At 46.1% G+C, this 50,221-nt stretch carries 50 protein-coding genes and 1 pseudogene; 15 read left to right on the top strand and 36 right to left on the bottom strand.

What is annotated here, in order from left to right; all coding sequences use genetic code 11:
- Positions 1-356: 356 nt before the first annotated feature.
- Positions 357-794 carry a cupin domain-containing protein gene (locus RMY27_RS27520; protein ID WP_322668033.1) on the top strand — a complete coding sequence of 146 codons (438 nt, stop codon included), beginning with the start codon at positions 357-359 and terminating at the stop codon, positions 792-794.
- Positions 795-832: 38 nt separating this feature from the next.
- Positions 833-1,282 (top strand): acyl-CoA dehydrogenase family protein, encoded by a 450-nt coding sequence (locus tag RMY27_RS27525; protein ID WP_322668034.1) that lies wholly within the window; start codon positions 833-835, stop codon positions 1,280-1,282.
- Positions 1,283-1,420: 138 nt separating this feature from the next.
- Here the strand turns inward: RMY27_RS27525 and RMY27_RS27530 are convergent, their stop codons facing one another.
- The 28 genes from RMY27_RS27530 to RMY27_RS27665 all read right to left on the bottom strand — a co-directional run bounded on the left by RMY27_RS27530 (position 1,421) and on the right by RMY27_RS27665 (position 30,005).
- On the bottom strand, positions 1,421-2,461 hold the full coding sequence (locus tag RMY27_RS27530; RefSeq protein ID WP_322668035.1) for a DUF2157 domain-containing protein: 1,041 nt from the start codon (positions 2,459-2,461) through the stop codon (positions 1,421-1,423).
- 38 nt (positions 2,462-2,499) lie between these two features.
- Positions 2,500-3,876, bottom strand: coding sequence for a dihydrolipoyl dehydrogenase family protein (locus RMY27_RS27535; protein ID WP_322668036.1), 1,377 nt, complete (start codon positions 3,874-3,876; stop codon positions 2,500-2,502).
- A 128-nt stretch (positions 3,877-4,004) separates the two neighbouring features.
- Positions 4,005-4,259: a hypothetical protein gene (locus tag RMY27_RS27540; protein ID WP_416212372.1), complete on the bottom strand. Its 255-nt coding sequence runs from the start codon at positions 4,257-4,259 to the stop codon at positions 4,005-4,007.
- A gap of 48 nt (positions 4,260-4,307) precedes the next feature.
- The gene (locus RMY27_RS27545) at positions 4,308-5,675 is read right to left on the bottom strand and encodes an epoxide hydrolase (RefSeq protein ID WP_322668037.1); all 1,368 of its coding nucleotides are present in this window, start codon (positions 5,673-5,675) and stop codon (positions 4,308-4,310) included.
- A 53-nt stretch (positions 5,676-5,728) separates the two neighbouring features.
- Complete coding sequence (locus RMY27_RS27550; RefSeq protein WP_322668038.1) at positions 5,729-6,781, bottom strand: alpha/beta hydrolase; 1,053 nt, start codon at positions 6,779-6,781, stop codon at positions 5,729-5,731.
- 95 nt (positions 6,782-6,876) lie between these two features.
- The gene (locus RMY27_RS27555; protein WP_322668039.1) at positions 6,877-7,008 is read right to left on the bottom strand and encodes a hypothetical protein; all 132 of its coding nucleotides are present in this window, start codon (positions 7,006-7,008) and stop codon (positions 6,877-6,879) included.
- A gap of 2 nt (positions 7,009-7,010) precedes the next feature.
- Positions 7,011-7,607 carry a peroxiredoxin family protein gene (locus RMY27_RS27560; protein WP_322668040.1) on the bottom strand — a complete coding sequence of 199 codons (597 nt, stop codon included), beginning with the start codon at positions 7,605-7,607 and terminating at the stop codon, positions 7,011-7,013.
- Between the two features lie 59 nt (positions 7,608-7,666).
- The gene (locus RMY27_RS27565) at positions 7,667-8,602 is read right to left on the bottom strand and encodes an NmrA family NAD(P)-binding protein (RefSeq protein ID WP_322668041.1); all 936 of its coding nucleotides are present in this window, start codon (positions 8,600-8,602) and stop codon (positions 7,667-7,669) included.
- Positions 8,603-8,651: 49 nt separating this feature from the next.
- Positions 8,652-9,743 carry a thioredoxin family protein gene (locus tag RMY27_RS27570; RefSeq protein WP_322668042.1) on the bottom strand — a complete coding sequence of 364 codons (1,092 nt, stop codon included), beginning with the start codon at positions 9,741-9,743 and terminating at the stop codon, positions 8,652-8,654.
- A gap of 43 nt (positions 9,744-9,786) precedes the next feature.
- Complete coding sequence (locus RMY27_RS27575; protein WP_322668043.1) at positions 9,787-10,773, bottom strand: nitrilase-related carbon-nitrogen hydrolase; 987 nt, start codon at positions 10,771-10,773, stop codon at positions 9,787-9,789.
- A 190-nt stretch (positions 10,774-10,963) separates the two neighbouring features.
- On the bottom strand, positions 10,964-11,548 hold the full coding sequence (locus RMY27_RS27580; protein WP_322668044.1) for a DUF6130 family protein: 585 nt from the start codon (positions 11,546-11,548) through the stop codon (positions 10,964-10,966).
- 137 nt (positions 11,549-11,685) lie between these two features.
- On the bottom strand, positions 11,686-12,366 hold the full coding sequence (locus RMY27_RS27585; RefSeq protein ID WP_322668045.1) for a VOC family protein: 681 nt from the start codon (positions 12,364-12,366) through the stop codon (positions 11,686-11,688).
- A gap of 140 nt (positions 12,367-12,506) precedes the next feature.
- Positions 12,507-14,201 (bottom strand): GMC family oxidoreductase, encoded by a 1,695-nt coding sequence (locus tag RMY27_RS27590; protein WP_322668046.1) that lies wholly within the window; start codon positions 14,199-14,201, stop codon positions 12,507-12,509.
- An 82-nt stretch (positions 14,202-14,283) separates the two neighbouring features.
- Entirely contained in the window at positions 14,284-15,363 is a 1,080-nt protein-coding gene (locus RMY27_RS27595) for a nitronate monooxygenase family protein (protein ID WP_322668047.1), read from the bottom strand.
- Between the two features lie 136 nt (positions 15,364-15,499).
- Positions 15,500-15,850, bottom strand: a complete 351-nt coding sequence (locus tag RMY27_RS27600; protein ID WP_322668048.1) for an NIPSNAP family protein — start codon at positions 15,848-15,850, stop codon at positions 15,500-15,502.
- 86 nt (positions 15,851-15,936) lie between these two features.
- Positions 15,937-16,647 (bottom strand): SDR family oxidoreductase, encoded by a 711-nt coding sequence (locus RMY27_RS27605; RefSeq protein ID WP_322668049.1) that lies wholly within the window; start codon positions 16,645-16,647, stop codon positions 15,937-15,939.
- A gap of 59 nt (positions 16,648-16,706) precedes the next feature.
- Positions 16,707-17,561: an oxidoreductase gene (locus RMY27_RS27610; protein WP_322668050.1), complete on the bottom strand. Its 855-nt coding sequence runs from the start codon at positions 17,559-17,561 to the stop codon at positions 16,707-16,709.
- Between the two features lie 129 nt (positions 17,562-17,690).
- Positions 17,691-17,834 (bottom strand): hypothetical protein, encoded by a 144-nt coding sequence (locus tag RMY27_RS27615; RefSeq protein ID WP_322668051.1) that lies wholly within the window; start codon positions 17,832-17,834, stop codon positions 17,691-17,693.
- 73 nt (positions 17,835-17,907) lie between these two features.
- Positions 17,908-18,330 (bottom strand): cupin domain-containing protein, encoded by a 423-nt coding sequence (locus RMY27_RS27620; RefSeq protein ID WP_322668052.1) that lies wholly within the window; start codon positions 18,328-18,330, stop codon positions 17,908-17,910.
- A gap of 225 nt (positions 18,331-18,555) precedes the next feature.
- On the bottom strand, positions 18,556-19,305 hold the full coding sequence (locus tag RMY27_RS27625; RefSeq protein WP_322668053.1) for an SDR family oxidoreductase: 750 nt from the start codon (positions 19,303-19,305) through the stop codon (positions 18,556-18,558).
- A 444-nt stretch (positions 19,306-19,749) separates the two neighbouring features.
- Positions 19,750-20,268, bottom strand: coding sequence for a DUF2721 domain-containing protein (locus tag RMY27_RS27630; RefSeq protein ID WP_322668054.1), 519 nt, complete (start codon positions 20,266-20,268; stop codon positions 19,750-19,752).
- 38 nt (positions 20,269-20,306) lie between these two features.
- Complete coding sequence (locus RMY27_RS27635; protein WP_322668055.1) at positions 20,307-20,591, bottom strand: hypothetical protein; 285 nt, start codon at positions 20,589-20,591, stop codon at positions 20,307-20,309.
- A 105-nt stretch (positions 20,592-20,696) separates the two neighbouring features.
- The gene (locus tag RMY27_RS27640) at positions 20,697-21,635 is read right to left on the bottom strand and encodes an NAD(P)-dependent oxidoreductase (protein ID WP_322668056.1); all 939 of its coding nucleotides are present in this window, start codon (positions 21,633-21,635) and stop codon (positions 20,697-20,699) included.
- A 168-nt stretch (positions 21,636-21,803) separates the two neighbouring features.
- Complete coding sequence (locus RMY27_RS27645) at positions 21,804-22,271, bottom strand: VOC family protein (RefSeq protein ID WP_190913449.1); 468 nt, start codon at positions 22,269-22,271, stop codon at positions 21,804-21,806.
- Between the two features lie 139 nt (positions 22,272-22,410).
- Complete coding sequence (locus RMY27_RS27650; RefSeq protein ID WP_322668057.1) at positions 22,411-22,968, bottom strand: DsbA family protein; 558 nt, start codon at positions 22,966-22,968, stop codon at positions 22,411-22,413.
- A gap of 205 nt (positions 22,969-23,173) precedes the next feature.
- A complete protein-coding gene (locus RMY27_RS27655; protein ID WP_322668058.1) occupies positions 23,174-23,803 on the bottom strand; it encodes a response regulator transcription factor in 630 nt (209 codons plus the stop codon).
- Entirely contained in the window at positions 23,800-29,796 is a 5,997-nt protein-coding gene (locus RMY27_RS27660) for an AAA family ATPase (protein ID WP_322668059.1), read from the bottom strand. Before RMY27_RS27660 ends, RMY27_RS27655 begins: the two co-directional genes overlap by 4 nt.
- A gap of 38 nt (positions 29,797-29,834) precedes the next feature.
- Entirely contained in the window at positions 29,835-30,005 is a 171-nt protein-coding gene (locus RMY27_RS27665; RefSeq protein ID WP_322668060.1) for a hypothetical protein, read from the bottom strand.
- A 408-nt stretch (positions 30,006-30,413) separates the two neighbouring features.
- On the opposite strand from RMY27_RS27665, the gene RMY27_RS27670 reads away from it, so the two are divergent.
- Positions 30,414-31,316, top strand: a complete 903-nt coding sequence (locus RMY27_RS27670) for a phytanoyl-CoA dioxygenase family protein (RefSeq protein WP_322668061.1) — start codon at positions 30,414-30,416, stop codon at positions 31,314-31,316.
- A 720-nt stretch (positions 31,317-32,036) separates the two neighbouring features.
- The gene (locus RMY27_RS27675) at positions 32,037-32,501 is read left to right on the top strand and encodes a cupin domain-containing protein (RefSeq protein ID WP_099102428.1); all 465 of its coding nucleotides are present in this window, start codon (positions 32,037-32,039) and stop codon (positions 32,499-32,501) included.
- On the opposite strand, the gene RMY27_RS27680 is transcribed toward RMY27_RS27675, so the two are convergent.
- The gene (locus RMY27_RS27680; RefSeq protein ID WP_322668062.1) at positions 32,498-32,647 is read right to left on the bottom strand and encodes a hypothetical protein; all 150 of its coding nucleotides are present in this window, start codon (positions 32,645-32,647) and stop codon (positions 32,498-32,500) included. The genes RMY27_RS27675 and RMY27_RS27680 overlap by 4 nt on opposite strands.
- 160 nt (positions 32,648-32,807) lie before the next feature.
- On the opposite strand from RMY27_RS27680, the gene RMY27_RS27685 reads away from it, so the two are divergent.
- From RMY27_RS27685 to RMY27_RS27705, 5 genes are all read left to right on the top strand, one after another.
- Entirely contained in the window at positions 32,808-32,996 is a 189-nt protein-coding gene (locus tag RMY27_RS27685) for a hypothetical protein (RefSeq protein WP_322668063.1), read from the top strand.
- Between the two features lie 350 nt (positions 32,997-33,346).
- Entirely contained in the window at positions 33,347-33,520 is a 174-nt protein-coding gene (locus tag RMY27_RS27690; protein ID WP_322668064.1) for a hypothetical protein, read from the top strand.
- A gap of 285 nt (positions 33,521-33,805) precedes the next feature.
- Entirely contained in the window at positions 33,806-34,759 is a 954-nt protein-coding gene (locus RMY27_RS27695) for a D-2-hydroxyacid dehydrogenase (protein WP_322668065.1), read from the top strand.
- A gap of 20 nt (positions 34,760-34,779) precedes the next feature.
- Positions 34,780-36,537: a peptide ABC transporter substrate-binding protein gene (locus tag RMY27_RS27700; protein ID WP_322668066.1), complete on the top strand. Its 1,758-nt coding sequence runs from the start codon at positions 34,780-34,782 to the stop codon at positions 36,535-36,537.
- A 224-nt stretch (positions 36,538-36,761) separates the two neighbouring features.
- Positions 36,762-37,265, top strand: a complete 504-nt coding sequence (locus RMY27_RS27705; RefSeq protein WP_322668067.1) for a GNAT family N-acetyltransferase — start codon at positions 36,762-36,764, stop codon at positions 37,263-37,265.
- Positions 37,266-37,303: 38 nt separating this feature from the next.
- Here RMY27_RS27705 and RMY27_RS27710 read toward each other — a convergent pair whose 3' ends face one another.
- The 5 genes from RMY27_RS27710 to treS form a co-directional block, all read right to left on the bottom strand.
- Positions 37,304-38,254 (bottom strand): ABC transporter permease, encoded by a 951-nt coding sequence (locus tag RMY27_RS27710; RefSeq protein ID WP_322668068.1) that lies wholly within the window; start codon positions 38,252-38,254, stop codon positions 37,304-37,306.
- An 81-nt stretch (positions 38,255-38,335) separates the two neighbouring features.
- Entirely contained in the window at positions 38,336-39,298 is a 963-nt protein-coding gene (locus RMY27_RS27715; RefSeq protein ID WP_322668069.1) for an ABC transporter permease, read from the bottom strand.
- A gap of 83 nt (positions 39,299-39,381) precedes the next feature.
- Positions 39,382-39,963: a carbonic anhydrase gene (locus tag RMY27_RS27720; RefSeq protein WP_322668070.1), complete on the bottom strand. Its 582-nt coding sequence runs from the start codon at positions 39,961-39,963 to the stop codon at positions 39,382-39,384.
- Positions 39,964-40,162: 199 nt separating this feature from the next.
- Positions 40,163-40,462, bottom strand: coding sequence for a hypothetical protein (locus RMY27_RS27725; protein WP_322668071.1), 300 nt, complete (start codon positions 40,460-40,462; stop codon positions 40,163-40,165).
- A 241-nt stretch (positions 40,463-40,703) separates the two neighbouring features.
- Entirely contained in the window at positions 40,704-44,084 is a 3,381-nt protein-coding gene (gene treS, locus RMY27_RS27730; RefSeq protein ID WP_322668078.1) for a maltose alpha-D-glucosyltransferase, read from the bottom strand.
- A gap of 778 nt (positions 44,085-44,862) precedes the next feature.
- Here treS and RMY27_RS27735 point away from each other — a divergent pair.
- The 4 genes from RMY27_RS27735 (at position 44,863) to RMY27_RS27750 (ending at position 48,509) form a co-directional block, all read left to right on the top strand.
- On the top strand, positions 44,863-45,471 hold the full coding sequence (locus RMY27_RS27735) for a glutathione S-transferase family protein (protein ID WP_322668072.1): 609 nt from the start codon (positions 44,863-44,865) through the stop codon (positions 45,469-45,471).
- Positions 45,472-45,555: 84 nt separating this feature from the next.
- Positions 45,556-46,161, top strand: a complete 606-nt coding sequence (locus RMY27_RS27740; RefSeq protein ID WP_322668073.1) for a class I SAM-dependent methyltransferase — start codon at positions 45,556-45,558, stop codon at positions 46,159-46,161.
- A gap of 774 nt (positions 46,162-46,935) precedes the next feature.
- Positions 46,936-47,244: a WG repeat-containing protein gene (locus RMY27_RS27745; protein ID WP_416212373.1), complete on the top strand. Its 309-nt coding sequence runs from the start codon at positions 46,936-46,938 to the stop codon at positions 47,242-47,244.
- A 38-nt stretch (positions 47,245-47,282) separates the two neighbouring features.
- Positions 47,283-48,509, top strand: a complete 1,227-nt coding sequence (locus RMY27_RS27750; RefSeq protein ID WP_322668074.1) for a Hint domain-containing protein — start codon at positions 47,283-47,285, stop codon at positions 48,507-48,509.
- Positions 48,510-48,527: 18 nt separating this feature from the next.
- On the opposite strand, the gene RMY27_RS27755 is transcribed toward RMY27_RS27750, so the two are convergent.
- Complete coding sequence (locus tag RMY27_RS27755) at positions 48,528-48,839, bottom strand: hypothetical protein (protein ID WP_322668075.1); 312 nt, start codon at positions 48,837-48,839, stop codon at positions 48,528-48,530.
- A gap of 36 nt (positions 48,840-48,875) precedes the next feature.
- Positions 48,876-49,277, bottom strand: coding sequence for a hypothetical protein (locus RMY27_RS27760; RefSeq protein ID WP_322668076.1), 402 nt, complete (start codon positions 49,275-49,277; stop codon positions 48,876-48,878).
- Between RMY27_RS27760 and RMY27_RS27765 the strand changes: the two genes are divergently transcribed.
- Together RMY27_RS27765 and RMY27_RS27770 are read left to right on the top strand one after the other, a co-directional pair.
- A complete protein-coding gene (locus RMY27_RS27765) occupies positions 49,256-49,888 on the top strand; it encodes a MarC family protein (protein ID WP_322668077.1) in 633 nt (210 codons plus the stop codon). The genes RMY27_RS27760 and RMY27_RS27765 overlap by 22 nt on opposite strands.
- Before the next feature lie 151 nt (positions 49,889-50,039).
- Positions 50,040-50,150: pseudogene (locus tag RMY27_RS27770) on the top strand (TrkA family potassium uptake protein); the annotation flags it as partial.
- Positions 50,151-50,221 lie beyond the last annotated feature (71 nt).

Below are 50,221 nucleotides of genomic sequence, written 5' to 3' on the forward strand. Positions count from 1 at the left end.
TGACTTTATTCTTGAAGCTCTTTTCTATGCAGCTTCAATGTAAATTGATATAAGTAGATTTCCACTAGTAGTCTGCCAACCCAAAAATGCTAAGTGAGGACTGGGGAAAGGGAAAAGGGAAAAGGGTAAGGGATTTAAACCCTTTACCCATTCCCCCTGCCCCTTATCCCCAGAGGGGGCCCCACCTTCCCCTTTACCCCGCCAAGTCACGAAAGCGAACTACTAGCTGATTTCATGAACGAATTGGACATCGAATGGATTAGAGGTATCAGTTCAATTCATCCCACCCCTTGTTACACCAAAGCTAAATTCAGTTGAATGCTGAAAACAACTCACGCATTAATCGGAGCAATCTCATGATCCAATCTTTCTGGCTTTTTGGTTCTCGCCTCAGCATCATTGCCGATCGCACAACAACCGAAGGTAAATACGATCTGATCGAAGGCTACTTCCCACCTGGTACACAAACACCTCTCCATCGCCACACGCGCTACTCTGAACAACTCTATGTCTTAGAAGGGGAGTTCACGGTCTGGGCAGGTGAAAACAAGGTTGTGCTGAAAGCTGGCGAAACCTTCCTGATTCCTCCTGGTACCGCCCATGCGATCGGCGTTTTGAGCGACAAGCCAGCTCGCGGGTTGATGGTTGCTTCTCCTAGTGCCTTTGCACGACTAATTGCAGAGGTGGGAACGCAGAACGAAAACGAAATACCAGATATGGAGTTAGCTCAACGTATTTCTGCTGAAATTGGCGACGAGATTTTGGGATCACCTGATAATCTAACAAGCAAATGAGGCAGCGAGAAAAATAAAGTTTCCAAGGAGAACTAAATATGGTGCAATTACTAGAAACAACAAAACCGCTTAATTTCCTTGCTATCGGTCATCAACTTGCCCAGGAATTTGCCAAAACAGCCGTAGATCGCGATCAGCTTCGCTGCGCCGAAGGCGATCGCAATGGTGGCAGCCGTCCTATCCATGAGATTGAGCAGTTACGTCAAAGCGGTCTACTCAATCTGGTGATTCCTACGATTTATGGGGGATTAGGGGAAACTTCCTGGGTCAAAATCTTTGGGTTGATCCGCGAGTTTGCCAAAGCTGATGGCTCTATCGGTCAACTGTTTGGCAATCATATCTCGATTGTCAGCTCACTCTCAACCAGCAATCCAACACAAGTAGAACAACTCTACAATGATCTTTGCTTGTCTGCACAGCGATCGCTCTTTGCGATGAACTTTATCGGCAATCGCTTCCATGAAACTGCATCAAAGACAATTGCCTGACTCATCCCGGCACTGTTCAATAGCTTTAAAAGCCGTAGTCCTTATTCCACATAGCTTAGAGCTTTTCTTACTGCCATTTCCTTATGTCCTTTGCTGTGTGGCATTGAACGTTGATAGACCAGAAAGAAAGGACTCTTATTACTCTCTGGGTAAGAAGCCCCTCACAGTGTCTGGTAATAGACGTTCTAAAAAAAGCTCAATATTCCTACTATTGCGTTGATATAAAGTTCCTAAATAGATAATAAATATTCCCAAAAATGTTAGCGCAAACGGAAATAAGATTGCATTTTGAAAGATGCTGTAGGCTAAGTGTCCTAAATAACCAAATACACCCAATGAACCAAAAACAATAAAAACTTTTCTTTTTAACAATACCGACAGCAAGATTAACCCTAAATTAATCAAACAATAGAGAAATTTTTGAAATTCATTACTGTCTCCCATTAAAGTTAGACCAAACCAAAAGGCAAGTAACCCAAACAGATATAGCCAAAAAGCAAAATCACCATCGCGTCTACGGGTGCGGATATCAACTAGATAAGCGACCACAATGCAACCGAGACCAAACCACAAGGAAACTAATAATCGTAGCTGCCAATTGTAGGTTTTTTCTCCAAACAATAATGGTGTGATATCCATCGACATGAAATATAGCGAAAAGGCGATGGGAGCAGTTAAAAAGGGAAAACGCACAAACTTGAGGGCAACTAAACCTGCAATGATGGTTCCCAACTCCATCAAAAACCAACTGCCTTTAATCCAGATATAAAAATCTCGATATGTACCGGGGTTGCCTTGAGTCCAAAATCCTGTGGCGCGTTGCAGTCCGTAAATTGCTAAAGGAGTCAAGGAAACTGCAATGGTAAATAGCAAACCTCCGGGGATTTTCATTTCTTGTCGCCACCAGAGGTTGCTTCCTGTAAGTACAAAGCACAAGGCATAAATGCTGGTTAAGAAAAAAATCCCACTGCCACCAAATGATTCCCACGCTAATGTCATGAACCAAGTCATGGCTGAGATGACAATTAACGCCCCCAAGTAAAAAGTGACGTTCACAAAATTAAATTGCGGACGCTGGCTGTGACGCGTTGAAAGTGCATTCCATAACGTATTGGCTTGTTCGGCTGTAATTAAGCCTTGGGAAACCGCCCAATCTAAATCTTCCTGATAAATTTTCATATTTTTGGCTCAGTTTAAGCTTTCGATTCAGATATTTCTTACATATTGGGACAGGTTGGCATATCATCTCCAACAAGTAGCCTTGCGAGACTGGGCAAAGCCTCACCGTAAGTTGGGTGAATGTGAACCGATTGTTCGAGTAACTGCCACGTTGCTTTAGCTTCCATAAGTGACAAAAAGACATGCACGAGTTCAGCCGTTTCGTACCCTACCAGCGTTGCTCCTAAAATCAAATTCGTCTGGGTGTCGATGACCATGCGGTAGAAACCGAGATCATGTCCCCACTCAATGCTGCGAGCGATGTGAGCCATCGGCAGAGTGACTTCGCGCGCAGAGATACCCTGTTTCTGAGCCTGCTCTAGCGTCATCCCGACCCGGCCCACTTGCGGCTCAGTGTAAACGGCATAGCCTAACACCCGATCGTTGCGTGTCCGGTGTTCGCCACACAGAATGGCTTTCAAGCGACGATAGTCTTCCCAAGAAACATGGGTAAAAGCAGGCTGTTTGGCAGCGTCCCCGATCGCATAAATTCCAGAATGAGTAGTCTGAAACTGATCGTCGATTTTAATAAAACCCTGTGCATCTAATTCAACACCTGTCACCGCAGTATTTAATGCTCCAGTATTCGGTTTGCGCCCAGTTGCAATCAACAATGCTTCCCCATCGAGTACTTCACCATTGTTCAGCGTTAGAGTAAACACACCGTTGGTATGAGCAACCTGCTGAACCGTCACATTGAAATGCAGTCCAATTCCATCTTGCTCAAAGGCATCAGCAAGCACAGCACTGACATCGGATTCTTCTTGAGCCAGCAAGCGATCGCCCCGCACAATCAATTCAGTTTGGCTCCCTAAACGTGCCATTCCCTGCCCTAACTCCAGGGCAATATAGCCACCGCCGACCACGAGCAACCGAGGCGGAATCTGCTGCAAATCAAAGAAATTTCGGTTGGTGAGATAAGGCGTTCCAGCTAAACCAGGAAAGTCAGGAATAGTAGAGGATGTTCCTGTGTTGATCACAATGATCGGAGCCTGCACCGTCACACCGCCTCCGCTTACAGTTCGCTCTCCGGTGAAAGCGGCTTCAGCACAGACAATTCTAACCCCTGCACTCTCTAGTCGCCGCTTAGTACCCTGGTTAAACTGGTTGCGAATACTACGCACACGCTCCATCACCGTAGAAAAATCGACTTCAACCTGTGCGTGTATGCCTAGCTTTGCAGCTTGTCGAGCGCGGCCTGCGGCATGGGCTGCGGCTAAAAAGGCTTTAGAAGGTGTGCAGCCATAGTTTATGCAACTGCCGCCTAACGCATCGCGTTCAAATAAAACGACGTTTCGACCTGCCTTAGCAAAGTCAGCCGCGAGTGGAACTCCGCCCTGACCACTTCCAATCACAATTACATCTGCTGTTTCCATTATTACCTCTGTTGATAGCTGGTGATTACAGTTTGTCTACGACTGGCTTTAATTAAATCGGCTGCTTTTTCGCCAATAATAATGGTTGGTGCGTTCGTATTGCATGTCATCAGCGTTGGCATGATGAATCATGAAATTAATCGTACTGCTGCCGCCAAGATTTTGCGATCGTTGAGGTAGGGTTGCGATTGGGAGAAATAGCTCCAATCTACCTTAGAGCCTAGTAAGCTCAGGTGTTCTGACGGAATTTGAATTTCTGGTTTCGTATCTGGATTACCCGCTTCGAGGAGTAATACGGTTGTTTCACTGTCTTCTGTAAGACGGTTGGCGATCACGCAACCAGCAGACCCTGCACCAATTACGATGTAATCATATTGAGTCATCCTATTCTCCCTGTCTGATGTTTGTCGTGTGAATTGCTTAGTGTTGAACTAACGTAGTGACCTGAACGCCGCGCGAATCTCCTCAGAGAAGAGTTGCGGCTGTTCCCACGCCGCGAAGTGGCCGCCCTTATCAGCCTCATGGAAGTAGATCAGGTTGTGATAGGCGCGGCGCGCCCATGTTTCTGGAGCTCGATATATCTCCTCTGGAAATACCGTGATGGCCACCGGGAGCGAGATATCGGTGGTCTTCTGCGCGATCGCGTTCAAGATGTTGGTGTTGTTCTCCCAGTACAGCCGAGCTGACGAGACCGCGCTGTTCGTCAGCCAGTACAGCGTGATGTCGTCCAGCACCTCATCTTTCGTCGGGGACTTTTGCGAATCACCGCCGTTGTACGTCCACTGCGTGAAGCCTGGATGCCCGAGCATCCAAGCTGCGAGTCCGATCGGTGAGTCCGTCAGTCCGTACCCAACTGTCTGCGGTCGCGTACCCATCACCGCGGCGTAGGTCCGTTTGTTCTTTAACGCGTCTAGTGAATCGAACGCCGCGCGCTCCTTCTCGGAGAGTCCCGTCGGCGCGGGCCCGCCGCAGGCGAGTACCGCAGCCACCTCTGGTGGTATCGTTGCTGGCAAGTTGAGGTGGATGCCGAGTAATCCTGTCGGTGCCTGGCGCGCCATCGCGCTAGAGATGGGAGACCCCCAATCGCCGCCCTGGGCGACGTAGCGGGTGTACCTGAGGCGTTTCATCAGTTCCGCCCAGGCTCGCGCGATGCGGTCGGAGTCCCAACCAGTGCCCGTCGGCTTGCCGGAGAAGCCGTAGCCCGGAATCGACGGGATGACCAGGTCGAAGGCATCCTCTGGGCGTCCCCCGTAGGCCGTCGGGTTGATCAGTGGGCCGATGATCTTTAGCTGTTCAAATACCGATCCGGGCCATCCGTGCGTGATGAGCAATGGCAAAGCGTTAGGATTTTTGGAGCGGACGTGGATAAAGTGAATGTCTAGTCCGTCGATGTTCGTTAGGAACTGCGGTAAGGCATTCAGTTTCGCCTCGGCTTTGCGCCAGTCGTACTTCGTTCCCCAGTAACGGACGAGCTGCTTCATTGTCGCCAGTTGCACGCCCTGCGACTGGTCGGCGACAGTCTCCTTGTTAGGCCAACGGGTCGCCACGATACGTCTGCGGAGATCGACGATCGCCTGTTGCGGGACGTGAACGCGGAAGGGACGGATGGCGTTGTCTTCGGTCGCCTTGCCTGCGACCTGGGTTTGTGCGCCGGTCTGAGCGAATTGTTGTGCAAGCAGGCGAGCAGGCGGTACCAGAAACACCGTTGCTACCAAGAACGCGACGAGGAGTTGCGACAGGACGAAGATACCTGCGGTGCGGGCTTTGGTTTTGTAATGTACTTTTTTCAGTTTGGTCATGGTCTTGTCTCTTTGCTGCAAATTGTCCGTTTCACAACTTAGGCTAAACTCCATCAGTAACCGTCAACTTCGACGACGGCCTTGGCAAACTCCCGCGGTGCTTCCTGCGGCAGGTTGTGACCGACACCGCCGTTGATGACCCGGTGTGCGTATTTGCCCGAGAATTTTCTTGCATAGGTAGTGGCATCTGGGTGCGGCGCACCGTTGGCATCACCTTCAAGGGTGATGGTGGGTACGGCGATCGCGGGGGCTGCGGCGAGCCGCTTTTCAATCTCGTCATACTTCGACTCGCCTTTGGCTAAGCCGAGCCGCCAGCGGTAGTTATGGATGACGATACCGACGTGATCCGGATTGTTGAAGGATGCGGCACTACGCTCAAACGTCGCGTCATCGAAGTTCCATTTCGGCGAGGCAAGCTGCCAGATGAGCTTGTTAAAGTCATGCCGGTATTTTTCGTAGCCAGCGCGGCCCCGCTCCGTCGCAAAATAAAATTGATACCACCATTCGAGTTCGGCCTGCGGCGGCAGTGGTGTCTTGTTGGCTTCAAGGCTGCCGATCAAATAACCACTCACGGAGACGAGTGCCTTGCAGCGTTCTGGCCAGAGTGCCGCAATAATGTTGGCGGTGCGTGCCCCCCAATCATAACCAGCGAGGATCGCCTTCTCCATCTTCAGCGCATCCATCAGTGCAATAATATCGACAGCGATCGCCGACTGCTGCCCATTCCGGAACGTCTCGCTTGAAAGAAAGCGCGTCATACCATAGCCGCGCAGATATGGAACGATCACCCGGTACCCCGCCGATGCTAACAAAGGAGCGACATCGACATAGCTGTGAATGTCGTAGGGCCATCCGTGCAGGAGAATTACCGGACGACCATTCGCGCGACCAGCTTCAGCGTATCCGACATTCAGCACACCGGCATCGATCTGCTTTAGTGAGCCGAACGACGTGTTTGTCCCCTGCTTCATCATGGACACAACTGCTGGTTTTGTTTTGCTTGATTGTGCTTTGGCAGAACCGAATATGCCTAGCTGTGTAGTAGCAATGGTCATGGCCGCAGTGGCTAAGAAGCGGCGACGCTGATAGTTGATTTTTTCGGACATTTATCTTCTTCCAATCGGATTCAACTCAACTTGCTTGTCTTCCGATGACAAAACTCTATGCAGGATATTCCACCAGAGAGTCCAGCCCACAGTAACTACAAATTGCCCGTCTGCCTAGCTTTCACATAGGTGCCGAACGACTCAGGCAGCACCGGAAGCTTGATGCCAAGTGCTTGCAACTGCTGACCGGAGCTTTCGCGGCTTGCCATCTGTTCTTTCAAATCCATTTCTAATCCTGTTCACCGAGCGTTTGGGCGTAAGTTTTGCCGTACGGGTAGAAGAGTTCCTTGCGGCCTTCCTGCCACGTCGCTTTCAGTTCAGGTGTTGTGATGTCCCAGTCCGGTCGGCATTTCTTGAGAACGGCGCGTAGGTCTTGGCGGAGTTCTTCGAGAGTGGGTCGCCCGAAGAACCAATAACCCATGTAGATTTTATAAATGACCAGACCCGGCTCCAGGACTATCGTGTAGGGGATCATGGGATTGTGGAGAGGGTCAGTGTATTCGGCGATGTCGAGGTCTTTTTGGATTCTACGTCCCGCATCAGAGAGGAAAGGCCAGTGGCCCCCGACACCACTGCGATATTCATTCGTCTCGGTGATATTGTCGGTGCTAATCGTGACCAGCCGGCAATAGCCGACCTCAAGCTCACGATGGAGTTGGACAAGTCCTTCAGCCTGTCGGCGATCCTTGGGGCAGTACCCTCCGCGGCTGAGGACGAGAATCATCGGATGTTGTCCTTGCAGATCGGAGAGCTTCCGGCGCTTTGTGGTGTGATCGGGCAGCTCGTAGTCGGGGAAGACCGTCCCTGGAACAATGTCAGATCGCATTTGAAAACTCCTTTTTTGTTGAAATTGACAACCTCAGCATGAAGAACCGACGAAACCCCTCAAGCCGTGGCTTTACTGGGCGTGAATTCGGCGGCGTGCAATTTCACGAAGTCGTACAAGCTCGTCGGCGTTTTGCCGGTGAGCTTGAACAGGTCATCCGTCATGCGGTCATACCTCCCCTGCGCGTGAAGTTCAGCCATCACTGCGAGGTGGTTGACGAGGTGCGTCGGCACCCCAAACTTACGAAGCGTATCAACCCACTCGGAGAGCGGCACGTTACGATAGCGGATAGTTCGGCCGAGTGCCTCGGAAAAGACGCGCGCGTAGTGGTGCAGATCGGCCGACTCAAATCCGGTTAGATTGTAAACATGACCAATGTGCGAGGCAGGATCGTCGAGGATCACAGAAACGGCGCGCGCTACATCCACAGCCGAGATAGGCGAGGTCTTGCTGTTACCTAGCGGCAGCGCCAGTTCATCGCTGTCCCGGGCACCAGCAGCGGCGAGACGTAGAAAGAAGCCTTCAAGGAAGACCGTCGGCCGCACCGTGACGACAGGCAGCCCCGACCACGCCAATGCCTGTTCCGCAAGCCAGTGCAGCTTGTGCTGCGGACTTGGGGTGGTTTCGGTGATGCTCATCTGCGTCACCGTCATCTGCGATATGTTCACGAAAGCCTCGACCCCGTGGTGGCGCGCCACCGCAGCAGTGTTGACCGTGGCTTCGAGATAAGCCGGCGAGACCGACATTCCGAAGTAGATGCGTGCGCAACCTTTGATCGCCCGGTGCATCGAGCTCAGGTCGGTCAGATCGCCCTGCACAACCTCGGCTCCAAGCTGGCGTAGGCTCTCAGCGCGTTCATCCTCCCGCCGAACTAAGGCGCGCACCTTATGCCCTTTGGCGAGTAGCATTGCGGTGAGGTGGCGGCCGATCGCACCGAGATCACCTGCCGCTCCAGTCACGAGAATTGGGCTGTCATGTGTGGATTTCATCGTCATATTATTTACCTTCTTGTCGCTCGTTGCGAAGACGTATCTGTTTGCGTTATCAACCGAACGTGAATGCAAAAGCCTCCACCCCGGAATCCAGAAACTCAATCTCGAACTGTCGATCGCTGATGGGCTTCGGCTGTCGGATCAGTTGGTACAACCTCTGTTCGGTAGCTGTTCCTTCGCCTCGCACATCGACATCAAGTCCGTGAGCTGCAACTACCGGCTGCCCGTCTACAAGCACGCGAAACCGCACGGACATTCCTCGCTCGACCGGCCCCATCACGAGATGAAGGTCGCGTGCGTGGAAGCGGTACGCAATCCGCCCACCGGACTTGTTCAGTACAATGGCTTGTCTTCCTATAGTCCAATCGCCCGAAAGCGCCCATTGATTAGGTTTCAATTGCGCGGGGGCGGTATATAAATGAGGCTTGTTTAACACCGCGCCGCCGGGAGACGCAAAATTCTCCGTTCTTTCGTAGCCGAGGTAGTTTTCAGGCGATTTCAGGCTGTTCCAATCGGCAGCAGCCTCAAAACCGCGAGCATCGACTTCGACCATTTCTTGACCGACACGGCCAGTTCCAGACTCAGACAGTAGCTGTTGAATTACCTTTTCCGATTGCTCGTACTCGCCCTCGCCGAATTGGTGATGACGAATGCGTCCTTGCGTGTCTATAAAATAAAGGGCCGGCCAATAACGGTTTCCGAAAGCACGCCATACCGCATAATTGTTATCTACGGCGATCGGGTAGTCAATTCTCATTTCTGTTGAGGCTCGGCGGACATTATCAATATTCTTCTCGAATTCAAACTCCGGCGTATGTATACCAATTACTACTAGTCCCTGATCCTTATACTTCTCGGCCCACGCGCGAACATAAGGGAGTTGGCGCAGCCAATTGATGCAGGTATACGTCCAGAAGTTGATCAGCACGACTTTTCCACGCAGTCCGTCAACCGTTAATGGCTTTGAATTAAGCCATGTGGTTGCGCCAACAAAAGACGGAAGTTCGCCTTCAATCGGTAACTCAGCCGTTGCTAACGTAGCGTGCTGTGTGGTGCAACCGATTATGCCAAGCTGAGTGGCAGCAATAGTTTTAAGCATAGTTGTTAAAAAGTAGCGGCGATTATGATTAATTTTTTTAGACATGCACTGACCTCCCTGTCGTTGCGTTCGGATAGAGCCAGTGGAATTAGAGAACCTCGACAGTTCTCTCCTCGACGACCGCGCGCGAGCCATTAGCATTGGGGTAGGCGGTGCGTTCATGGACGTGCGATGCGGGCGTGCGATCAATCAACAAACTGAGCAGTTCGGGGCGGCTGTAGTGACCGCGCGCGTCCATAAGTCTTTTGCGGGCATCGATCTGGGTAAAGTCGAGATCAGCGATTATTTCGCCTTCACCAGCTTGGAGCGGCCCGCCAATGATCCGTCCGTCGGGACTCACGATCGCAGTGAAGCAGCCACCCGAAATCGGCCCGATCGCGCAACCCGTATCCTTCATGATCTGAGCCTGCTGATCGGCATCTAGCCACGCGGTTGCACAGACGACAAAGCAGGCGGATTCAAGGGCGTGTTGGCGGACATTAATTTCCGCTTGCTCCGCGAACAGCTGGCCGGCGAACGATCCCGGATACATCGCCGAGTGGATTTGCTCACCATCGGCAATCAGGGCATAACGTGCCAAAGGATTGTTATGTTCCCAGCAGGCAAGTTGTCCGATGCGCCCAACGGCACTATCGATGGCGCGCAGACCTGAGCCGTCACCCTGACCCCAGAGTATCCGCTCGTTATAAGTCGGCGTAAGCTTGCGGCGGCACTGGATCAGCGTACCGTCTGCGTCGAACAAAAGCTGTGTATTATAGATCGAGCCGCCGTCGCGCTCATTGACGCCGATTGAAACGACCATGTTTGCTTCCTTTGCGGCTTCGGCGATCGCCTGGGTCTCGGCAGAAGGCACCGTGACCGACTCTTCAAGCAACCGCAGATGTTCCTTTGCCAACGCGAACGGGGCTAGCACATAGGAGAAGTAAGGGTAATAGGGAATGATGGTTTCGGGGAAAGTGGCGAACTGGACGCCTTGTTGACCCAGCTCACGAATCTTCTTCACGACCTTTTCCACGGTACCTTGCCGACTGTACAGCACGGGGCTGATCTGCACGGCAGCAGCTTTAACGATCATACTCACTGTGTCTTCCTCTCTCATGCTGAGACTAGTTTTATCAGTACCAATACCTCTGGCGGGCGATCACGATCTACGCTGGCAGCAACGGTCTCTCCCACCAGTGCTTGGAGTTCAATTGCCTGTAGCGTCGCAGATCGAGCAGTCTTAGATGCTCTTCTGCTCCGGCGGGCCGGGCATAGAGGTTCCATTAGTGCGCGTGCGCGCGCTTGTAGTTAAGTACAGTGAACGTCAGCGTCACCACCTGTCCGGGGAAGACTTTGTGATTAGGGTCAACCAACTCGATCTTCACCTTGTGTTGACCGGGCGGCAGCCCGGCTATGTCGATTGTGTTGGTGTCACTCGCATCCGCCCACCACCAGGGCAGGTCATCGACGGTTATGTGCAGATGCCCGACCCGTGGAGATGTCTGGATGGCACCGGCCCCAAACACGGGTACGATGCGCAAGTTCTCTACTCGGTACTGGGTCCAGAAGATCCCCTGGGCCAACCCCTCAGGGATCGGGGGATCTACGATCAGCTTAGGTGCGGGTTCGTTCTTGATCGGGAGATACGGTGAAGCACCGCGAATGTCCCTCGCACTCCGGGTAAAGGGGCGGCTTGCGTTTGGGTCAGTGGACTGTACGGTTCCGGGTTGAGTTGTGGCAGTTTCCTTTGGTTGTGTTTGGCTCGATTGGGCGATCGCAGAACCGAATCGACCTAGCTGTGTAGCAGCAATGCTCATGGCTGCAATGCCCAAAAAGCGGCGGCGTAGTGGGTTGATTTTTTCAGACATTGATCTTGCTCCAATTGTGTTTAACTGAGGTTACGGATTGTCTGTCCACATGACTCAGTTGTGATGGTGGGGCGAGTTATGGGTTTGAGTTCCGTCGCTCGCCCCATCGCTCAATGCAGCGAGGAAAAGGCGATCAATTATTTGGAAAGAACTTGCAAGACCTCATCCATGTAACGGTCAGCGGCGGCGGCCGCCTCTTCTGGACTGCTGCCATTCTGACGCGCACTCAGGTAGGGCGCATACCAGTCCCACCAGTCATGCTCAGCGTGAGTCTTCTCGTAATGGTCGTGGCGTTCTGCCGTCTCGTGGAGAAGGGTTGCAAGCTTTGCAATGTCTGCTTGTGGAGAGTCCCACAGGCGACCGGGAAGCCGCGTTGTGATTTCCTGGAGCAGCCAGAGGTTCCCGTCTGGATCTTCAAACGAGGCAAATGAGAAGTAGGAACGACCTTCCGGGTCACGCCCGCTGACGCGTGGGTTCTCCACAGCGTTGTTGAAGGGGCCGCCAGCGTAGTGAAAGATTTCGCTGACGTTGACACCACGAGCGATCAAGTCTTCGCGGGCAGCGTCGAGGTCGTCAACGGCAAGGACTAGGTTTTGCACCGAGCCAGAATTGGCTGGAGTGACTCCCTTGCCGAAGATGATCGAGGCGTCCGAGTTGGGTGGTGTCACATGGACGTTGCGGTAGCCGCCCTCCGCGATGTCAATATCGAGTCGCCAGCCGAGATTCTCGTAGAATGCCTTCGTGCGATCAACGTCGGAAACGGTGAAAACCACAACTTCGAGCTTCATGTTTGGACTGTTTACGTGATTGCTACTCATTTTGTTCTCCTTTGAATTGTGAGCTTGCTGCTCACCTCGATTAACTTCATTCTTCTGCGATCGCCCCATTTACACCACTCAAGTTCTCCCAGTTAACACGCGACTTAGATGTGCGTCTGCCAATGAAAAGCGCGGTGATTTTATGGCGCGGCTGAGACTGTTTTTACACTGGTTTGCAGTTGGTGTTCTAGCTGTAAAATTTCCGCTGCCCGCTCCCCAACGATCACGCAGGGAGCCATCGTGTTGCCGGTCGTTACTCGCGGTAAAATCGATCCATCCGCAATCCGGAGATTGTCGATTCCATACACTTTCAGGTTGCTATCCACCACCGACAGGTCATCTCGACCCATCTTCGCGGTGCAGGTTTCGTGCCAGAAACTTGTCGCCGCATCTCGAACAAAGCGTTCGAGTTCGGCCCCTTTCAAATTACCTGGCATGACTTCGCGCTTAACAAACGGACGAAGCGGAGCGGAGTTACCGACTTCGCGGCAGAGTTCTACGCAGGCGATCGCGGTTTTGAGATCGTCCGGGTCAGACAGGGTGTTTGCATCAATTAGAATCGGGTCGGATGGATTGGCTCCCGTCAGGCGCAGACGGCCTCGGCTTTTGGGGTGCGCGATCGCCCCAAATAACGTCCAGCCTGCATCAGGTAGCCCAAACCGGATGGCATTCTCAGCAGTGGTTTTTGGCACCTCGGCCTGACAGACAAATAGATCTGGACTATCAAGCCCGGACTGGTGGCCCGTGAAAAAGATTGCCTCGGACAAGTTGTTTCTGGGTTGGAGAGCAGTTTCATATTCCCAGACACAATCAAATGCAACGTGGTCTTGAAAATTTTGCCCCACACCGGGAAGATGCTGCACGACAGGAATTCCAAATCGTCGCAACTCGGTCTCATCGCCAATACCGGATTGCATCAGCACTTTCGGCGTATGGATTGCACCGAGTGACAGCACGACTTCGACTGCCGCACCAATGCGATAGATCGCGTCACCATAAGAAATCTCCACGCCAGTGACCCGCTTGCCCTGAAACGTTAGCCGTGTGACCAGTGCATGACTGAGAACCGTCAGGTTTGGCCGATCCATATAAGGGTAGACGTAGGAGCGGAATATCGATTCGCGTTTGCCATTGCGGACTCGCACATCGCTGATAGAAGCACCCTTCGCCGCTTCCATCATGCGTCCGTTCGGATTTTCAAAAGTAGGAATACCCACCACCTGCGCTGCTTCGACCGTTGCGGGTGCGATCGGGTTTGGCTCCGGCGCGGGCTGGACAAATACCGGTCCTCCCGTTCCGCGATACATTGGGTCTGGTACGCCATGCCAATCTTCCAAGCGGCGATAAATCTTCAAGACGGATTCATAACTCCATGCCGGATCGTTGGCAACGGATGCGAAGAAATCCCAATCATGCTTGTGTCCGCGTGCCCAAACCATGACGTTGATGCTCGATCCACCGCCGAGTGTCTTGCCCATTGAGAACGGAATCGAACGACCGTTCACATATTGATTCGGCTGTCCCTGGAAGCTCCAATCGCGATCGCTTCCAAGGTTCATCGGCCATTGATTCGCTTCTATGACATTTGGCACATTATCGGTGCCTCCAGCTTCAAGCAACAGAACGCTGACATCGGGATTCTCTGCCAGTCTGCGAGCAACCACCGAGCCAGAAGATCCAGATCCGCAAACAATAAAATCGTACTGGTGCCTTAACTGGGAAGTGAGCTGGTGCTGGTTGCTGCGGACACGTTCGGCGAAAATATCCGGGCTATCAGTTCCACCTTGATAGTTTTCACGTTCATTCTCGAACTTGTTCTCAAAATTCGTTTTCATTACGCCTACCTCGCTTTCAAACGTAATTGGCGGTTATTACAAGCAGTTATTTAGAGAGGCTTTGGTCTGAACTCTTAACTTTTTACTTAAGTTGTAAAGAAGCAGTTACGGCAAGAAATTCTTGTATCATTTTTTCGATCAGCTCACCTGCCGGGAGAGCTTCGGCTAATGCTGCTCCCTGCCCTGCCCACATACTGACAAAATCTGGACTTGATTGTTGAGCAGAAGTTTGATACAAAACCCGTCCTATAGCCATCTGAGCCGGGAATGGTAGCACCTTATCCCTGTTATTTTCCATTTCACGGATAAATCGATTTCGGATGGCTCTGGCGGGTTTGCCGGAAAACACTTCAGTAATAACTGTGTCTTCGTCTTTAGACTTGAGTACTGCCTGCCTATAGACTTCTGGGATATTGTTCTCAGGGCAGGCGAGAAAGGCGGTTCCCATCTGTACCCCGCTTGCGCCAAGTGCGAATGCCGCAACGATTCCACGAGCATCCATGATTCCGCCTGCCGCAACGACCGGAACCGATACCGCATCAGCTATTTGCGGTACTAACGCTGCTGTTCCAATCAATCCGTGTTCATAAGGTACCGCAAAGGTGCCGCGATGACCTCCAGCTTCAAAGCCCTGGGCGATGATGACATCGACTCCTGCAACGACTAGCGCTTTGGCTTCACGGACGATCGTGGCAGTTGCTAATACAATTGAGCCGATCGCATGTATCTCACGAATTGCCTCAATTGGCGCAGGCCCAAAGTGGAAACTAAAAACAGGTATTTTCTCCTCAAGCAGGACAGTAAGTTGATCTACAAATGGGCCTAGTATCGGTATTGGTTCGGGTACAGGTCCGGCATCAAGTTCGTTGTGCCATTTTGTTAATAGTTCAGATATCGGTGTTTGCTGCTCAGGTGTAAGTTGATACGCTTCAACGGCTGGGGCAAACAAGTTAACTCCAAATGGTTGGTCTGTCAGCTCTCGAATTTGCCTGATAATGGAGCGAAGTTTGGCTGGTGGGGTGGCCGCCCCACCATACGAGCCAAGACCTCCTGCATTAGAAACAGCCGCAACCAACTCAGGTGTGGAAGCGCCAACCATCGGAGCCTGAATGATTGGATGCCTGATCTTGAGTAAATCTATCAGTTCTGTTTTAGGCCACATAAGTATCGTCCCACGCCTGCTAATAGAAACAAGATATATATCTTTGAGTTATTGTCTGCATGATTCAGTTGTGACGGTGGAGGGAAGTCTGCCTACCAGATGCAACTGATTCAAGTTCCGTCACTCCCCCCACTGCTCACTTCACCGAGGAAAAGGCAGTCGGTGCCAGCAACTCGCTGCTGATGTTCTGCACAAGTTGACCGTCCTTCTCGGTTTCGGCCTTGATCACGATCCATTCGGGGTCGGTGAGGAATGCACTCCAGCGCTCCTCGCGCTCAGCCATGCTGTTCCAGGCAAGCAGGTAGGTGAGCCGATTATTCTCGCTCGCGCCGATTAGCGTTGTCCAGAATCCTGCCTGGCGGATGCCATGCTTTTCCCAAATCTGTAACGTGTGGTTCTCGAAGCGCGAAAGCAGCGCTGGTAGTCGTCCGGGCATGGCATCATAAATACGTAATTCGTAGATCGTGCCTTTTTCGAGTGGGGTCATGGTATGCGCTCCTTGGTCAGCAGGTTAGACGATCGCGCAATTTTGCTTGAGAGCGTCAGAGTCATTTTTCTAATCGCAAGGCGATATCAGTGTCCCGCACTCTGACCACCATCGACGTGAAGGATTTCGCCCGTCACAAAGTTGGCTGATTCGAGGTAGAGGATGGCATCGACGATGTCAGAGATTTCGCCCATACGATCAATTGGGTGCATGGCAGCGAGCTGTGCATGGGTCTCGGCAGGGTGCATTGGCGTTTTGATGTTACCCAGCGCGATCGCATTCACCCGGATACCGCGCTTGGCATACTCGATCGCCAGCGATCGGGTCGCGGCATTCAGTCCGCCTTTTGTGAGTGATGCAAGTACAGATGGTACGCCAGCGATCGGGTTGTCAACTAGGCTCGTCGATATCTGCACAACATGACCGCTACTCTGCTTCTCCATTTCTGCGATCGCAAGTTGCGTCATGTGAAAAAAGCCAGTGACGTTTGTACCCAGGTAAGCCGCGTAGTCAGCCTCGGTGTATTGGGTAAATGGCTTGGAGATGAAGATGCCAGCGTTGTTGATGAGTGTGTCGATGCGCCCGAAGTGGGACACACCTTTGGAGACCACAAGCTCAGCGGTTTTTCGATCCGCGATGTCACCTGGCACTGTGAGAATTGCATGATCATTCGATGGCTCAATTGAGCGCGAGGTTGCGACCACCCGATAGTTGCGATCGCGGTATGCCTTGACGAGGGCTGCGCCGATGCCCTGCGATGCGCCGGTAATAATGGCGACTTTCTGTTCGGTACCCATGATAAAATTCCTTTAGAAATACTGTGTGAATGTATGAATATTACAAGTCAGGCAATGGTCTAAGCTGCGCTGCGCTGGTCATGGTCGGTACTGGTCGCGACGGGCAACCATGCTTCGATGTCCTGTGCCATTTTTGCGGTGCTGCTTCGGTACATCGCGATCGTGTCATTGCCGACGGGCAAATGCAGTGGCGGATGGTCTGTATTAGCGAGTTGAAGCATTACTTGAGCAAACTTTTTCGGATCACCGGGCTGGTTTCTGTGGAGCGCATCGGCTCCGCTCCGCATCTGTCCTACTGTTTCCTGGTAATCGGCGATGATGGCTTTAGCGGCAACATAGGATTCTGTACTGAGGAAGTCGGTACTAAAAAGACCGGGAGCCACTACCGTGACCTGGATGCCGAGCGGTGCCAGTTCAACCGCTAGCCCTTTTGAAAGACCTTCGACTGCAAATTTAGTAGACCCATACAATCCCCAGCCTGGAATTGCATCGTAGCCAAACAAAGACGAGATATTGATGATGTGTCCAGATTTTTGCTGCCGTAGGTAGGGCAACACGGCACGCGTGACGTTGAGTAAACCAAATACGTTGGTGTCATACTGTTTGCGAACTTCGGCATCCGTGATTTCTTCGATCGCACCGACCATGCCAAACCCGGCATTATTGACTAAGACATCAACCCGACCGAAACGGGCAATGCCTTGCTTGACAGCCGTTTGTACCTGGTCTTCCTGGGTGACATCCATCTGTACCACGTACAGATTCGCGTGATTGTCCAGGGTAGCGGTGAGTTGTGCGGGCTCTTGGCGAACCGTTGCCACTACTTGGTCGCCTGCTGCTAGGGCTGCTCTGGCAATTTCTAACCCAAAGCCTCTGGAGGCTCCGGTAATTAACCATACTTTCTGCGTTTTCATTTTGTTCTCCTTTAGATTGGTGAAGCTTGCTGCCCACCTCGATTAACTTCATTGTTCTGCGATCGCTCAATTTACACCACTCAAGTTAGTTGAGTTAAAACGCGACTTAATCATTCGGGTTGGCGGAAACTACCAGGAACTGAGCCGGAAGTCGTTAGACCTGATATGCTTTAGGTGAGCTGCGTGATGAAGTAATTCTGGATTGTCCTGCTCACGCACATAAAGTTGAGTAATATCATCGGCAACGGTGATGTTGTTATCATCCCTATTCACTAGCTCTAGAGTGTCTCCGGCTCCAACTTCGGTAGTGTCGATACATAAAAATCCTTGTGTGCAATTTTGCGTCTTACTCGTTGTCCAGTGTGGTCAGGCTCTCTTCATTTGTATCGACGACAAAGACGGCTAGCATACGCATGGGTTGAGTATCACTGGCATTTGCGCTGACACGATGATGATCGCCAGGTACTTCAAAAAAGTTCTCACCAGCGTGATACACCTGCTCCGGATTATCATTGATTTTGCTACGAATCGCACCTTCCAGCACTGTTGCATAGATAAAAGCCGAGGCTGCATGGGTATGTGCGGGTGTTGAGCCACTTGGCGCATATTCAACCAGCAAGCCTTTGATACTCTTTCCAGGCACATTAGGAAGGGCGCGATCAAAGACCAGCGTTACCTTAGACGTATCAGCAGATAAATCATTGGCTGAAGCTGCGAATACGGGGAGAGTTGCGAATATGGAGAGCGCTATGAATATGGAGAGAGTCATGAATGCAACTCGCGAGAAAAATCTAGTAAACACTTCCGTTCTCCTTGCGTGAATACAAACTGGTAGATATAAATCCGCCTGATTTGACCTCATACTGAATCAAGCAGATCGCGGATTAAACAGGTGTCTGTTGAGTTGAGCTTTGCAAATCTCAGTAGTTACGGGATGTTGAACTTTGTGTCCTCAACTCAACCGATGTCAGCATTAAATTCTCATTGCTGATCTTTAAGCGATCGAGCGGTTGAGCCAGTCCTCAAAACGGGTCGAGCCGATGAGCGAGTTGCCCTGCGGAACGAGCTGATCGTTCAACGCTGCACCAAAGTAACGGGCGTGGCTGTCTACAACTACCTGACGTGAGTCGTGAGTTGCACTCAGGAATTGGCGAATGATTTCCTCAAAATGAAACCGATCTGGACCCGCTAAATCGATAATGCCATTCACTGGCGCTTCCAATGTGATATCGACCAGCGCGGCAACAACGTCATCTGACCCGATGGGCTGGATAAAGGCAGGGGGCGAGTGAACTGTTTGCCCATCCGTGGGGAATTGAGCGATGATCGTCTCGATGAACTCAAAGAACTGCGTAGCGCGAACGATTGTATAGGGTATTGCTGCGGACTGGATCAACTTTTCCTGAGCGACTTTCGCACGCATATAGCCGCTATCAGGGATGCGATCGCTACCGACGATTGAGACTGCAACGTGATGAGCCACACCTGCGTCTGCTTCCGCCGCCAGGAGGTTTCGGGATGACTTCTCGAAGAACTCCAACACCGCCGCATCTTCAAAGGAGGGTGAATTCGTCACATCGACAACAACTTGAGCGCCCACTAACACCTCAGCCAGTCCTTCACCTGTAACAGCATTGACACCTGAAGAAGGGGACGCTGCTACCGTCTCATGTCCGCGCTCACGTAGCCTGCTGACAAGCTTCTTACCGATCAGTCCATTGCCACCAATGACAACAATTTTCATGACAAAACCTCTGATAATTTAAAGAACAGGGTTGTTGAGTTTTGAGCCATCCGCAGTGAGTTGTGAAAACACGAGAACTTACCCTCGATTGAATGCGTAGGTCTTTGCGAATATTTTGCTTCTAGTAGTTCGCTTTCGTGACTTGGCGGGGTAAAGAAGAAGGGGGAAGGGGGAAGGGGTAAAGGGTTTAAATCCCTTACCCTTTTCCCTTTCCCCAGTCCTCACTTAGCATTTTTGGGTTGGCAGACTACTAGCTCAATTTCCTACTGGCGAATGGCACTAAGTTAAGCTGAAGGGTATGCAGTGTAAGGATTGCAGAGGGGCAGAGGAGCAGGGGCGCAGAGGGGAATTTCTAAGTATCCGTGCGTATGCCTAAAACTTCTTCTTTCTCCCCTGCTCCTTTGCTCCTCTGCACCCCTGCTGCCTCAACGATTTTCTCTTTTCTTAGTGCCATTCTCCTACTGGCTTAGTGTGTTGGTGGCGGCACAGGCGACAAATACGATGCACCTCTAATTGAATGGAATAGTGAGATGTGCGAAGCTCGTAAGCAATCAAAACTATTCCTCCAAATAGAACGGCAACTCCGCCGAGAAAGACTATCAGTGCCATCTGTGATAGCCAATTGGCATTAATGGCGACTGCTATGGCAATGACCAGCATATCCAGCATAAAGACTAGGATGGAAGTATAAGTAAGAACAAGAGCATCATGCACGAAATGATGGTGCCTCAGCAGATCCCTCAGCAGGGATTCAAGTTCTTGTACCCTCTGAGCTTTGTTTTGATTGTCAGCCAGATCGGACTCCTGGAAGTCGCTCAGTTCGTGGTTGACGGTACGTAGGCGATCGCCGAGGGAACCGTACCGCACAATCAAGCCATTTACCACGATGGCACAAGCTGTGATCATGACGACAGGCGCAATGATCAGGTCAATTGTCTTTGTCACTTCCTCAATTGACGACATAATGCCATGCTCCCTTAGATAAGGCGTTAACCATATCTCTATTTGATTTCGGCGGGGTCGAATTCGGTGACTCGTCCCGGACGGGCAGCCAGAAATACATCGTAGGAAGTGCAATAGGCAATCGTGACATCATCAGCCTTGTTGTAAAGATGAACCACCGTGTTCGCTCCTCCAGGTTGAAGGGCAATGGGTTCCAGGTCGCCAAAAAAGAGACGGCGAATCGTATCACCACTGCCCAATTCATCCCTTAATTTCCGTAACAGAGCTAGTTTCCCTTCCAGGGTTGGAGGGGTTGGATCAGCAGGATGCTTTACTTGAGTCATAATTTTTCTCCAATGTTGCTAAAATTACTGGTGAAACTTTTTCATACTCAGACGCAGTCAAGTTGCGATGAAACCATGCTGCTCAGGCAGGTGGCAGGTTTCCTTTTAACCAAGAGCCACGGTGGTGTCAACCACCCATTCCAACGATCGCGGCTGAAAATTCAGTTCGCGTTTTGCCTTGGCATTTGATGCGCCTCGCATCTGAGTTTGGTAGTAAACAATATCCGCACCACCCTCCTGTTTGAGAGCATCTTCAACGGATACTCGCGGTGGTGGGGGAGCATTCAGCGATCGCGCAAACGCAGGGAGCCAGTCGCGCACTGCTAAAGGCTGATCATCGACAATCAGATAAACCCCAGTATTTCCCTGCTCTACTGCTGCAACGGTGGCGATCGCTGCATCCTCAATGTGTATCCACGACCAGACACCATCACCATTGCCCACAATTGGAAACTGTTGCTGCCGCACCTGTTGCCCTACATCACCATCCGGGTTGAACCAGGTGCCGGGCCCGTAAAAGAAACCATAGCGTAAGGCAATTCCTTCGAGATTGGATGTTTCCAATAAACGACGTTCAATCTCAGTCATAACACGAGACTCTGCGGCAACGACGGGGGAAGCATCAAGCACTAGAGGCGTTTCCTCATCTGCCAATCCAGCACCGGGAATTCCCCAGATGGCGATCGACTGTCTCAAGTAACGGCGCACTCCTGCTGCCTGTGCTGCCGCTAGCACATTGGCACCCCCTTCTAACCGAATTCGCGTATTCAGAGGCGCTGCCGCAGTCATAGATTCACGACTGTAAGTCCTGGGTAGGGCGGTGAGTTGTTCAATCACCACCTCCGGTTGAGCGTGGGCGATCGCTGCTTTGACTGAATCTGGGTCGAATACATCTGCGATCGCTGGTTCGATTCCCTGTGCCGCTAATGACTGTGCTCTTTCTTGGGAGCGGGTCAGCGCGACAACGTTGTGTCCTTTGGCAAGTAATTGGTCGAGTAGCGGGCGACCGATCGCTCCTGTTGCCCCGGCAACAAAAACCTTCATCTGTAAATCCTCAAAACTTGTTGGCTAGTACGGCACTACATTGCGTTGATAGCGGAGGGGGTAGAATAATAGTAGCTCCTCTACTCCACTCCTTTACTTCTTCACCCATTTCCTTGTCATAATCTCTATCGTGAACTTCGCTTCTGTCCTTAAGCGATCGATGTTCCATTACCGTCCGGGAAGCCGCACCCTGACCTCTTGGAGTATCCAACCATTGCCGTCAGGATCACTGAACGAGGCATAAGAAGCATAATCGCCACGCTTTGGATCGGGACCTGGTACTCGTCCCTCAGTTCCGGCGTGGTGGAAGATCCCGCCGATGTCGTGGAACACCTCACTCACCTCCACACCCCGCTCAACAAGTTCGGCACGGGCTGCTTCGATGTCATAAACGATGAGATACAAGCCTTGAACTGAGCCTGGCTCGGCTAATGACACTCCTTTCCCAAAGATGATTGATGCTTGCGATCCAGGCGGGGTAAATTGCACGACTCGGAAACCATTCTCGCCAGGAAAGTCAGCATCGAGTCGCCATCCCAACGTTTTGTAAAAGTCTTTGGAGCGATCGACATCGGCAACGGGTATCACCACAACTTCAAGTTTCATGTCTTGACTGGTTACAGAATTGCTACTCATCTTGTTCTCCTTTTGGTTGGTGGATTTGCTGTTCAGATTCGTTACTTTTCATTCTTGGGCGATCGCTCAATTTAGACCACTCAAGTTCTTTGAGTTAAAACGTAATTTAATTGTTCGGCGTTGGAGGAAATCAAAAACGTTAGTGAATTGCCGCCACAATGGCTACTATCAATTGCTCAATAGTCCAACGTTCACGATAACGAATCTCATTAACAAACAAAGCTGGTGCAGCTTCTACCCCACTTCGATATCCACCTTGAATGTCTGCAATGATGTGATCGACATAAACTCCTTTGGATAAGTCTTGCAAAAATCGAGGAATGTCAAGTCCCAGACGATTCGCATATTCCACAAGGTATCCGTTCTCTAACGCTTGTTGATAGATAAAGAGCATCTCATGCATCTGCCAAAACTGACCTTGCATTGCTGCTGCTTCCGCTGCTTCTGCTGCCCGTTGAGCATGAGGATGAATCTGTTTCTGGGGAAAATGACGAAAGATAAAAGACACATCATTCTCCGCGAAAGAATGACTTAACTGCTGTTGAGCGGCTTTAATCAAGCGATAGGCGTTTGCACTTTGAAAACATTCATAATCTCCATACATGATGAGTACAACACTGGCACTTAGCACACCTTGAATGTGATCTTGAATTAAAGGCGGGACAAACAAGGAATGATGCTCGCGATCGTCAGCCATCTTTCAGACCTGTCAAGCAAACTTAAACCCTGCAACTAAATTGCTGTTAGCGTTTGCATGAAATCAATATAGGTAATTGACTCCTACATGTCATCCACTGAAAGTCCATAATTTTGCACAACATAAGGATGGACGAAGTAATCCATCAAAAGCAGTAGCTTGACTCCGACTAAAGTTGGAATCCAAGTCTCGATTAAAGTGAAACCTATAAATTAACAAGCCCACGTTTAACAGCAACAATGACGGCTTGCGTGCGATCGCTAACTCCCAGCTTGCTCAAAATACGAGTCACATGCGATTTAACAGTGCTTTCACCAATATTTAGAGCAGTTCCAATGTCTTGGTTACTCAATCCCTGCGCCATTAAACGGAGCACTTCTAGCTCTCGTTCACTGAGTACTGGGTTGTTCATCCGTTCTACCAATTTTCTTCCCACGGTCGGAGAAACATACTGCTGACCATTATGAACGATGCGGATCGCATTCAAAAGTTCATTTGGTTTTGCATCTTTAAGCAGATAGCCCTGAGCGCCTGCTCGCAATCCTCGATAAATATCTTCATCGCCATCGTATGTGGTTAGCACAATAATTCGAGCTGACTTAAATTCAGCACAAATCGCAGTAATGGCTTCAACCCCTGCCATTCTCGGCATTCGTAAATCCATAAGGGTGACATCAGGCTGATGTTCACGATAACGGTTGATCGCCTGTTGTCCGTCCTCCGCTTGAGCAACCACTGTCATTTCTGGATCATAGTTAATGATGTTTGCCAATCCTTCTGTAATGAGGGAGTGATCGTCAACAATTAGAACCCGAATTTTAGTGGATCGACTCATGGTGATTCTCGCTCCCGATTGACAGTGACAATAATTTCTGTTCCTTGTCCAGGTTGGCTTTGAATCGCTAGATGTGCGCCAATCCGTTCTGCTCGTTCGCTCATTCCCAACAAACCAAAGCCAACAAGTGATGAAAGGCTCCCAACCCCAAAGCCCTGTCCATCATCTTTAATGTGCAGAAGACATTGAGTATCTTCATACACTAGCTCAACCAGAATTTTACTAGCATTTGCGTACTTGATGGCGTTTGTTAAAGCTTCCTGTCCAATCCGTAGTAAGTGATTTTCTACTTCAGTTGGAAGAGAGTAAACTATGCCCTTGCTTTCGTAGATTAAAGTGGTCTTGGTAGTTGACCGCATTTGAGTTACAAGGCAATGTAGCGCACTCTGTAAAGTATTCTCTTCTAACAACTGGGGACGGAGCGCTACCACTGAACGACGAGCTTCAGCAAGTCCAGTTCGAGCTAAGTCATCAATCTTTTCCAGCCTTTCCAGATATATCTGAGCAGATCCCGAATCATCTACCAGCATTTGTGTTACAGATCCTACATGGAGCAAAACGCCTGTAAAAGCCTGTGCTAATGTATCGTGAATTTCTCGTGCCATGCGGTTACGCTCTTCCAGAATTGAAGCTTCCTCAGCACGTTTGCGATCGCTGATATCTGCAATCAAACCATAGTATCCTTTCACTTGACCATTGTCATCGAAATCAGGGATGAGGGAATTACTGATATATTTCTTGCCAAACACACAAGGAATTTCTGCCTCATAGGTTGTGATTTGCCCTGCCAGTGCTTGATTGATGTATGGTTGTACAACTTGATAAGACGCTTCACCCAAGTTTTCGCAAACATGCTTGCCCAGAATCTCACCTGGACTACGGTGAAACCATTCCTCGTAAGTGCGGTTGGCAAACCGATAACGCTGGTTGGCATCTACATAGGTGATACAAACAGGTAGAGCGTCCGTAATCACTCGTAATTCCTGTTCTCGATGGCGTAGTTCTGCTTCGCTTTGCTGTAAAGCTGCTGTCCGTGCTGCAACCTGTTGTTCTAAGGTGCGATTGTAATCAGCAAGTAGTTGTTCAGCTTTCTTGCGTTCGGTAATGTCTTGAAAGGCAACGATTCCATAAACTACATTGCCCTGTTCATCAAAGACAGGAGTGCCCCATACCTCAATTGGAATGGTTGCATTGTTCTGCCGGATATCTACATCATCAATCTTGGTACGTTCGCCGCTCAACGCCCGGATGCCTGGCAGTCTCTCTGTTGGATAGATTTGATTCGTTCCGGTCACATAGAACTGATAAACCTCAGCGATTTGATTAGGTGGTACGGAAGGATCAATCCCTCTACCCATTAACTGGATACCCCGTTGATTGGCGTAATAAGGACGACCTGCCGCATCGACGATGCCAATTCCGACTGGAATCGCTTCTAGAAATTGAGCCATCTGACTTTCGCTAGTGCGTAGCTTTGAATAGAGTTTGGCATTTTCGATCGCAATTGCTGCCTGAGTAGATAGTAGATTTAGAAGTTGCGATCGCTCCGGTGTAAATGCCCCAGTTACTAATCGATTTTCCAGATACAACACACCAACAAGTTTACTTTGATTCAACAGAGGCAAGCAAAGAAGTGATTTCGTTTGGTTCTGCTGAATATATGGCTCATTGATGAAATTACCTTCACAAGTTGCATCATTTAAGATGACAGATTCATGAGTCCGAATCACATAATGAATGATGGATTCGGGTAAGCGATTTACCATTGAAATCGATTGCAGTACTTGTGTAGTACAAAAATTCGCACCCTCAGCCAGTTCACAAGCAGCCTCAATCGCCCATTCTCCTGCGTTTTCCAAAATCAAGCACCCAGTTTGTGCGCCAGCATTCTCAATTAATATCTGCATCAAAGAATTGAGTAACTGATCCAGTTCAATTTCGCTAGAGATGGCCTGGAATGCTCTGATCACTGTTGCTAAGTCAAAAGCAATGTGTGAGGTGTTAGAAGTAGTTCCAGCAGTGGTGTAGATTGGTGTGGAAGACACATTCAGTGACTGAGGAAAAAACTGTGGATAGCGAGTCTCTAAATCTTTGGCTTTTGCGGTTGCTCCCCACCGCTCATAGCAGTAATGGGCTTCCTTCATATAAAGTTGAGCAAATTTTTCTCGACCACGAGCCAAGTAATGTTTAGCAGCTAACTCATAGCCTAAGGCTTCTTCTTGAAGGTACTCGTTTTCTTTAGCACCTTGAATTGCTTGTTCGTAAAACTCCTCTGCTTCAAAAAACTGACCCAAAACTCGTGCTTTCTCTGCCTCAACTAACTGAAATTTATGCAAAAAATTCATGGGGGCGTGGTTTGCCCATTTCTGCATCTTCTCTTGGTTGGCGTTAACGCGATTCAACCAAGCTGCTTTTTCAGAGTTTGAAGCATCCGCAAACAAGCTCAAAAATATGAGGGAGTCATAGAAATGAAATGGAGGTACAGAGACTAATGCTGTGGCTGCGCTTAAATATTGTTCTGACAAAGTAGCCGTTTTTGCAGCTTGCTCATAATCCCCGAACAAATAGCATAAAATCAGCTTATTTAAGTAAAAGTAGTGAAGGCTAGTTCCATCCTTGACCGCGATCGCCTGTGCTAGTGCTTCCTCTTCGTCATAGAGACAACCCACTAAGCTACTTGGATTTTCAGATTGACCCCGCAGGTTAAGGATCGTTTGCTGCAACATTGCCAGCCAAGTGGAAACAGTCTCTCGCCTAATTTGACTGGTGGCTTTACGATAAATCGCTGTTTGTTGTTCCAGTTCTGTCAGTTCTTGTCCTGCAAAAAAGGGGCAATAACATAGGCTAAATGCACAATAACCTGCAAATTCAAACTCTCCACTTTCTATCCCGCTTTGATAAGCATCCGCTAAAGCGGGAAACGTCTCTTTCAGGTGGGCTTTCCAGTGAATGATATGGAAATTCACCATCAGCAATGCTTTGCAGTTACCTCTCTTGTTATTTAATCTTTTCGCTAAATTTAAGGATAGTTTGCCAAATCGATAGCCCAGTTCAAAGTCTTGTACAACTCCACATAGCATCATGCCATAGGCAGCATAACCGAGAAGCGACCAGATAGCGTTTCCATGAGCGATCGATAAATTCACCATCTTGCAGACAATCAGCACCATCAGAGGGGGTGACACATTAAAAGCCGCTCCCACTGTGCTGACTAAAATGTAGATTGCTGCCAGTGGCACAGTTTCAGTCATCTCTGGCAGATCAATCAAATTTTCGATTTCTTGCCCAGCCAATCGTGAACTTGTTTCCTCTAATCCTGCTTGAACGTCTAACTGACTGGGGGTTTCTACTAAACTAATTCCCAAGAGTTGCAGCACTTCCAAACCAGCTTTTAGCGCTTCTTTAGGGTTTCCTCGCGCCAGCCATGCTTGAATTATGCTATCGTAAGCTTTCACTTTATCGAGTACCGTCTTCGCAAGGTTGAGCACTTCTTCTACAAGCCGCTCCATTTCATCAAAGTGACCACTGAGGTATGCTGCCTCTGCTGCCTCTGAATGCAACGCCAAAGTTAGGTCATACTCACGCTGCCAACTTTCCACATCAAGGAGTTTAAGCCCTGTATTGAAATACTTGAATGCTGCTTCATAAGCCATCGCTGCTAGCGCTTTCTGACCTGCTTGCAAATTCAGTTTGGCAATCTCATTCCGTTGGGATTGCTCAGTGATTAACTCGGTTCCATAATTCAGGTGGTCAACAATTTCAAACAACCGCTCTGCTCGTTGCTCCGGCGAAGTCTTTTCGAGTAAATTGCGACCGATTTGCAGATATACCCCAAGTTTTTGCGACTCATCGATTAAGGCGTATGCTGCTTGCTGTACGCGATCATGCAAAAACTTATATTCTTGAACTAATAGGTTTTCGTCTAATTCAGATATAGGTTGAATTAATCCAGCTTGAATGGCTACTAGTAAATCTAGAGAAATTGCTTTAGGAGATTGTTCGCAAACGATCGCTAACGTATTTAAATTAAAATCAGCACCGATACAAGCTGCTAACTGGAGAATTTGCTGTGTGTTTTCTGGTAATTTATTTAACTGGCTCAGTAGCAACTCCACCACATTATCGGTAATATCCTGGGCTTGAATCTCAGCAATGTTCCATTGCCACCCCCCTTTACTTCCCCCCTTACCAAGGGGGGATTGAGGGGGGTCAAATGTCAGCAGATTTTCGCTATGCAGCATTCTCAAAAATTCACCGACAAAGAAAGGATTGCCCTCGGTTTTACGCAGTACTAACTCGGCTAAGGAAAAAACGGTGTCTGCATTCTGATGTAGCGTCTCGGCAATCAACTCACTCAGTGGGCCTAGCGTTAATGGTGTTAGGATAATTTCCTGAAGCACTGCCCCTTGTTTTCGCAGTCTTTCTAGCGTTAACATCAACGGATGAGTTGGATTTACCTCATTATCTCGATAAGCTCCAATTAAAAATAGGAATTGGGTTTGTTCATCAAGCAACATCAGCTCGATTAACTTCAGCGTTGCTGAGTCTATCCATTGCAAATCATCTAAAAAAATCACAAGCGGGTGTGACTCTGAACAAAACACCCGCACAAACTTCTGAAAAATTAGATTGAAGCGATTTTGAGCTTCAGTTGCTCCAACTTCTGATACAGGCGGCTGCTTGCCGATAATTAATTCAACTTCCGGGATGATATCAATGATAATTTGTCCGTTGCTTCCCAAAGCCGTTAGCAAGCGCGATCGCCATTGTTGCACTTGCTCGTCTGGTTCACCGAGCAATTGTTGTACCAATTTTTGCAGGGCATCTGCGATCGCACTGTAGGGAATATTGCGCCCAAATTGGTCAAACTTACCAGAGACAAAATAGCCACGTTTTGCAGTGATGGGCTTGTAGAGTTCTTGTACTAACGCTGATTTGCCAACCCCAGCGTAGCCAGATACCAACATCATCTCGACTTGGAATTGAGAATTTTCTTGATTCTTCACTCTCAATTCTTCATTCCGCGTTTGTGCTACTCTGTCAAACGCTGCCAATAATGCTTCAATCTCTGCTTCGCGTCCATACAATTTTTGAGGAATTTGAAACCGATCCGAAACGTCTTGAAGACCGAGTTGAATGTGGTCAATTTGATCAGTTTGTGCAAACTGGTGAAGACCGATTTCTAAATCTGCTTTAATGCCCCAGGCACTTTGATAACGATCCTCTGCGTTTTTCGCCATCAATTTCAAAACGATATCTGAAACGGCTTTAGGGATCGCTGCATTCAGTTCGTGAGGTGGAACAGGCTGTTTAGCAATATGACAATGGACTAGCTCAAGGATGTCTGTTGTGGGAAACGGCAGATGTCCGGTTAGCAGTTCGTAGAACGTCACACCAAGGGAGTAAAAATCGCTGCGGTAATCGAGCAAACGGTTCATCCGGCCTGTTTGCTCTGGAGATAAATATGCAAGTGTTCCTTCTAATACATGAGGACTTTTAAAAGTCGGATTCGTGCGGTTAAATTGGGTGGCAATCCCAAAGTCAATAATTTTGACAACGCCAGTATCGAGATTGAGGACGATATTTCCAGGGTTGATATCCTTATGAATAACGTTGGCTGCATGGATTCTGCCCAGAATGTCGGTGAGGGCGATTGCCAGACCGAGAAAAGTGGATAAAGGCATGGGGCAGAAGATTTCTGGACGCTTGTGCATCCATTGCTCTAGAGACTCTCCACCAAAATCTTCTAAGATAATCACCAGAGTACGCTGATAATTCTGCTGGCTGTATGCCTTGACAACTCCTTCCAGATTTAGGCAACGAGTAATTTTATATTCCTGTCTGTAGCGGGTCAATTCTTGAGGAGAGGGATAATCAAGCTTTAATATTTTGGCGACGATCGCTACTCCATCGTCTCTGATACCCCGGTAAACTAGAGAATTGGAACTTTCGTATATTTTGTTTTGGATAGCAATACCAGGTAGAGCGATCATAGAGCAACTCTTGAGAGGATAATCTGGCATAACCCAAACTATACAGCAATCCAGCTATCTACATTTTTCATCTTCTGAGGTTCTATTTGGTTTTGTTCATTTTTAGCCAGTTGTCCTTGATCTCCAGGTAAATTCTCCAACCACTCGATAATTTGTTGCCTAAACCAAGTAACCTGAGTTCGGGTTAAACATATGAAGGTAAAAGCCACTCCAATTGAAGGCTGGGTTTCTTAGGTTGATGACAATAAGCGATTAATCTGCACAGAATGTTTCGAGTTTATTCGTTGTGTAGCGTGGATCTCTTTTATGACGGCTGGTATAGGAGTGAAAGTGGTCTCCCCTAGAGTGTAAATTTTGGGTATGTATGGCGACAACAGCAAGCCCTATTTATTAATTTTATTTACAATGTTTTGGTTAAAAACTGGAGCATCTTTTGGATGTCATCGCCGAAAACCCTTTTATTTAGAAATTTATCGCCCAATTACGTACCCTCTAGCCCAAATTATTATTAGTTCTTAAGGTTATTGTGGCAGGGTAGCAGAACTATATTGCTATAATCTCGCCCACGATGACCCTGTTATGACCTTCTTTTAAAACGCTCTCAGAAGGAGATTGGGATGAATACCGCCGCATACGAAGTTGCCCTTGACTACACAAATACTGTCCAAGTCGAAAAAACAGAAGACATCTCCGCGACCGCGCTCGATGAGCAGTACGATACTGCTAGCATAATGGGTGGACTCTACGGCGATGGGATCATTGGGTTAAAAGGAGCGTTTGAACAGACGTGGGCAGATCGCCTCGGTGAGGATATTGAGGTTCTCTTCTCAGAAGCGCTCGCGTGTCCTGGAGGGGCGGTGGGGCGCGGCCCTAACCGATACTACGTAGAGATTCACCCGGAGAGAATCAGGGGGTTTCTCGACCTCGTGACACATCCTTGGGTAGTTGCAGTGTCAACCGCGGTTCTCTCTAAGGACTACAAAATCGTGGAGATTGGGTTCGACGTGCCTTTGGCTGGCTCCATGAATCAGCCGTGGCACCGCGACTTTCCCGCGCCTGAAGCCACTCTGACAGGACGCAGGCTCAACTCCCTCGCCTTCAACTTGACCACCGTGGACGTTGAAGAGGACATGGGTCCGTTCGAGATAGCACCCGGCACCCAGTGGGATCGGCCAATCGGCTTCAAACACGAAATGTTTCCGCCTAAATCTGTCTACGGCCGATATCAGGAGCGCACTGTGAGGAAGATGCCGAAACGTGGAGATATATCTGTTCGGTCAGCGCTGACCATTCATCGAGGTACCGCCAACCACTCCCAAAAATCGCGGCCGGTGCTAGTGCTTGGTGTGGATGCTCCAGATGCTCAGAATGCAAAGCGGCACGATCTCCAGTTCACTCGGTCTTACTACGACACTATCCCTGTAGAACACCGAAAGCACTTCGCCTGCCGGATCGTTGAAGAACTAGAACCTATTGTACAAGCGCATACGATCGAGGGACTGATCATGGGAGAGGCTTAATATGACCTGAGTTCAGTTTAAAACACATCGCTAGCATATTATAAAGATTACTGCGTTCTTCCTGCCAAAACAATGTTCTACTAAGCTGTTTCGCTATATTAGTTAATACCTTTGCTAATTTACGAGAGTGAGTTGATGGTGCTTGAACTATTAACTCTCTTTTCTCTGAGACTTGGTAAAAGCAATAAGTTATAAAAATTCCTTTAAGGTTGACCACTAGGTTTTTTTAACGTATTGACCAATGCATTTGGGTTTAAGATGATAAAACTACTTTTGAAGCGAAACGCTTATGCATGGGTAATTTTACCAATGCAAGCCAGAATTTTTGTTAGCTCTTATTTTGGCAAAGGTATTGAGAAGAGACCTGCCTTAAAAATAGAGGCTGAAACAACGCAAAATCATTCCCAGATTATTTTCATTGTTCCTTGTGAGCGCAGCTTATGGAGTCTCTTGCAAAAGTCCCAGATAAGTGAGACAAGTAGGTTAGAGTTGGGTAGCATTTATGACCTATGACCAAGTAAAGAGCCTAAAACCAGAAGAGTTTAAACGCTTGTGTGGTGTACGCCCAGAGACTTTTAACCAGATGCTAGAGGTAGTGCCATGTCTATGACGGCTGCGCCTACGCATATAAAATACAGGTATTATCTGCTACTGATTGAACAAATGCTTGACTATCGGAATTAGGATTGAGAAATAACCTTTTAAGAAGTAGGAGTATTGATGAGTTTACCAGTTAAAGAAATTGTATTAGCACCAGGACAAGGTAATCATTTAACTACTGGGAATAGTGAAATAACATTTAAGGTAGTTGGTGCCGATACTCATGGTCACTTGGGACTGTTTGAAAACTTAATACAGCCAGGTGGAACTGCTCCAGTGCTGCATATTCATCGACAAATGGAGGAAATGTTTTATGTTTTGTCAGGAGAAGTAGAAATTCAAGTTGGCAATCAGATAGTGCAGGGACAACCAGGAGCATTTGTGCTAGTTCCACGTAATACACCTCATACATTCGCTAACCGAGGAACTGTGCCTGCAAAATTATTAATCATGTTTTGTCCAGCAGGAGAACGCGAAAAATATTTTGAAGGGTTAGCTCTTCTTTTGAAGGATGGGCAAACACCAGACAAGGAAGCTCTTGTAGAATTGATGCGAAAATTTGATCAAGAACCAGTAGAAATTTAATTATCAGGTGTGGACGCAGGGTTTATCCCATACATAATCTGCATTCTAGCTGCGTAAGCCTGATTCCGTTCCTGCTCCTCCTGGCGTTTGGTTTCCCTGTCCTCCCGTTGCCTTTGGCGGTACTGCAACACCTGTTGAGCAAACACGACATCCTCAGTATTGAGCCGATAATATCTAACCCGCTTGCCGTCTTTAACAGGCCGCCGCGATTCGGTAGACAGTCCCAGTTGTGAGAAATACTGCCTAAAATCCAGATTGGGGACTCGTCAGGGGGGATGGTGAGATTCAAGATACCCTTGATGTGCGGTGCATTGCGTTTGGAGAAATCGGCGATCGCTTGCCTCTGGTTATCACTGGTTGGCAATGGAAACCGCAGAACTCCTATCCCGGCTAAAACCTAGCAGTAACTATAATCAACTTGCTCCCGCACTACGAGAAGATAGCAAAAAGAAACTCCAACTCGGATCAAAGTCATTGACATATTGGCAATGGTAAAGAGAACAGCGAGAACAAACACTAAAATCTGAGATTCTTCAAGAAAAGCTTGACTTGCTTTATCTAGCCTTGTAAAGTGTTTCCTAGTTTATAATTTAACATCTATAAACCGATAGACTTATCGTAGTTTATGAAAATAGCTTAACTATGCCAGTTCTTTGAATGTCTGTTTAATAAACAAAATATGCGTGAAAACCATGATTTTGTTTATGAACAGAAAAAATGCATATTTGACTCTAAAACCTGTAGTCTTTTGAGAGTCCTTTTAATTAGGATTAAGCAGCGATCGCAGATGTTTTGAAGAACTGATTGTAACTGGTAGTTCTCATTGAAATTGGAGCAAAGCGACCATGACTGAACCACGATATGGAATTTGGATTCCGGTCTATGGAAACTGGGGACCGCTAAATCAACCCGAAGATCCATTTGATGCCAGTTATGCCAGGGCGCGATCGCTCTTTGCAGTTCTCTCCCTTTGTGCGGGAGTTAGATCGCTTTGCCGCAGAGGTGATACCAAGGGTTAAACGCTTACAACCTGTAGTATAACCTCAGAACGTCGGGGTTTATTCCGCAAAGAGTATACAGGCAAGACCCTGCGCGACCATTTGGGACTGGGCAAAGCTAGCTTAACACCTCCTGTCAGGCAACCTGAACCAGTGGGTATTTGAAAGAGGCAGGAGGCAGGAAGAGCAATTCACTTATGACTGTTGACTGTTAACAAATCGCTGTCTACTCTATCTAACTAATATTATTGCTGGGTAGATGAGTAGTCAGCAGGATATTAAAGTAATTTTATGAAGGATTAAGCCGTGGTCAAACTAATTCTACCTATAGAGCTTGCTGCCGAGATTGAGCCACACTTACCATCGGATACACGATTTGTGCGGGTAGATAGTGATGGTAATTTTGATGGTGATGCTAGTGATGCAGAAGTTTATCTTAATGGGTTCAAATTGAAGCCGACTACTCTACATAAAGTGCTGGCAGCTGCGCCTGGAATACGTTGGCAACAAACTCCTAGCGCGGGTGTGAATCACATCCTCACACCCATTTTTCTCCAACACGATATTATTTTGACTAATGGCGCGGGGGTTCATGCGATTCCGATTTCGGAATTTGTATTGACTTTGATTCTCTATCACGCCAAGCAGTTACGGCAACTGCAAGTTGCTCACGATCAACGCAGTTGGCGAAAAAGCTGGTTAGTACTGCCAGAGTTGGCAAATTCAACTGTGTTAATTCTCGGTACTGGGAATATTGGTCAGGCGATCGCATCTCGTGCTAAAGCATTTGGGGCAAGAGTTTGGGGTGGTCGCCGTCGTCCCGAACCGTTACCCAATTTCGATAAAATCGTTGGTACAGATGAATGGCACGCATTATTGCCAGAAGTTGACTATATAATTGTTGCGACACCTTTGACACCAGAAACTAAAGGCTTAATTGATGAAAAAGTACTGCGATCGCTACCCAGTCATGCCTATTTAATTAATGTTGGTCGCGGTGCGGTTGTAGATGAATCAGCATTAACTAAAGCTCTGACTGAAGGCTGGATTGCAGGTGCAGGATTAGACACAGTTTCTATTGAACCCCTACCGCCAGAAAGTGCTTTGTGGTCTTTACCTAACCTGTTGATCACACCCCACACTTCCGCAATTTCCCCAGCATTAAAAGGGCGCATCGCCGCCTTGTTTCTCCATAATCTAGAGCGCTACCGAGCTGGTCAGCCCTTACAGAATGTAGTCAATAAGCAAGCAGGATATTAAACCGCTAGAGACAATCCAACATGACCATATTTAATAAATTCAGTAGGAGTCAAATTTTTGCTCAGTCGTTACTTAGTATTTTGTTACTAACTGCTTGTTCTTCTCCAAATTCTCAATCTCTAACCGCCTCTACTCCAACAGCCGCAAGTAATGCTAGTGCTGCTAGTAATACCTTAAAGCTTCTCTATTGGCAAGCACCAACTATTCTTAATCCCCATCTAGCTCAAGGTAACAAAGACTTTGAAGCCAGCCGAATTACTTACGAACCCTTGGCCAGCTTTGATAAAGATGGGCAACTAATCCCCTTTCTCGCAGCAGAAATTCCCTCCTTAGAGAACGGTGGAGTAGCAAAAGATGGTAAATCAGTGACTTGGAAACTCAAACAAGGAGTCAAATGGTCTGATGGTAAACCATTTACGGCTGCGGATGTGGTATTTACCTACCAATTTGTTAGTAATCCAGCTGTAGGTGCAACCACTGCTGCTAATTATCAAGCTGTCAAAAGCGTTGAAGCCTTGAACGACTATACCGTTAAAATCAATTTCCAGGAGCCTAACCCAGCTTGGTCATTGCCGTTTATTAGTTCCAATGGGTCAATCATCCCTCGTCATATATTTGAGAAATACAACGGTAGCAACGCCAGAGAAGCACCAGCTAATTTACTTCCTGTAGCAACTGGCCCCTACAAAGTAGTGGACTTCAAGCCTGGTGATACTGTTGTCTATGAAGCTAATTCCTTTTTCCGCGAAGCAAATAAACCTTTTTTTAAGCGAGTAGAACTTAAAGGTGGTGGAGATGCAACTTCAGCTGCTAGAGCAGTATTGCAGACTGGAGATGTAGATTTTGCCTGGAACCTCCAAGTAGAAGCTCCCATCCTGAAACAGCTTGAGGCAGCAGGAAAAGGTAGATTAGATATCGTCTTCGGTTCTTATTTGGAACGGATTACTATTAATCAAACTGACCCTAACAAACAATCAAAAGACGGTGAACGCTCTAGCATAGAGTTTCCCCATCCTTTTTTTAAAGACCTGAAAGTGCGTCAAGCTTTTAATTATGCTATTGACCGTGACACTATTAATCAACAGTTATATGGTCAAACTGGTCGTGCTGTTACAAATATCGTGGTAGCACCAGATATTTATAATTCACCTAATACGAAATCTGAATTTGACTTGAAAAAAGCTGCTGCTTTATTGGATGAAGCTGGATGGAAAGATACCAACGGTAACGGCATTCGGGATAAAAATGGTGTAGAGCTCAAAGTTTTGTTTCAAACTTCAGTCAACCCAGTCCGCCAGAAAACTCAGGAAATCATTAAACAATCACTAACTTCTATTGGCGTGGGGGTAGAACTCAAAAGTATCGATTCAAGTATTTTCTTTTCTAGTGACCCTGCTAACCCAGATACTCTTGCTCACTTTCACGCTGATTTACAAATGTTTAGTGGTGGCAATAGTAACCCAGATCCAGGTACTTATCTGAAAGCGTGGACTTGTAATGAAATTTCCCAGAAGAAAAATAATTGGTCGAAACCGAATACTTCTCGTTACTGTAATCCTGAATACGACAAGCTTTGGTTACAGTCCAATACAGAATTAGACCCACAAAAACGCCGACAATTATTTATTCAGATGAATGACTTGTTAATTAAAGAGCAAGCTGTAATTCCTCTAATTTCTCGCGCTAATGTTAATGGAGTTAGTAACAGAGTTACTGGTATAGATTCAACTCCTTGGGACGATCGCACCTGGAATATTAAAGATTGGCGACTGAAGTAGGGGAGTGAAGAAACTTGCTCTGTTCAATTAAATTTAAAGGGTAAATACGTTTGTAGTGAGGACTTCAGTCCTCAAATATTCAAGCACGCTTTGTGCTTAAATTTGAGCGATACATCGCTCACTACGAAACTCTCATAATAATGGGACAGACCACTAGCTATCAAGAATAATATCAGCGAAAATACTTTTAATAAAACAGAGAAATCTTTCATGAGGAGAATATCATGTCGGAGATTGTAAAGTCAAATATAAAAGTACGATGTTGTCTGCCATCAGATGCAGAGAGCGTCTTAAAAGTACATCGAGCAGCAATTCATGGAACTGCTTCATCGTGTTATCCAAAGGAAATTATTCAAGATTGGGCATCTCCAATTACGCCCTCTAAAATTAAGGCTTTTGCAGATAATACTGTTATTGGGGAAGAAACCCGAATCGTGGCAGAAATTAATGACCAAATTGTGGGGTTTGGTGCAATTGTTGTTAGCAATAGTGAGTTACGTGCAGTGTATGTGTCTCCGAGTTTTGGCCGTTCTGGAGTGGGAACTGCAATACTTCAAGAGTTAGAACGTTTAGCACGTGAGCGAGGATTGTCGGAATTACATTTGAACGCTTCGCTAAACGCTGAACCGTTTTATCAAGTTAATGGTTATATAAATGAAGGTTTTGAAGAACATATCTTGCGTTCCGGTCGAAAAATGCCATCTGTTCGGATGAGAAAAAAATTGTAATTGAAGGCTAGTGATAATAGTGTTGTGTTTCCATGAATTTACAATAATCTCGGATCTAGCGCATCTCGTAAAGCATCACCTATATAGTTAATGCTTAACACCGTGAGAAATATTGCTGTGCCAGGGAAAATAACTATGTGGGGAGCATATTCTAGAAAGTTTTGTCCTTCATTAAGCATTCGTCCCCAAGTTGGCACATCAGGTGGAAAACCTAAACCAAAAAAGCTCAGGGTTGATTCGGTAACGATCGCAGTACTTACTGAAAGAGTAGCAGCAACTAGTACGGGACTAATGACGTTGGGCAAAATATGAACCCAAATCAACCGTGCAGGGGAAGCACCAAGGGCGCGTGCTGCTGTGACAAATTCTAACTCCCGCACTGTCAAAAAACCGGCTCGCACTAATCTAGCCACAGACATCCAGTTGAGTCCACCAATCACGAGTACTATCAACACAAATATACCTATTTCTGGCCCGGCGATCGCCTTAATTGCATCCCGAAACAAAAATATCACTAGTAATAATAATGGCAGTCGTGGTAAAGCTAAACACAAATCTGTCAAACGCATCAAAACAATATCCAGCCAGCCGCCATAAAACCCAGCAAGTGCGCCAATCAGTGTACCGACACTCATGGCTACTAACATCGAAAAAATTCCGACTGCGATCGATATTCGTCCGCCATACAAAACTCTCGCTAATATATCCTGACCTAAATCATTAGTACCAAATGGATGTGCCCAACTAGGGCCAAGAGTCGATTGAGCAAAGTCAATTTTGTTGAGGGGAATATTATAAATAAATGGCCCAAACAAAACACTTAACACTATAATTAGCAAGACTACAATCCCAAACATAGCTTGACGATTACGACGAAACTTGCGCCATGCTTCTTGTGTGAGGGTTTCTTGCTTAGAAAGATTGGTTGGTGTTGGAGAAACTAAAAATTCGGATGGTTCTGAACTTTGATTAGGCGATCGCTTCAACATAAAAGATGTTCTACATTTAATTTGTATACTACTAACAGCCAGAGTAAGGACTCTATTTTTTATTAATTTGGAATTTTTTAACTATTTTGTATACTTGACGCGAGGATCTAGTAAACCATAAAGAATATCTGCAACTAGGTTAAAAAGAACAATCAAAATTGCATATATAAAAGTAATTGCCATGACTACTGGTGTATCATTCTTATAAATAGAATCAATTAATAAAGCACCTATACCCGGAACCCGGAAAACCTTTTCTGTCACTAAAGCGCCTGTAAAGACACTTGGAATATCTAAGGCTACCAATGTAACTACAGGAATTAACGCATTCCGCAAAACATGACGATTGATAACCAAAAATTTCGGTAATCCCTTAGCATAAGCAGTACGCACATAGTCTTGATGGATATTTTCCAAAATTTCTGAACGCACAAAGCGCATCAGCATTGCTGTTTGCCAAATTCCTAATACACAAATAGGCATAATAGATTGTTTAATTTGAGCGATCAAACTCTGCCAATCTGTTACCTGTAAAGTACTATTGTAGATAAAAGGGAACCATTTTAACTGGATACTGAAGATAATAATAAACAGTAATCCTGTAAAAAATGTTGGTAAAGAAAACCCAAAAAAAACTAAAGTAGTCAAAACTGTATCAACAATAGTATTGCGTTTGAGAGCCGAAATTACGCCTAAAGGGATAGCCAGCAATATACCAAGAAGATAAGCAGAACCAACCACCCACAAGGTTGTCGGTATCCGTTGGAGAATTAAACCAATTACTGGACTGCGGCTAGTAAAGGAATAGCCCATATCTCCACTGATAAAAGCGGTAAACCACTTGACATAGCGGATATAAATTGGTTGATCTAAACCTAAAGATTTTTTGATATTTTCCCGAACTTCAGCTGTGATGGAAGGATTCAAGGCAAATTCGCCCATTGGATCGCCTGGTGCTAATGCCAGGATAGTAAAGATCACAACACTGATGGCAATTAACGTCGGAATAGCAATTAGTAATCGATTGATTAAATATTTACTCATTGACCCCATATTCGCTGCTGTATCCTTGAAGAGACTGGGGATTAATATTTTTATTCTGCACTTTCTTCTTCGAGATCATGAAACTACCCAACTTGACCAACTTTTGTAGCTTCAGTAACTTCAATTAATTGCCCTGTTTTGACATTGTAAATATAACCATAAATAGGAATTTCAAGAGGAACTAATGGATGCAAACGAATTCTTTGCACATCTGCATAAACGCTTTTGGCGAGATCATCAATAGTCAGCCAATTGATAAACTTGCCTTCGCTTGATCCCGACCCAGACCCAATATCAGACCAACCTGTTTCATCCAGTTTGGCTGTTTTGAGGCTACTAGCAAGTAAATTACTGATGATTTCATTTGTGAAGGTTTCCATTCCACAATTAGTATGATGAATTACAAACCATTCACGAGTACCAAGTAACTTGTAAGAAATCACTAAAGAGCGAATTGCATCATCGCTAGCACGTCCACCTGCATTGCGAATTACATGAGCATCCCCTTCAGCTAATCCAGCGAATTTAGCTGGGTCAAGTCGAGCATCCATGCAAGTGAGAATTGCAAACCGACGAGATGGGGGTATGGTGAGATTACCCTTATCACCGAAGTTTTCAGTGTAAGTAAGATTAGCTGCCAGAACTTCTTCTATAATTTGGCTCATTTTTAGTATGTGTGGACAAGCACTCGATTAGCAAACTGAAAGCTAAATTTCTACCTATTGACTTTAGTTTGGATAAAATTACCAGCTTAAACTACAGTAAATCGATAGGAATTTGCTATTTGATAAAGAGTAATGTGCCACAAATTAATACAAAAGGCAAGTTACAGCCTTGTGGCCCTAGCTGTCTAATTCGTGTTGTTTACAGGATACGGGGCGTGAGTAGCCACGGATGCTGTTGGCGAAATATTTCTTCACATTGCCAAATTACTGCCATTACTGGCAAGGTCAATACTCGTGAACGCAAGCTCCGTTCTTTGTCTTTTACCCCTTTGAGGTTAGCAAATGTACCTGGGCTGACTAATTCAAACAGGCGTGATTCTATCTCTTGCGTGGCTGGGGTAGGTACGCTGACTCGATGGCGAAAATCTGGATTCCCTTGCTTTTTCCGTGGTTTAGTCATGGCTTTTTCAACACCCTTGCGTTGATTGACTTCTATCATTAGACTTCTTGGCATTTGTCGGGGTAAAGGGGAAGGTGGGGTCCCCTCTGGGGATAAGGGGCGGGGGAAAAGGGTAAAGAAACTCAAAATCCTTTCCCTTTAACCTTTTTCCTTTTCCCTAAGAGTGCAAAAATATATTTTTGCAAGAGACTCCATGAGCTGCGCTCACAAGGAACAATAAAAATAATCTGGGCTTTACTTGAGTTTACAAATTAGCTCTAAAACCCTTACACAAAAAGGGTTATATATTTCCCGACAAGTTTAATAATTGCAGAATAAATTGGAGTGGAATTTTTACCCAATCAGAGCGATTATTTAATTCATAGCCTAGTGCATCAATCGCTTGTTCCAGAAGATAGGCAAAAAGCAGCACATCTAGTTCTTCTCTTGTGTTTGGAAGGAAAGATTCTTGATTAGCAGTTTCTAAATAAGAGTTCAAAAAGCTAGTACTGACCCAGGTATACCAAAACTGTCCCCATTGTTCTATAAGGGGTAAATTTTCAGGTAGGATCATCCCAGATTCTTTTTGATAGCCCAGAGCTTCGTTAACTGCATAGTTGAAAGATAGCAACATTCCTGCTACATCTTGTAGAGGCGATCGCTTGATGCGTCGTTCGCTTAAACTGCGATCTGCTTTGCCTTCAAAATCAGTAATCAAAAAGTCTTTTCCTGTGTAAAATACTCGTCCCAATTGGTAGTTTCCATGATGACGAGTACGCAATGCAGTAATTTTTTGCCCAACAACTAACTGAAAGCGTTCTAAGATTTTCTGTTGGCTATTAAGAACTTCTAATGCTAATGGTTGAGTATTGTTCGGCAAGTACTCTATTCGTTCTTTTAACAACCGAAATACTTGTCCGGTTAAGTTACGTGCATTTTGATATATCGAACGTTGATATAGTGATGAAAAAGATTCTGGAGCAAAGTCTGAGCTATCTATATTTGTAGCCAGCGCTATATGGAATTCAGCTGTGGATTTACCCAACAATTCAACACTTTGTAGGTAAGAAGTGATAGTTGCAATTGCCAATTCTGGAATTTCAATTCTTTGTAAATCCGACAAAGAACCTGATGGAAGAGGTACTTCGGTAATAGTGGCGTATTCTGTAGTCACTAAATCAAAGTACTTTTGCAAACTGTCAAGAGTATAGTCCCAGCCACTACGGGTATCTAAAATAAACTCTTCTAATATACCTATAGTCGTAGGTAGGGCAGTGTTGTTGCCTGTTTTTTTTGCACGGCGGTACTCTAAAGCACCAGCTAGCAAAACTGAATGTTGCAAGCGTTTTTTCTGGTATAGGAAACGCCGGATTTCTAAATCTGGGTGCAAACCCTCCTCAACTTTACGGAAAATTTTCAACAACAAGCGATCGCCATAAACTATATAAGTTTGTTCTTCTTTATTCAGGACAGTCGGCTCACTATTAGTTAACTCTTGGTGCAATTTGGAGAATGAATCAGTAGTAGTGCCAAATAATTCTCCGGTTATCCCTTTATAAGAGTGATGATTAGCGATTCCATCTAGCAGTGAGGTGAGAAAGTTTTTGTCTGCTAAAGCATCAAATAAAATTCCAACTTCTTGAGTATTGGATGGAGGAGTATCTATTTTGCCTTGCACCCCAAGGCGTGCAATCACAGCTTGCGGCATTTCTGCTAAAAGATGTGTTGCTTGCTCACCTTCTGCATAGGCGAGAAACAACAGATAAGTTTCGCGGTTTCCCTGGATATAATCTACCTGCAACCAAACAATTTGAGCTATCTGTTGGTTATAGGGTAAAGAAATCGCTTCAATAATTTGTACTGATTGTATCTGAGTTTTGCCGCCAAACCAGCTACAGGTGTAGAGGTAATCCCGCAGTGTTGATTGTAGAATGCTTTGTGACTCTCGTTGCGAAATCACATTCTGCCATGAACCATTTACCAACAGCGTTGCTAAGTCTGCTTGGGGTTTAGGGGGTTGAGTCAAGCTAAGTTTACCTTGTAAGGTGAACCAGTAAAACCCATAAGGACTTAAGCTGAGGAAATAGGGCGATTCTGTAATTGGTGGGAACTCAGTGGAACCAAAAATTTCTACTGGTAGTAGCCCATTGAAGGCTGATAAATCTAACGCCACTGTTTGCACATGACGAGATAAATTTGCGACTACCAAGACATATTCTTCAGAGGCAATCCGGCTGAAGGCAAAAACTTTGCGATTATTAGAATGTAACAATTCAAAACGCCCTTCACCCAATGCCGCAAACCGTTTGCGAGTAGCAATTAAACGTTTCATCCAATACCAGAGAGAATTGGTATTAGTCCGTTGTGCCTCGACGTTGAGTGCTTCGTAGTGATATTCTGAGTCAACGATGACGGGTAGATACAAGCGTTGCGGGTTGGCGCGACTAAAACCAGCGTTGCGGTCAGAACTCCACTGCATAGGTGTGCGAACACCATTGCGATCGCCTAGATAAACGTTATCTCCCATGCCAATTTCATCACCGTAGTAAAGTACGGGGGTTCCTGGCAAAGATAATAATAAACTATTGAGTAACTCAATTTGGCGGCGATCGTTGCCCAAAAGCGGCGCTAATCTGCGGCGGATGCCTAAATTTACCCGCATCATTGGGTCTTGTGCATAGGCCCCATACATAAAATCGCGGTCTTCATCTGTCACCATTTCTAGAGTCAGTTCGTCATGGTTGCGGAGGAACAATGCCCACTGACAGTTATCAGGAATTGATGGAGTTTGCTGAAGAATATCTACAATCGGGAAATTATCTTCCATCCGCACTGCCATAAACAAACGCGGCATTAGGGGAAAATGAAAGTTCATGTGACACTCATCCCCTGCACCGTAATATTGAGCTGCATCTTCAGGCCATTGGTTCGCCTCAGCTAGTAACATCCGGTTAGGAAATTTGGCGTCGATGTGCGATCGCAACTCCTTCAAAAACGCATGGGTTTCGGGTAAGTTTTCGCAGTTCGTTCCTTGCCGTTCGTAGAGATAAGGTACAGCATCCATACGTAGTCCATCTACACCCATCTCCAACCAAAAATCTAAAACATCAAATACTGCCTGGCGCACCAAGGGATTGTCATAATTCAAATCAGGCTGATGGGAATAGAAACGATGCCAGCAATAAGCTTGGGCAACTGAATCCCAAGCCCAGTTAGATGTCTCAAAATCTTGGAAGATTATTCGCGCTTCTTGGTATTTCTCAGGAGTATCACTCCAAACATAAAAATCTCGCTCCTGACTGCCTTTTGGGGCGCGACGTGCTCTTTGAAACCAAGGATGTTGGTCAGATGTATGGTTAATAATTAACTCAATAATTACACGAATACCCCGTTGATGAGCAGCCCTCAAAAACGCTTTAAAGTCTTCTAAAGTGCCATAGATAGGATTGACACTAGTGTAATCGGCAATATCATAACCATCATCCCTGAGTGGTGAAGGGAAAAAAGGTAACAACCAAATGGCAGTAATACCTAAATCTTGTAAGTAGTCTAGTTTTTCTGCCAGTCCTTGAAAATCACCAATACCATCACCATTACTGTCCGCAAAGGTGCGAACACCTAGTTCGTAGATAATTGCATTTTTGAACCATAAGGGGTCATTTTTCAAGTTGGGGTTTGGCATTTTAAGAAGATATGCGATCGCATATCTAATAGAACTATTTACTTGATACAATGGCTGAAATTATCAGCTGATTTAGCTTACACGAGTAATGTATACATTTTCTTACTTAACTCATAAAACTACCTAACGAGCGATATTTAGTACTTAGTGATCAATAATCATACAAACTGTGTATATGCATATATATTTAAAAATTTAGGTTGCAAAACTGTAATACAGCAGCCCCCCTGCTAGAACAAATCCCAAAATCGGAGAGAATAACAGAGAACTAAAATTTCCCAGACGTGAATGAAATTAACTCTAAAACTGATTTGACGCATCAACCAGAAAGCAGAATTATTCTTCAGTCAGTACAAAAAATGACCTAGCGATGCCGAACGCGCAGAGCGTCTCCAAGAGGGGGCAAGCTACGCGCTGCGATTTATCCCGTTCTATGTTAGAGTTACCGGGGCAAAAGTGGTGGAATGGCGCAGCTTTCAAGTGAGGGTATGATGTACGCAATCGTCTCGTTGCTGAGTTTTCAAGCCGTCGGTTTTTAAATCTCAAAGCATTTACTGGCGCGAAGTTTGTGCCGTTTCATAAAATGCTTTAACTAATCAACTCTGGAGTATCCATAGCCCAAGCCCAGAGCGTTCATCCATGCCAAACTCATCAACATAGACTCTTCGGAGGCACTTTAGGGTTATTCACTTGCGCTTTTGTAGCCGCTTGTTTGGCTTCATTAATTTAAAATTGGATTTAAAATAGGAAATCACAATACTGAATTTATAGCAGCGATATGGCGCGAATCTTATACTTTGCACAGCGATCGCCTTACGCTCGGAAAGTGAGAATTGTCCTGGCCGAGAAGCAGCTACCTTGTGAATTCAAAGAAACAGAGATTAACAATAAATCTCCAGAATTCCTGGGTTTATCTCCCATTGGGAAAGTTCCGGTATTGGTGGATGAAAATGGTCTCGTTTTTTGGGATTCAACGCTGATTGTGGAGTATCTAGACGAGACTTATCCTCAGCCGAGTTTTTATCCAGGCTCGCGCATTGAGCGTTTGTGCTGTCGTCAGGGGGAAGAGTTAGCAGACAGTTTGATAGATAATGTTGTGGGATTGTGGTACGAAACCCGTCAAGGAAATCAAGCTGATTTTGCCACCCAAGCTAAATATCAGTCCAGCATTGATCGCATTTTAGGTGTTTTTGAGCAAAAGTTGACTAACTCAGCCTACCTATTCAATGAAACTCTGAGTGCTGTTGATGTGGCAGCTATATCAGGGTTGGGTTACTACAGCCTCAGATTTGGCCATAATTGGCAGCAAGAGTATCCTAAATTGAGGCAATGGTTTGAGCTATTGCATCAACGTCAATCGGTTTACTCTACCATGCCAAAAGCATAAAGCAATTTAGCTGACTTTAATCACTTGAGTTTTTGGAAGACATCGTAGCTATTATATTTACCTATTCAATAGAAAGCGTAACTAATGATGACCGAACGAGAATTTCCGAACTGGGAAGCGCTCTATCAAGAACAAGCCGTTGAAACCATGCCCTGGTTCAACCCTAACTTAGATCCAGATGTCGAAGAAGCGCTCCTTACCCTTGAACTGAGCAATGGTTCAGTGCTGGATTTGGGAACAGGGCCGGGAACTCAAGCGCTGGCCCTAGCCGAACGAGGATTTCAGATGATGGGGACAGATTTGTCAGAGGCGGCTATTCGTCAAGCGGCAGCAAAAGCAAATCAAAAGGGATTAGAAATTTCTTTTCAGCAAGATGATATTCTCAACAGTCGTTTGGAACAATCTTTCGATTTGATTCTCGACAGAGGATGCTTCCATGTTCTGCCACCCCAAAGCTATGGTACTTACGTGCAAACAGTCGCAAGCTTATTAAAGCCTAAGTGCTACCTGTTACTGAAATGCTTCTCTCAAGAGGAAACAAGAGAACAAGGGCCTTACCGCTTTAGCCCAGAGGAGATTGGGCAGATATTCAAAGAACGATTTAATCTGCGTTTGGCTAAACAAACGGTCTATCATGGGATACTCGATCCCCTTCCCAAAGCACTCTTTTGCATCCTAGAAAAACATTGATTTTTTTGCACAAATTTATCAGTTTTACTGAGAATGAGGCTCTAGAAGATTTATAGCTTATACCAATTTAATGTGAAGTTGCAGATATCTCGATTTCCCTAAATCCCCCTTAAAAAGGGGGATTTTGATAGACGTTTTTCGGGTTCACCCTTTAATAAAGCAGGGCTGTTTCATTCGATCTCTTAGGGATTTTGTCAAGAGTATGAGTCGGTTGAAAAGTTGGCTCTCTTAGTGGTGAAACTAAGTATACAAAAATTCCACTAGCTATTGTCAAAACCAGTAAGAACATCGAACTGTAAATAGATTTGCATCTAATTCTGGGAAAAAGTACTCTGGCTCACCTTCAGCTTACTTGTTTACTTGGACTCGATTGTAATATCATGTCCGCTTGATTGCTTATTAAACCCGAAGAACCCCACCCCGCCAAAGCTGTGCTTTGTCTCCCCTCCCCGCAGGCGGGGAGGGGTTGGGGGTGGGGTTCTTTTATTATAGGTAATTTGGCGGACATGATATAACTAATCATTGGCGAACATAATTTTGAGAGTAACTTAAAATTAAGGCACAAATCTTTAATCTAAATATTCATATAGATTAAGCCTTTGCAAAAAACAAAAGGAAAATTATTACTTTTTTGAAAGTAACTTCAAAAAAATGAAACAATTCTTTTCTTGACTTATTGGTTTAATTTTCACTAGTCTATTACTATCTCAAGGATTCTTAAAAGAAGCTAACTACAAACTCAACTCTATCGATAATCAAGCTCAAATCCATGCTATACCTCAGTCTTATTCCCCATCAAATTTTTCTGAAGGTTTAGCACGGATACAAATTGATCAGAAATGGGGCTATATCGATAAAACAGGTAAATTCGCTATTCCTCTTCAGTTTGAGGGTGCTACAGATTTTGCTCAAGGATTAGCACGAGTCTGGGTGAATCAAAAGTGGAGTTATATTGATAAAACGGGTAAATTCGCTATTCCACCACAATTTGATTACGCAGCTAACTTTTCCGAAGGACTGCCTCTGGTTAGCATTGAGAATCAGTACTCTCTAAAAGTGGATTTACTGATCCTAAATGGCTGAGATAAATAAATTTATCGATTTGTTATTGGAAAAATGAAATGAAAAATATAAACTACGTGAACAAAGTTATATCAATTTTTTTAATCATATTACTTGCTTTTTGTATCACCGAACCTGTTTATGCTCGTGGAGGTTGCTTTGCACAGGGAACTCCGGTTTTGACATCTCAGGGACATAAACCTATCGAAAAATTGAATAAAGCTGACAGTATTGTTACTTATAACTTTACAACTCACCAACTTGAAATAGGAAAAATAGGAGAAATTAAACTCTTAACATCACATGAATATTTATTAATTAATAACAAAATTAGAGTAACAGAAACTCATCCTTTCTATATAAAGACTGATACAGGAGTTAAGTTAAAGCAAGCGCAAAAACTGGAAATTGGCGACCAGCTTATTGGGGAAGGGGATTCCAGGATTTTCATTTTCAATATTGATCATATTAAGGAAAATATCACAGTTTATAATCTTATATCTGTGAATCCCAATCATAATTTTTATGCTAATGGCATTTTAGTACATAACAAAGGTGGTGGTGGAGGCACTGGAGGCGGTGGAGGTGGCTATTATCGAGGAGGTAATGGAAATAGCTCATTCACTCCAATCAACTCAAAGACACTTCCTAAGTATCTACTGATACTACTGGTCTTATTTGCTGGGTTGCTACCCGTTATTTTTTGTCGTGAAATTTATAATCTTACACATCTCTTTAACAAAGAATTTACCAATGACTCTGACTTAATTAAGTTTGCAACAAATATTAATTCAAAATTTACTAATCGTTATTCTCTCAAATATTCTAAAGATAAGGAACAGTGGAAGCAAATTTTAATCCAATTCGAGATCGGTGAACAAGAATATCAACAAATAATTAGTAAAAATCACTTAATTGAGGAAATCAATTCTTTATTTATCAAGTATCAAATGGACTGGACTATGAAGGACTTCGAGCATATGCTTGATTATATTTCTAAACCATTTTATTACCTGCAATACTATGTATTTCAACGTGATTTTGGTACTTCCTTTGATATTATTTATCAACCTGAAGTTATTGAAGCTGCACCCATTAGTTATAAACAGGAAGATAATCAGCATATTTTTCGGGTTCAAGTTAATGGTAAAATGACCAACTTTGTCATTTCTTCTGAAGGGTATGTGCTTAGTGGTGAGCCTTTTCCTCGCTTATTTTCTGAGTATTGGGATATCAGTGTAAACTCATCAGGAAAATGGTACTTAGTAAATATAACTTCCCTGTAAGAGTGATGGGCGCATTTGTTACTCCTCCCACTTCACTAGCACCCCTTCCACTGCAACCAATCCCCACTGCGGAAACTTCGCCAGCAATTTCTTGATCACAATTTGCAAAGCCGGATCGTCACTCCAACATTCCTGCAAAAAGTCAAACCCCAAATTTTGCCTTGAATTGCCTGCTACTTTGAGTTTCTGCATCCGCTCCGGTCGCATATTTGACCGCGCAACAATCACCTCATGTGACCATTTTCCAGCACTAGGGACAGGCGCGGCAGAAAAAGTACCTTCATTAACTACTTTGACTTCCACACCCGAAACTTGGTTTTTTCCTAACAACGAAGCAGAATAGCCCTCTTCTACAAGCTCTGGTGTTTAATTAGAGATCGCCGAACTTGAAGAAAATTCATTTTGTGCAACAGGCGCGGTGGAAAACATACCTTCATGAGGCAATGCCGCCTCAACATCACAATCCTGGTTTTCTACTTTCAACGAAGTGCAAAGGCTATGTTGTTTTTCCAAGCCAGTTAAATTCTGTGCGACGGACGCGGCGGAACAAGCACCTCCATAACACTCTTTCGGCTCAACACCGCAATCTTGGTTTTCAGCCAACAACAAAGGCAGATTACTCTGTGCAGCATCCACAAGCGTTAGCGTCGTGCAGTCCATTGCCACAGGCAAGTCATTCTCTTTCTTTGACCCCGACTCTCTGCTAAACTCTGCTTTTAAGGAACTTAGATAACCAAATATTGATAATGCCGTTAATTCAAAATACATTAGCAACCTTTATGGCTCTTTTCCCAATTGCCAATCCAATAGGTGCAGTTCCGGTTTTTTATACTTTAACAGCAACAGAAACATCATCTAAGCGTCATCAGCAGGCATTACAAACTGCCACCAATGTAGTTTTAGTTTTAGCTGTGTTTTTAGTAGCTGGCAGATGGATACTAGAATTTTTTGGGATTTCACTAAATGTGCTACGGCTAGCAGGTGGATTACTTGTTGCTCATACAGCGTGGGAAATGGTTACAGTTCATCAACGCCTAACTCCATCAGAAAAGGATGAAGCTATGGAAAAAGAGGATATTTCTTTTACACCAATGGCAGTGCCGTTGATCAGCGGACCTGGAGCAATTGGTGTAGTCACGAGTTTATCGATTAGCTTTAATCATTGGGTAGAGTATCTAGAGTCTTTAGTGGGAATTGTTTTAATCGGAATTAGCCTTTACCTGTGTCTTGTCTTAGGAGAGCCATTAATTAAAAGGTTAGGAAGAAATGGTGTAGGAGCCTTAAATCGAGTTTTTGGTTTTTTTATCCTAGCCATTGGTGTACGGTTTATTGCTGATGGCTCTATTTCATTGTTGAAAGAGGCATTTCCTATCAAGTAAATCAGCACTGATCTATCGCAAGTTAATAAAAATCCCATCTCAGCAAAACAAGCTGGACGGATTAAGGGTGATTTTAACAGAATCGGCGTGAGCCTCTCTACTTATAATGCTTTTGATTGAATCTAGGAATCAATAATAGAGATTAACAATTGTGAATTTATCAGCGTTAAATTTTTTCCGTAGTCTGCGTCAAGATAATCACCAATTTGCTGTAATTGGATCAGGACGTTTTGGACGTTCTGTCTGTGCAACACTAAATAAGTTATATCAATTTACATTGAAGCTGCATATAATGGGGAGAAGCAAACTTGGTAATTTAACCCAACCATGAGC

Origin of the sequence: Nostoc sp. DedQUE09, assembly GCF_034530915.1 — a bacterium.
Taxonomy (GTDB): Bacteria; Cyanobacteriota; Cyanobacteriia; order Cyanobacteriales; family Nostocaceae; genus Nostoc.

Coding starts and splice junctions, on each gene's coding strand:
- RMY27_RS27520 (WP_322668033.1), top strand. CDS start 357: ATGATCCAATCTTTCTGGCTTTTTGGTTCTCGCCTCAGCATCATTGCC.
- RMY27_RS27525 (WP_322668034.1), top strand. CDS start 833: ATGGTGCAATTACTAGAAACAACAAAACCGCTTAATTTCCTTGCTATC.
- RMY27_RS27530 (WP_322668035.1), bottom strand. CDS start 2,461: ATGAAAATTTATCAGGAAGATTTAGATTGGGCGGTTTCCCAAGGCTTA.
- RMY27_RS27535 (WP_322668036.1), bottom strand. CDS start 3,876: ATGGAAACAGCAGATGTAATTGTGATTGGAAGTGGTCAGGGCGGAGTT.
- RMY27_RS27540 (WP_416212372.1), bottom strand. CDS start 4,259: ATGACTCAATATGATTACATCGTAATTGGTGCAGGGTCTGCTGGTTGC.
- RMY27_RS27545 (WP_322668037.1), bottom strand. CDS start 5,675: ATGACCAAACTGAAAAAAGTACATTACAAAACCAAAGCCCGCACCGCA.
- RMY27_RS27550 (WP_322668038.1), bottom strand. CDS start 6,781: ATGTCCGAAAAAATCAACTATCAGCGTCGCCGCTTCTTAGCCACTGCG.
- RMY27_RS27555 (WP_322668039.1), bottom strand. CDS start 7,008: ATGGATTTGAAAGAACAGATGGCAAGCCGCGAAAGCTCCGGTCAGCAG.
- RMY27_RS27560 (WP_322668040.1), bottom strand. CDS start 7,607: ATGCGATCTGACATTGTTCCAGGGACGGTCTTCCCCGACTACGAGCTG.
- RMY27_RS27565 (WP_322668041.1), bottom strand. CDS start 8,602: ATGACGATGAAATCCACACATGACAGCCCAATTCTCGTGACTGGAGCG.
- RMY27_RS27570 (WP_322668042.1), bottom strand. CDS start 9,743: ATGTCTAAAAAAATTAATCATAATCGCCGCTACTTTTTAACAACTATG.
- RMY27_RS27575 (WP_322668043.1), bottom strand. CDS start 10,773: ATGATCGTTAAAGCTGCTGCCGTGCAGATCAGCCCCGTGCTGTACAGT.
- RMY27_RS27580 (WP_322668044.1), bottom strand. CDS start 11,548: ATGTCTGAAAAAATCAACCCACTACGCCGCCGCTTTTTGGGCATTGCA.
- RMY27_RS27585 (WP_322668045.1), bottom strand. CDS start 12,366: ATGAGTAGCAATCACGTAAACAGTCCAAACATGAAGCTCGAAGTTGTG.
- RMY27_RS27590 (WP_322668046.1), bottom strand. CDS start 14,201: ATGAAAACGAATTTTGAGAACAAGTTCGAGAATGAACGTGAAAACTAT.
- RMY27_RS27595 (WP_322668047.1), bottom strand. CDS start 15,363: ATGTGGCCTAAAACAGAACTGATAGATTTACTCAAGATCAGGCATCCA.
- RMY27_RS27600 (WP_322668048.1), bottom strand. CDS start 15,850: ATGACCCCACTCGAAAAAGGCACGATCTACGAATTACGTATTTATGAT.
- RMY27_RS27605 (WP_322668049.1), bottom strand. CDS start 16,647: ATGGGTACCGAACAGAAAGTCGCCATTATTACCGGCGCATCGCAGGGC.
- RMY27_RS27610 (WP_322668050.1), bottom strand. CDS start 17,561: ATGAAAACGCAGAAAGTATGGTTAATTACCGGAGCCTCCAGAGGCTTT.
- RMY27_RS27620 (WP_322668052.1), bottom strand. CDS start 18,330: ATGACTCTCTCCATATTCATAGCGCTCTCCATATTCGCAACTCTCCCC.
- RMY27_RS27625 (WP_322668053.1), bottom strand. CDS start 19,305: ATGAAAATTGTTGTCATTGGTGGCAATGGACTGATCGGTAAGAAGCTT.
- RMY27_RS27630 (WP_322668054.1), bottom strand. CDS start 20,268: ATGTCGTCAATTGAGGAAGTGACAAAGACAATTGACCTGATCATTGCG.
- RMY27_RS27635 (WP_322668055.1), bottom strand. CDS start 20,591: ATGACTCAAGTAAAGCATCCTGCTGATCCAACCCCTCCAACCCTGGAA.
- RMY27_RS27640 (WP_322668056.1), bottom strand. CDS start 21,635: ATGAAGGTTTTTGTTGCCGGGGCAACAGGAGCGATCGGTCGCCCGCTA.
- RMY27_RS27645 (WP_190913449.1), bottom strand. CDS start 22,271: ATGAGTAGCAATTCTGTAACCAGTCAAGACATGAAACTTGAAGTTGTG.
- RMY27_RS27650 (WP_322668057.1), bottom strand. CDS start 22,968: ATGGCTGACGATCGCGAGCATCATTCCTTGTTTGTCCCGCCTTTAATT.
- RMY27_RS27655 (WP_322668058.1), bottom strand. CDS start 23,803: ATGAGTCGATCCACTAAAATTCGGGTTCTAATTGTTGACGATCACTCC.
- RMY27_RS27660 (WP_322668059.1), bottom strand. CDS start 29,796: ATGATCGCTCTACCTGGTATTGCTATCCAAAACAAAATATACGAAAGT.
- RMY27_RS27670 (WP_322668061.1), top strand. CDS start 30,414: ATGAATACCGCCGCATACGAAGTTGCCCTTGACTACACAAATACTGTC.
- RMY27_RS27675 (WP_099102428.1), top strand. CDS start 32,037: ATGAGTTTACCAGTTAAAGAAATTGTATTAGCACCAGGACAAGGTAAT.
- RMY27_RS27690 (WP_322668064.1), top strand. CDS start 33,347: ATGACTGAACCACGATATGGAATTTGGATTCCGGTCTATGGAAACTGG.
- RMY27_RS27700 (WP_322668066.1), top strand. CDS start 34,780: ATGACCATATTTAATAAATTCAGTAGGAGTCAAATTTTTGCTCAGTCG.
- RMY27_RS27705 (WP_322668067.1), top strand. CDS start 36,762: ATGTCGGAGATTGTAAAGTCAAATATAAAAGTACGATGTTGTCTGCCA.
- RMY27_RS27710 (WP_322668068.1), bottom strand. CDS start 38,254: ATGTTGAAGCGATCGCCTAATCAAAGTTCAGAACCATCCGAATTTTTA.
- RMY27_RS27715 (WP_322668069.1), bottom strand. CDS start 39,298: ATGAGTAAATATTTAATCAATCGATTACTAATTGCTATTCCGACGTTA.
- RMY27_RS27720 (WP_322668070.1), bottom strand. CDS start 39,963: ATGAGCCAAATTATAGAAGAAGTTCTGGCAGCTAATCTTACTTACACT.
- RMY27_RS27725 (WP_322668071.1), bottom strand. CDS start 40,462: ATGATAGAAGTCAATCAACGCAAGGGTGTTGAAAAAGCCATGACTAAA.
- treS (WP_322668078.1), bottom strand. CDS start 44,084: ATGCCAAACCCCAACTTGAAAAATGACCCCTTATGGTTCAAAAATGCA.
- RMY27_RS27735 (WP_322668072.1), top strand. CDS start 44,863: ATGGCGCGAATCTTATACTTTGCACAGCGATCGCCTTACGCTCGGAAA.
- RMY27_RS27740 (WP_322668073.1), top strand. CDS start 45,556: ATGATGACCGAACGAGAATTTCCGAACTGGGAAGCGCTCTATCAAGAA.
- RMY27_RS27750 (WP_322668074.1), top strand. CDS start 47,283: ATGAAAAATATAAACTACGTGAACAAAGTTATATCAATTTTTTTAATC.
- RMY27_RS27765 (WP_322668077.1), top strand. CDS start 49,256: ATGCCGTTAATTCAAAATACATTAGCAACCTTTATGGCTCTTTTCCCA.
- RMY27_RS27760 (WP_322668076.1), bottom strand. CDS start 49,277: ATGTATTTTGAATTAACGGCATTATCAATATTTGGTTATCTAAGTTCC.